This window comes from Cupriavidus numazuensis (assembly GCF_905397435.1).
Taxonomy (GTDB): Bacteria; Pseudomonadota; Gammaproteobacteria; order Burkholderiales; family Burkholderiaceae; genus Cupriavidus; species Cupriavidus numazuensis.
The window spans coordinates 1-57671 of record NZ_CAJPVI010000020.1 but is presented as its reverse complement, the minus strand read 5'-3'; the positions used below and the strand labels follow the sequence as shown (position 1 = coordinate 57671).

Genomic DNA, 57671 nt, shown 5'->3' with positions numbered 1-57671 from the left:
GCACCAGCACCATCAATGACCAAGCAGCAATGCCGGTGATGCGCTGGCGCCATGCTGGTGTCGTTAATGGGGAACGATTGAGGTGGCGTTCGAGCGCGCTGGCAAGCTTGCCGAAGCCAACGAGCGGATGCCAGCGCTTCGGTTCGCCGAGCCACTGGTCCAGCAATACGCCAGCCAGCGCCGCGGCCGCGCACGCCGGCCAGGACAACATCAGCATGCGGGATCAGGGCCCTTGACCGCGACGGGGATGCCCGCCACCAGCAGCCGTACGCAATCCGCGGCGGCAGCGAGCTTCTGGTTGAGGCGCCCCAGTTCATCGACGTAGAAGCGCGTGATCGCGCCCATTGGCACCACGCCGAAGCCGATCTCGTTCGAGACCAGGATCACGTGGCCGGGCAGCGTGGGCAGCGCGTTGAGCAGCGATTCGATCTCTTCGGCGAAGATATCGGGCGGTGTGATCACGCCGTGCTCGGGATAGGCGCGGTCTTTCGGGAACAGCAGGTTGTTCATCCACAGCGTGACGCAATCCACCAGGATGCATCCGTCGTGGCGCGCGTGCGCGTAGAGCGCATCGGCCAGGCGCTCCGGTTCTTCGACGAGATGCCAGTCGGCCGGCCGGCGCGCACGGTGCAGCGCGATGCGCACTTCGAGCTCTTCATCGGTCTGGTCCGGATCCTGGCGCGCGGTGGCGATGTAGGTGACCGGTCCACCCTTGATGGTCGCGTGGTCGGTCGCCAGTTGCTCGGCGTAATGACTCTTGCCGGAGCGCGCGCCGCCCAGCACCAGCGTGAGCTGGCGCGCACCATGGCCGTTCGCGGCCCGGCGGGGCTCCGCGGCCGTGGCAGGCGCGGTATCGGTGGCCGGTGTTTCCATCCGGGTATTGTAGCGGTCGCATCCGATAGCCGCACGACGGGTGCGATAATTGGCCGCTATGCAATGTGATTCTTCTGAAACTTCGCGCACGGACGGCGCGGGTGCCTTGCGCGGCACGCTGATGGTGCAAGGCACGACTTCCGACGCCGGCAAAAGCACGGTCGTGGCGGGCCTGTGCCGCGTATTGGTCCGTGCCGGCACGCGCGTGGCGCCGTTCAAGCCGCAGAACATGGCGCTGAACAGCGCGGTGACCGCCGATGGCGGCGAGATCGGCCGTGCGCAGGCTCTGCAGGCGCAGGCGGCACGGGTCGAGCCGCACACCGACATGAACCCCGTGCTGCTCAAGCCGAGCAGCGACACCGGCGCGCAGATCATCATCCACGGCAAGGCCAGGCTGGACCTCGACGCGCGCGCCTATCACGCGTACAAGCCAGTGGCCATGAAGGCGGTGCTCGCGTCGCATGAGCGACTGGCGCAGGCCTACGACGTGGTGGTCGTGGAAGGCGCGGGCAGTCCGGCTGAGATCAACCTGCGCGACCGCGATATCGCCAACATGGGGTTCGCCGAGCGCGTCGATTGCCCGGTCGTGCTGGTGGCCGACATCGATCGCGGCGGCGTGTTCGCCCATCTGGTGGGCACGCTGGACTGCCTGTCGGACAGCGAGCGCGCACGCGTGACCGGCTTCATCATCAACCGCTTCCGCGGTGACATCAGCCTGCTGCAGCCGGGGCTCGACTGGCTGGAGGCGCGTACCGGCAAGCCGGTGTTCGGCGTGTTGCCGTACCTGCATGGCCTGCATCTGGACGCGGAAGACGCCATCGTCGGCGCGCAATCGGCCAAGCAGGGCGCCCCTGACACACTGCTGCGCGTGATCGTGCCGGTGCTGCCGCGCATCTCGAACCACACGGATTTCGATGCGCTGCGCGCGCACCCGCAGGTGGACCTGCGCTTTATCGGGCCCGGCATGCCCGTGCCGCCGGCGGACCTGGTGATCCTGCCCGGCAGCAAGAGCGTTCGGGCCGACCTGGATTTCCTGCACACCAATGGCTGGGAGCCGGCGCTGCGGCGGCATCTGCGCTATGGCGGCAAGGTCATCGGCATCTGCGGCGGCATGCAGATGCTGGGCCGGCAGATCCATGATCCGGCGGGTCATGAGGGGCCGGCTGGCAGCAGTGCCGGTTTCGGCTGGCTCGACTATGAAACGACGCTGGCGCCGCACAAGCAGCTGCGCCGAGTCAGCGGTCGGCTTGCGGACGGGGAAGCTACAGTCAGTGGCTACGAAATCCACATGGGCATCAGCGCTGGCGCGGGGCTGGAGCGCCCGGCGTTGTGGCTGGACGATGACGAGGGCATGCGTCGTGCGGACGGCGCCTGTTCAGAGGACGGCCAAGTGCTGGCGACCTACGTGCATGGCCTGTTCGATGAGCCGGCGGCATGCCAGGCGCTGCTGCGCTGGGCCGGACTCGACGGGGCACAGGGGATCGACCTGGCGGCACTGCGCGAGGCATCGATCGAACGGCTGGCCGATACGCTCGCCAGCCATCTGGATCTTGGTGCCATGTTTGCGCCGCTGCGCAGCTAGCGCGCGGTCGGCGCGAGGCGCGCGAGCAGTGCGGGCACGTCAGGCCACGACACCCGCCGGACAGTCACGATGATGTCCGTCCCCGGAAACGGGTCCTCGAAGCTCTCGGATTCCTGCCCGCCAAGGCGCCGGTAGAACTCGCGCGCCTGCGTGTTGCCTTCCAGCACGTACAGGAACAGCGGTCGGCCCGGCCAGCCTGTTGCCACGCGCTCCGTGCAGTGCGCCAGCAGGCGCTTGCCTAGTCCGTAGCCGTGGAAAGCCGGCAGCACATGCAGGTTGTCGAGGTAGATGCCATAGGCGGGTTCTGCATCGGGCATCAGGCACGCGAAGCCTGCGGGCTCGCCGTCCACGCAGGCCAGCGTCACTTCGAGCGGTGCTTCCGCACCTTCGCACAGGCGCGCATGCCAGGCCGCACGGCGCTCCGCCGGAGCGGTTTGCAGGAGATAGGCATCGGGCAACAGGTCCGCGTAAGTGTGTCGCCAGCTTTCGGCGTGCATGGCGGCAACGAGTTCGGCGTCGGCGGCTGTGGCGGACGTCAGGGTGACGAGGGGCATGGGTGAAGAATGTCAGGGGCAGGGCGCCATTCTGCCGTATTGCCGCGGCTGCATGCGGGCGGCCCGTACCCTGATAGAATTGCGAATCTTTCCCATTTGCATTGTCTGGCCTGGCGCTTGCGCCTGTTCCGCCGGCTCCCACAATCCCTTCTGTCGCCCATGGTCACCGGCCGCCTACGCGTCGTCATCGTCAAGCTGCACCTGTATATCGGGCTGATTTTCGGCCTGTTGTTCGTCCTGATGGGGCTGACCGGCACCACCATTGCCTGGCGCGACGAGCTCGATGCATGGCTGAACCCTGACCTGCTGGTCGCATCGGCGCCCGTGCCGATGCCGGTGTCCTCCGACACCGTGCAGGCCGTCACCGAGCGCCTGTCGGGCCCCGCCTATGGCCGGCCGAACATGCTGATGCTGCCGGTCGAGGAGCACGGCGTCTTTGTCGCGTGGTATCCGGTCAAGGGCCCCGACGGCGTCGTGCCCGGGCGCTCGCGCCAGGTCATGGTCGATCCGGTCACGTTCGAGGTGAAAGGCGAGCGGGTGTGGGGCGAGTTTGGTCTGTCGCGCCAGTTACTGCTGCCGACGCTGTTCCACCTGCACCGCTACCTGCTCAGCGGAGAAACCGGCAAGACCATCACCGGTGTGACCGGCATGATGCTGCTGATCATGGTGCTGCTCGGCATCGTGGCATGGTGGCCGAAGCTGCGGCCGCGCTCGGTGTTCCAGGCGTTCCGCATCACGCACGGCGGCTCGTGGTCGCGGTTTACCTATACGCTGCACCGTGCGGGCGGCATCTTTGCCGCGCCGGTGTTGGCGACCATCGCTTTCTCGGGTTGGTACCTGAACCTGCCGAAGTGGGTGACGCCCATCGTTTCCAGCGTGATGACGGTGACGCCGCCGGCCAAGCATGCATCGGCGCCCGCCGAGCCAGGCGCGCGGCCGCTCGGCGCCGCGCAGATCATGGCGACCGCCCAGACCGAATATCCCGACGCCACGGTGACCCGCATCAGTTTTCCGCGCAAGGCGGGCGATGCCTATGAAGTACGCCTGCGCCAGCCCGGCGAAGTGCGCAAGGACAGCGGCGCCACGCGGCTGTGGCTCGATGCCTATACGGGCAGGCGGCTTGGCGCGCGCGACCCGGCCGATGCGCCGGCCGGCGACACGTTCCTGAACTGGCTGTTCCCCTTGCACACGGGCGAGGCCTTCGGCGTTCCGGGCCGCATCTTCATCACGGTTTTCGGCCTGGCGCCACTGACGTTCGCGATCACGGGCGTGCTGATCTGGTTGAAGCGCCGACGCGGACACCGGCGCCACGTAACCAAGGTCCGCCAGCGGGCCGGCATCCGCAGCACCGAAAAGGCCGAGGCCTGAAATGCAAAGAGCAAGCCGAAAGGCTTGCTCTTTTTGTCTGGGCGAAGCGGCCGCGGGCCGCCGGGCTCAGATTTCGAGGTTGTCGATGAGGCGGGTGGCGCCCAGCTTGGCCGCAGTCAGCACTACCAGCGGCTCGCCGGCTGCGAATTCCTCCGGCGTCGGCGCCTGCAGGTTGTTGCGCTTGCGAATCGATACGTAGTCGGGCTTCCAGCCGCGCTGTGCCAGCGTGGCGCACGCGTCGGCCTCGACGGTGGCCAGCTGGGTGGCCGCGCGGTCGCTGCCCAGCACCGTGTCGCGCACGTCGTGCAGCGTGCGGTAAAGCATGGGCGCCTCGGCGCGCTCGGCTTCGGTGAGATAGCGGTTGCGCGACGACAGTGCCAGGCCGTCCTCGGCGCGCACGGTCTCGGCGGGCACGATCTCGATCGGCAGCGCGAACTGGTGGACCATGCGGCGCACGATCATGAGCTGCTGGTAGTCCTTCTTGCCGAACACCGCCACGCGCGGCTGCGCGGCCGTGAACAACTTCATCACCACCGTGCAGACGCCCTTGAAGAAGCCCGGCCGGAACTCGCCTTCCAGGATATCGCCGAGATCATGCGGAGGATCGATGCGGTATTCCTGCGGCTCCGGGTACATGTCGCGCTCGGTCGGGGCGAACAGCACGTACACACCCTCGCTCTGCAGCTTTTCGATGTCGTCCTGCAGCGTGCGTGGATACTTGTCGAAATCCTCGTTCGGGCCGAACTGCAGGCGGTTGACGAAGATGGACGCCACCACCGGATCGCCGTGCTGGCGCGCCAGCCGCATCAGCGACAGGTGGCCTTCGTGCAGGTTGCCCATGGTCGGGACAAACGCGACCCGGTTTTGCCCGCGCAACTGGTCACGCAGCTCTTGGATGGAGGAAATGACTTTCATGAACTTGGTGTGCTGTCGTGGTATGGGTGACCCTGGCGCCTTCTGGCGGGCGCATCGACAAGTCTCGGCGGGCCCTGTCGGGCCTCTTCGCGGTTGTCGGCGGATTGTAGAACATGTGGCCCCGGGGTGGGCGGGCGCAATGGGGAGGTCAGGCAGGGGTGTACGCCAATCGCACATAAATTGGCGCGAACGGCTCGGCCTGCGTGATCTCCACGAGCGACTCGCGCGACAACTCCAGCATGGCGATGAAGTTCACGACCACCACGGGCACGCCCTTGCCGGAACGGATCGCGTCGTCGAACAGCTCGGTGAATTCCATGAAGCGCGCGTGCTGCAGCCGGCGCAGGATCTGGCTCATGTGCTCGCGCACAGAAAGCTCTTCACGCGAGATCTTGTGGTGCTGGTTGAGCTTGGCGCGCTTGAGTACGTCGGCCCAGGCCGACTGCAGGTCGACCGTCTCCACGTCCGGAAAGCGCGGCGCCAGGCTCTGCTCGATATAGACCTGCGAGCGCAGGAAATCGCGGCCGAGCTGCGGCACGGTGTCCAGGCGCTGCGCGGCCAGCTTCATCTGCTCGTATTCAAGCAGGCGGCGCACCAGCTCGGCGCGCGGATCTTCGGCGTCCTCGTCGCTGTCGGCTTTCTTGACCGGCAGCAGCATGCGCGACTTGATCTCGATGAGCATTGCCGCCATCAGCAGGTATTCCGCCGCCAGTTCCAGGTTGGTCTTGCGGATCTGCTCGATATACGACAGGTACTGCCGCGTGACCTGCGACATCGGGATGTCGAGGACGTTGAAGTTCTGCTTGCGGATCAGGTACAGCAGCAGGTCCAGCGGGCCTTCGAACGCTTCCAGGAAGATTTCGAGGGCATCGGGCGGGATGTACAGGTCCTGCGGCAGCTTGAACAGCGGCTCGCCATACAGGCGTGCGAACGCCATGCCGTCGACCACGTCGGCCGGGCCGCCCTGGGCGGCTGACGCGGCCTGCGGCGCGGGCAATTCCACGGCAAGCAACTTGTCCTGATCGCTCTGGTTCATGGATGGCGTGCGGTATCCGGCACGTCAGCGCAGATCAGTTGTCCTGCGAGTAGACGTAAGGCTTTTGCGCCACACGCGACGACTGGGCACGTGCGCGCTCTTCGAGGTCGATCGGTTCCTTGTCCCACAGCAGGGCGCGGCCTTCGCGCTGCTCGGTCTCGAGTGCGGGACGTTCCTGCTTGAGGGACTTCAGGAACTGGGTGATTTCCGATTCGTACATGGCCATGGTGGGATTCTGGTAATGCGCCGCGAGGCGGCTTAAAGGTACGGTGCGGCAGGATTTTACAGTATCCGGCCCCTGCAACGCTCCCTTCCGGGGCCGCCGGATGCGACGCAGCCCGCACGCGGGCGCATGTTGTCGCAGGTCATGGTTCCGGCCTTAGGCGGGGGTGTGGTCAAATACCCACTTTGCGTGCCGCCGGCACGCGCCATCCCGCCCGGCGGAGCAATTGCAGCGAATGAGGACCGAAAGGACCGACTCGGCCCGCTTGGCGGCCAACCCTGACAGGAAAGTCCGCCCGGATGCGCGGCCTTGGACGCCCGCGCGCCTGCGCAGGCTGTTCCTGTCCGCGCTTGCCGCCGTTTGGCTGCTGCCGGCACAGGCAGGCTACAAGGTGGAGGTCGAGGCGCCCAAGACACTGCGCGAGATACTGGAAAACCACCTGGACCTGTCCCGCTACAAGGACCGCACCGACCTGTCGCCCGACCAGTTCGCCTACATGGTGGAAACCGTGGGCGACCAGGTGCGCCAGTTTGCCTCGACCGAAGGGTATTTCGATCCCGTTACCACCGCGCGCGTGGAGGGCGAGGGCGACAAGCGCGTCGTCCATGTCACGGTCGATCCCGGCGCGCGCACCATCATCCGTAACGTCGACATCAAGGTGGACGGACCGGCGGCCACGCGCTCGCCCGAGCAGGTGGCCGAGGTGCAGAAGAAGTGGGGCCTGCCGGTGGGCGACCCGTTCCGGCAGGAGGACTGGGACAAGGCCAAGGAAGAGGCGCTGGTGACGCTGCAGAGCCGCAGCTACTTTGGCGCGCGGCTGGCCCAGTCGCAGGCGCGTATCGAGCCTGACGAACTGCGCGCGGACCTGTCGGCGCGCTATGACAGCGGCCCGGCCTACCTGCTGGGGCCGCTGCGCGTCAGTGGCACGCGCCGCTATCCCGAGCAGATCATCTACAACGTCAATCCGCTCAACGAAGGCGAGCCTTACCGCGTGGAACGGCTGCTGGAACTGCAGCGGGCGCTCCAGAACCAGCCTTATTTCTCGAACGTGCAGGTCGACCTCGTGACGCCCGAAGGCGCGGCGGCCAATCCCCCCGACGGCGTGGTGACCGCGCCCGTGTCGGTGAAGGTGCGGGAGTATCCCGAGCACCGGCTCAACAGCGGTGTGGGTTTCACCACCGATACCGGTGCGCAGGTCGAAGGGCGCTATTCGTACTACAACCTGTTCAACCGTGCGTGGGTATTTGATTCGCAGGCCCGCATCGAACAGAAGCGTTCCTACCTGTTCGCGGAAACGGCCATGCCGCCGGACCGCAGTACCTTCCGCAACAGTGTGTACGGCAGCTACGAGCGCACCATCGACCTCGAGAACACCGACACCACGAGCTGGCGTGCGGGCCTGAAGCGCTCGCGCTCGCGCGAGAAGTACGACATCACGATGTCGCTGGACTTCTACTACGACAACCTGCTGCCCGAGGGCCAGCAGGCGCAGATCAGCAAGGCGCTGGTGCCGGCCTTCGCCTGGACGCGGCGCGATGTCGATAACCCCGTGTTCCCGCGCCGCGGCAATGTCATCAGCACCCAGCTCGGCGTGGCGGCCAAGGGCCTGCTCAGCGACGCCACGTTCTTCCGCATGTACGGGCGCATCCGCCAGTACGTGCCGGTTGGCAACCGCGACCTGTTCGTCGCGCGGCTGGAACTGGGCGCCAACATGACGACGGCCGATTCCAGCAAGATCCCGGCCACGCTGCGCTTCCGCGCGGGTGGTACCGACTCCATTCGCGGCTACAGCTACCAGTCGATCGGCACGCCGAGCGGCTCGAGCGTGCTGCCGGCGAAGTACCTCGCCACCGGCGGACTGGAATACCAGTACTGGTTCAAGCCCGACTGGGGCATGGCGGTGTTCTGGGACGCCGGCACGGCAGCCGATGCGCTCAATGACATCAAGATCTACAACGGCGTGGGTCTCGGCGCGCGCTGGCGCAGCCCGGTCGGGCCGGTGCAGCTCGACATAGGCTATGGCGTCCAGCAAAAGCAGTTCCGTCCGCATATCTCGCTCGGGGTGGCGTTCTGATGAGCCTGGTCGACATGCCATCCGTACCGGGCCGGGGCGGCGACGCGCCGCCGCCTGACTCCCCGACGCCAACCCCACCGCCGCCGCGCCGCCGGCGACTCTGGCGCGTGCTTGCCTGGATCGCCGCCTTGCTGGTGGCGCTGCTGGTCGCGCTGGCCGCTGCCGGCGTGCTGGCGCTGCGCTCGGAAACGGGCACGCGGCACCTGTGGACGCTGGCCACCCGGCTGTCGGCGGGCATGCTCTCGGGCAAGTTCGAAGGCGGCACGGTGTTTCAGGGCTTGCGGCTGCGCGACGTGGTGTTCGCGAGCGGCGAGACGCGCGTGACCATCGACCGTGTCGACAGCAGCTGGGATATGGCGTGGTCGCCGCGGCGCTGGCATGTGGCGTGGCTGCGCATCGGCAAGGTGGACGTGCAGCTCGGGCCGTCGGAGCCCAGTACGACGCCGGCAAAGATGCCGACCTCGCTCGAATTGCCACTGGCGATCGACATCGACGCGCTCACGATGGAGCGGCTGGCCCTGCGCACGAACCCGGTTCCCACTACGGAACCAATGATCTTTTCCGGGCTAGCGGGGGCCTTGCATTCCGATGGGCAGCGGCACCGCCTGACGATCGACCGGCTCGAGACGCCGTATGGCAAGCTTGCCGCCAACGCGCAGATCGCCGCGCAGGCGCCGTTCGCACTAAACGCCGAGGCGCTGCTCGAGGCGAGCTGGCAGAAGGAAGCCTTCACCATCAGTGCCAGCGCGCAGGGCTCGCTGGACACCTTGCGCGCCGAGCTGGAGGCCACCGGCGAGCGCATCCGCGCGCGGGCGAACGCCGATGTGACGCCGTTCGGCAAGGTACCGTTCACGCACCTGCTCGTCGACGGGGAGCGCATCAATCCGCGCCTGTTCAGCCCGTCGGCGCCGCAGGCGAACCTGACCATCCACGCCGACCTGCGTCCGGTAGACGAAGCCGGTGCGCCGGCGAAGCCGGCCGCTGCGTCGGCGCCACCACCGGCACCCGCACCCGCACCGGCATCCGCATCGGCACCCGCATCGACGCCGGCTTCCGCCGTGACCGCGCCTGCATCCGCCGCCGCGCCGCTCACCGTCGCCGGCGACATCGTGGTGCGCAATCTCGAACCGGGCCTGGTCGATGCCGGCAAGTTGCCGCTGCAGTCCGTGCAGGCGCACGTGCAGCTCAATGAGAAGACACAGACCCTGCGCGATCTGCGTATTGCGCTGTCCGGCAAGGCCGAGATCACCGGCAGCGGCACGCTGCAGGATGGCCGCGGTGCGTTCGACCTGGACGTGCACCGGCTCAACCCGGCCGCGCTGTACGGTTCGCTGACCGAGGCCAGCCTGTCCGGTCCGCTGGCCGTGCGCCTGGAACCCGGCCGCCAGAGTGTGGCGCTGGACCTGGCCGGTGGCGAACTCAAGCTGTTTGCCGATGCCAGCATGGACGAGAAAACGCTGACCCTGTCGGCATTGCGCGCGACGCTCGGGGCGGGAACCCTCACCGCCGACGGCAAGCTCGGTCTCAAGGATGAGCAGGCGTTCGAGTTCAAGGGCAGGCTGGCCGCGTTCGACCCGGCGCGGCTTGCCAAGGTTGCCAGCGGCCGCATCAATGCCGACTTCAGCACGACCGGCACGCTGGCGAAGGAAATCCGTGCAGCTGTGGATTTCACCGTGCGCGAGAGTGAGTACGCGGGCCTGCCGATGACCGGCTCCGGCAAGATCCGCCTGGCCGGCGAGCGGTTGCTGCCAAGCGAGGCCTCGCTCAGCATGGCCGGCAACCAGGTCGATCTGCGCGGCAGTTTCGGCGCGCGCGGGGACCGCCTGCACGTGGCCGTGGATGCGCCCCAGCTCGATCGGCTGAAGTTCGGCGTGGCGGGCAAGCTCAAGCTTGACGCCGACGTAAGCGGGACGATCAAGCGGCCCGAGGTCGTCGGCGACTACAGCGCGCAGGCGCTGACTGTCGGCCCGCATAGCGTGGCCACGGCCAGCGGCCATGCCGAAGTACGTGGCGGCCTCGAGGGCACGCTGTCCGTGCAGCTCGCGGCGCGCGGCTACAAGGGGCCGCAGGCCACCCTCAGCACGCTCGACGCCACGCTGAACGGCACGCAGGCCAGCCATACGTTCGATGCCAAGGCTGAAGGCACGCTGCACCAGCGGCCGCTGCACGTGGCACTGTCCGGGCAGGGCGCCTGGAAGGGGCCGAAGGACGGTTGGCAAGGCACCATCCGCACGTTCGAGGAACGCAGCACGGTCAACCTGCGGCTGGCCGCGCCGGCACAGCTGACCGTGGCCGACCAGCGCTTGCAGCTGGGTGCCACGCGCTTGCTGTTCGATCGCGCCGTGCTGCAGATCGACAGCCTGAACTGGGACCATGGCCGCATCCGCACGCAAGGCAACCTGGACGGCCTGCAGGTCGGCCACGTGCTCGAACTCGTCGAGACCCTGACTGGTGAAAAACCGCCGCTCCGATCCGACCTGGTCATCGATGGCCGCTGGAACCTGACGCTCGCGGAGACGGCCGCAGGGTTTGCCGAGATCCGGCGCCGCAGCGGCGATGCCTCGGTCAACGCGGGACGCGGCTTCACATCGCTGGGACTCGGCGAGACGTCGCTGCGCGCCGATATCGCGGGCAATCGCATCACGCTGCGTGGCGGGACGGTGGCCGATCGCATCGGCAAGGTGGCGGTCGATGTATCGGCCGGCCTGGTGCCGGATCAGGGCCTGGTCAGCGTTGGGCCGGCCTCCACACTGGGCGGATCGGTGCAAGTCGATGTGCCGCGGCTCAAATCGCTGGAATCGCTGAGCGGACCGCAGTACGCGTTCGAAGGCAAGCTGGCGGCCGCGCTGAAGCTGTCCGGCACGGTGAGCGCGCCGGTACTGACCGGCACCGTCGACGGCGATGGCATCGCGCTGACGATGTACGACCTCGGCATCCGCCTCACGGATGGCATCGTGCGCATCGTGCTCGACCAGAACACCGTGGAGCTGAAGCAGGTGGAATTCCGTGGCGGCGACGGCAAGGTCACCGCGACTGGCAACGTCAAGCTGGGCGAGTCCGATCCGAACCTGACGGCCAGGATCATCGCCGACAAGCTGCAGTTGTTCGCGAGCCCCGAACGCACGCTGATCCTGTCCGGCGATGCGACCATCGGCAACGAAAATCGCCAGATGGTGATCCGCGGCAAGTTCCGCGTCGACCGCGGCCTGTTCGACTTGCCCAAGGCCGGCGCGCCGGTGCTCGGCGACGACGTCGTGGTGGTGCGCCGCAAGGACCAGCGCGAACTGAAGACGGCGGCCACGCCGGCACCCGAGACAAAGCCCGCAAGCAAATTCAGTCCGCTGATCGAAATCACTGCGGATCTCGGCAACGACTTCCGCTTCCGCGGCGCCGGGGCCGACCTTGAGCTGGCCGGGCAGATGACCGTGCGCAGCGAGCCGCTCGCGCCGATGCGGGCCACGGGCACCGTGCGCGTGACCGAGGGCACCTACGAAGCCTTTGGCCGCAAACTGAACATCGAACGCGGTACCATCAACTTCAATGGTCCGATCGACAATCCGAACATGTACATCCGCGCAATGCGGCGCGGGCAGGAAGTGGAAGCCGGCGTGGAAGTGACCGGCACGGTGCGGCTGCCGCGCGTGCGGCTGGTATCCGAGCCCAATGTGCCGGAAGAAGACAAGCTGTCATGGCTGATGTTCGGCTACGGGGCGGAAAGCGCCGCGGCGGGCCAGCAGAAGCAGCTTGGCGGCGCGGCACTCGGCGGCGCCGCGCTCGGCATGATCGGCGGCAAGGCGGGGAAGGGCGTCGTGCAGCATTTCGGCCTCGACGAGTTTTCCATCGGCCCTTCCACCGCAGGCCTGAACGACCAGCAGGTCGTCAGCGTGGGCAAGGCGGTGACCGACAAGCTTTCGGTGGGCTACGAGCAGAGCCTGACGTCGGCGTCCAACGTGGTCAAGCTGACCTGGGCGTTTTCGCGGCGCTGGTCGCTGATCGCCAAGGGCGGCTCCATCAATGGCCTGTCGGTCTTGTTCAACCGCCGCTTCGACAACTGGGGCGTCCTGTTTTCGGGCGCCTCGAACCGCAGCAGTGCCAGAAGGAGCCAGGACGATGGCAATCCCGAATCCGATATCGAAAGCGCGGTGCAGGCCGCGTCTGCCGCTGTCGCAGAGCCAGTCAAGCGCTGACCGCTTTGACCGTTTCCCATTCCCTCACGCGTCGCCGCGACGCCTTGCCGCCATGGGACTGTTTGCTTCCTTGCTTGCCTTGTTCGGCTGCGACCAGCAGAAGGTCGACGAGGCCATGAAAAAGGCCGGCGACACCGCGCGCGCGACGTGGAATTCGGTCAAGCCTGACAGCCAGCTGTTCAAGGGCATCGAGCCGGGGCAGTCGACGGAGGAGGACGTGCTGCGGCAGGCGGGCAAGCCGGATATCGTCTGGGAAGAAGAGAACGGCGCGCGGCGGCTGGAGTATCCGCGCGGGCCGGAAGGTGCGACGACGTGGATGGTGACGATCGGTGCGGATGGCAGGGTCATGCGCATCGAGCAGGTGCTGACTGCGGAGAACTTTGCGCGCGTGCGGCCTGGGATGAACCAGGATCAGGTCAGGCGTATGCTGGGCAAGCCGACCAAGGTCGAGAAATTCGCGCTGAAGAAGGAAGAGGTTTGGGGCTACCGGTGGTGGGAGTCGTCGCAGGAGAAGGCGTTCTTTAATGTGCACTTCAATCCTGAGGGGGTGGTGACGACGACGTCGCGCAGCGACGATCCTTCTCGCATGCAGGGCGGGTGATAGCTCCGAGACGATAAAGAAAAACGGCGGCTGCCTGGAGGGCGCCGCCGTTTTTTTCCTGCCGTGCAGGCAGATCAGCCGATCCGCATGCCGGGCACCGCACCGCTGTGCGGCTCCAGGATGTAGAGCCCCGGATTGGCCTTCTCATCAGCGGCCGAAGCAGCCAGCACCATCCCTTCGGATACGCCAAACTTCATCTTGCGCGGTGCCAGGTTGGCGACCACCACGGTCAGCTTGCCGACAAGCTGCTCCGGCGTGTAAGCGGACTGGATGCCGGAGAACACATTGCGCGTGCGGCCTTCGCCAAGGTCCAGCGTCAGCTGCAGCAGCTTGGTGGAGCCTTCGACCTTCTGGCATTCCACAATCTTGGCAACCCGCAGATCGATCTTCGCGAAGTCGTCGATCGTGATGGTGTCGGCGATCGGCTCGATCGAAGCGGCCGATGCCGCGCCGGCGGCGGGCGCCGTCGCCTGCAGCGATTCCCGGTTCGCGGCCAGCAGCGCATCGACCTGCTTGGCATCGACGCGCGTCATCAGGTGCTGGTACGCCTGCACCGGGCTGGCGGCCGACAGCTGCTTGTCGATGGCGCGCCAGTCCAGCGGCTCGACGTTGAGGAATCGCTCCACGCCGGCGGCCATGGTCGGCACCACCGGCTTCAGGTAGACCGTCAGCAAGCGGAAGGCTTCCAGCGACACCGAGCAGGCGGCGTGCAGCGCCGGGCGCTTGGCCTCGTCCTTGGCCAGTTCCCACGGTTTTTCGGTATCGACGAAGGCGTTGACGGCGTCGGTCAGTTCCATCACCTGGCGCAGTGCCTTGCTGTACTCGCGTGCTTCGTACAGTTGGGCGATCTGCGGGGCGGCTTCGCGCAGTTGCTTGAGCAGCGGGTGGGCCAGTGCGGCTTCATCGACCTTGCCTTCGAATCGCTTGACCAGGAAGCCCGCGGCGCGGCTCGCGATGTTCACGTACTTGCCGATCAGGTCGCTGTTGACGCGGGCGATGAAGTCGTCCAGGTTCAGGTCCAGGTCTTCCATGCTCGCGTTGAGCTTGGCGGCGAAGTAGTAGCGCAGCCATTCCGGGTTCATGCCGGTATCGATGTAGCTCTGCGCGGTAATGAAGGTGCCGCGCGATTTGCTCATCTTGGCGCCATCGACCGTCAGGAAGCCGTGAGCGAACACGTTGGTCGGCGTGCGGTAGCCCGAGAAGCGCAGCATGGCCGGCCAGAACAGCGTGTGGAAGTACAGGATGTCCTTGCCGATGAAGTGGTACTGCTCGGCCGTGGAGTGCGGGCCGACCCAGGCGTCGAAGTCGATGCCCTTCTTCTCGGCCAGGTTCTTGAAGCTCGCGTAGTAGCCGATCGGCGCGTCCAGCCACACATAGAAGTACTTGCCCGGCGCGCCCGGGATCTCGAAGCCGAAGTACGGCGCGTCGCGCGAGATGTCCCAGTCCGACAGCGTCGAGGCTTCGCCTTCGCCGCCAAGCCATTCCTGCATCTTGTTGGCCGCTTCGGGCTGGGCCAGGTCGGCCACCCACTCGCGCAGGAAGGTTTCGCAGCGCGGGTCGGACAGCTTGAAGAAAAAGTGCGTGGACGACTTGCGCACCGGCGTGGCGCCCGAGACGACCGAGTACGGGTTCTTCAGGTCGGTCGGCACGTAGGTGGTGCCGCAGACTTCACATGAGTCGCCGTACTGGTCCTTGGCGCCGCACTTCGGGCACTCGCCCTTGATGAAGCGGTCCGGCAGGAACATGTTCTTGACCGGGTCGTAGAACTGCTCGACCTCGCGTTCGGCGATCAGGTCGTCGGCCTTCAGGGCCAGGTAGATCTTTTCGCACAGCTCGCGGTTTTCCTCCGCGTCGGTGCTGTAGTAGTTGTCGAACGACACCAGGAAGCTGTCGAAATCGCGCTTGTGCTCGGTCCAGACGCGGTCGATCAGCTGCTTGGGCGTGATGCCTTCCTTCTCGGCGCGCAGCATGACCGGCGTGCCATGGGTGTCGTCGGCGCCGACGTAGTAAACCTCGTTGCCCATCATGCGCTGGAAGCGCACCCAGATGTCAGTCTGGATGTACTCCACCAGATGGCCGATATGGATCTGGCCGTTGGCATATGGCAGGGCAGATGTGACGAGGATACGACGTGCGGTCATAAAAAAGAGCCAGTGGGGGTGACGGGGAAGCGTTCGGACGGGCGGCTACGGCGGAGCCGGGCGCCAGGTGCGAAAGGGCTATTCTAGCAAGCACCGCGTCACAGGGCCGGCATTGTGCATGGCGAAATCCCGTGGATTGTCGAGTGCTCGCGTAGGCACTCGTTGTGTCGCGGCCAAAAAAAAGCGCCGGTCAGCGCCGGCGCAGCTTTCCACAACGGAAAAGGAGGAGAAATCAGGCACCGCCCGGGAGGTCAGCCACCTATCGCGAGCCAGCAACGGTGGCAAGCGGTACCTGTCTCTATGACTGGGTCATCCCTGAATTGGTTTCAAAAAAATTTCGACGCGGCGATTTTGTGTCCGTCCAGCCTCGGTAGCGTTGTCCGCGACAGGCTGGGTCTGGCCCCGGCCCTCGGCCGACAGGCGGTTCCGCGAGACGCCGCGATCACCCAGGTAGGCCGCCACGCTCTGGGCGCGCCGCTGCGACAGCTGCATGTTGTACTGCGCGTTGCCGGTGCTGTCGGTATGGCCCACGACGTTGGCGATCACGTCCTGGTGCTGGCCCAGCGTCTGGGCGACCTGGTCGAGCACCGAGCGGAACGACGGCTTGATCGTTGCGCTGTCGGTATCGAACGTGACCTGGCTCGGGATGTTGACCTTGAGCGAGCCGTCCGGCTGCTCGGTGATCTGGGTGCCGGTGCCGGCCGTGTCCTTGTTCAGCTTGCCGCGGATAGCGTTCCAGTTGTAACCCGTGGCACCGCCGACCGCGCCGCCCACGGCTGCGCCAACCAGTGTGCCGGTGGTGTTACCGCCGATCAGGTTGCCCAGCCCCGCGCCCACGGCAGCGCCCACGCCGGTCCCGACGGCCGTGTGGGTCTGTTGTTCGGTGGCGCAGCCGGCGGCCAGAAGCGTGGCCGCGGCGAGCGAGACGGTGGCGAACTTGAATTTCATGCTTTCTCCTTCTGAAGATCCCGTAGAAGTATTCTTGCCTGCTGCAACCTAGATGGTAACGCCGATAGTAACGCGCTGCGCACCCGGCGCCTGCCGACGCCGTGCATGCAGCGGGCAGGGCAGAGCCCCGTGCAGCACCGGGGCACTACAATATGGATATGGCGGCGCGAGCACAAGTGCAAGCTTGTGAGAGTTGTAAATGTCTGTAATCCCACAGAAAGTTCGCACAGCGCGCACCGCGAAAACCCATAAGGCACGCAAGGGTTTGCAGGCTGATTCGCGGACCTGATGGCCGCTGCTTCATACTTTGATACATTAGCCTGTCCCCACTATCTACAAACAAGCGGAGTTTGTCTTGAGCCTCAGCACTGAACAGGTCACGGAAGTCCTGCGCACGGTCATCGATCCCAATACGGGCAAAGATCTGGTGTCCACCCGCTCGGCCCGGAATATCCGGGTCGACGGCGGCGACGTGTCGCTCGAGGTGGAACTCGGCTACCCGGGCAAGAGCCAGTTCGAGCCGATTCGCAAGCTGGTTGTTGCTGCGGTGCGTCAACTGCCTGGCGTCAGCAATGTCAGCGTCAATATCAGCATGAAGATCGTCGCCCACGCAGTGCAGCGTGGCGTCAAGCTGCTGGCGGGCGTGAAGAATGTGATTGCCGTGGCGTCGGGCAAGGGCGGTGTGGGCAAGTCCACCACGGCGGTCAACCTGGCGCTGGCGCTGGCGGCCGAAGGCGCGCGCGTGGGCATGCTGGACGCCGACATCTACGGCCCGAGCCTGCCGATGATGCTGGGCATCGACGGCCGCCCCGAATCGTCCGACGGCCAGACCATGGAGCCGCTGGAAGGCCACGGCCTGCAGGCCAACTCGATCGGTTTCCTGATCGAGCAGGACAACCCCATGGTGTGGCGGGGCCCGATGGTGACGTCGGCGCTGGAACAACTGCTGCGCCAGACCAACTGGCATGACCTGGACTACCTGATCGTCGACATGCCGCCGGGCACCGGCGACATCCAGCTCACGCTGTCGCAGAAGGTGCCGGTCACGGGTGCCGTGATCGTCACCACGCCGCAGGATATCGCGCTGCTCGATGCCAAGAAGGGCCTGAAGATGTTCGAGAAGGTGGGGATTCCCATCCTGGGCATCGTCGAGAACATGGCGGTGTACTGCTGCCCGAACTGTGGCCACGTCGAACATATCTTCGGCCAGGGCGGCGGCGAAAAGATGTGCGCCGACTACGGCGTCGACCTGCTGGGCAGCCTGCCGCTGAACCTGTCGATCCGCGAGCAGGCGGACTCGGGCCGCCCGACGGTGGTAGCCGATCCCGACAGCCCGGTGGCGGAGCTGTATCGTGGCATCGCGCGCAAGGTCGCCATCAAGGTGGCCGACAAGGCTCGCGACATGACCAGCAAGTTCCCCAGCATCGTCGTGCAGAACACCTGAGGCCCTGCGCCATGGAAACGCCCACCCCGCAAGCCCGCCCCGCCGTCACCATGGCGGTGGTCATGCGCAGGGTGGCGCTGGCCAGCCGCTGGCAGCCCTGGAAATGGGAGCTCGAGGCGGTCTGGCCGGACCTGGGCGAATTCGGCACCGTGCCCATGTGCCTCGAACAGGACGAGCACGGCGCACGCTGGCTCTATCCGGGCTTCGAGGTCGTGCTGTTCCATGACCAGGGCGAAGGCTACTACCTCAATCTCACCTCGACGCAGCCCTGCTGGTTCGTGCACTGGCGCATGCAGGAAGATGTGCCCGCCGAAGCGGCGCGCCCGGTGCCTGTGACGGTCTCGCTGTCGTACAACGAGGCCGGCCGCTGGCTCGACGCCGGCGAAACCGTGGAAAACGTGCCGCTGACGCCCGACCAGCGTGACTGGCTGCAGGCCTACGTCGACCAGAACTACCGCCCCGAACCGAAGCAGCGCCGCCGGCCCGAGTCGTTCAAGGCGCCGGAGGATCGCGCGCGATACTGATACTGACGGCCGCCTGCCATGAGCGAATCGTCTTTCCTGTCACGCTGGTCGCGCCGCAAGGCCGCGGTGCGGGAAGGCGATGTCGTGCCGGACGAACCCGAGGCACCCGATCCGGCACTGCCTGCGCAGGTGCCGGACGCTGCCGTGCAGACACCGGCAACCGCGGCTGAAGTACCTGCCGAGTTGCCATCGTTGCCGACCATGGCCGACGTGGCCCTGCTACAGCCTGGCGATAACATCGCGCGCTTTGTCGCACGCGGCGTGGACGAGGGCGTCAAGCGCGCCGCGCTCAAGACTCTGTTTGCCGACCCGCACTTCAATGTGATGGACGGGCTCGATACCTATATCGACGACTACGGCAAGCCTGACCCGATTCCCCCCGACGTGCTGCGGCGCCTGCGGCAGTCGGAGGCGCTGGGATTATTCGACACCGAGGAAGCGACCGAAGCGACGGACGCCGCAGAACTGCCGGCGGCACAGGCAGCAGCCCTGCCGGATGCCGCCCCGGATGATGCCGACGACGCCGACACGTCCGGATCCGCCGCTCCGCCAGCGGAACCGGGGCCGGATAAACACGCGTAGCCCCGCGGCAACTGCCGCGCCTAGAATAGGACTCCCCATGAACTCCCGGCCTGCAGACCCTCGCAAGAAGGGCATCCGGGCCGGTCAGCCGCATTCGCCATGCCGACGCTGATTTGCAGTTGCAATGAGACCATGCCGCTTGACGGGGCGGCGCTGTCGCAAGCCCATGGTGGCCCGCTGAAGGTCCACCGCCTGCTGTGTCGCCGGGAGATCGGCGATTTCAAGGCGGCGCTCGACGGCACTGACGACGTGATCGTCGCCTGCACGCAGGAACGCCACCTGTTTGCCGAGGTGGCCGCACAGGCCGCGCGCGGCGACAACGGCCGCGCCGTGGTGGTCGCGCCGGTGCGCTTCGTCAATATCCGCGAGACTGGCGGCTGGTCGCAGGGCGCGAAGCGCGACCCGAAGACCGCCAACGCCAAGATTGCCGCGCTGCTGGCAGTCGCCGCGCTGCCTGAGCCGGACCCGGTCCCCGTGGTGGACTACCGCGCCGAAGGCGCCGTGCTCGTGATGGGCCCGGCCGATCGCGCGTTGCCGTGGGCCGAACGTCTGGCGGCGATGTCGTTGGAAGTCACCGTCCTGCTGTCGCACGGCGACACTCAGGTGGCATCGGCTGCCGCGCCGGCGGAGCGTGCGTGGCCAGTGCACAGCGGAACGCTACGCGCGCTATCCGGCTGGCTGGGCGCGTTCGAGGCCTCGTGGGAGACCGGCGCGGGCCGCGGCAACCCGATCGACCTCGACCTGTGCACGCGCTGCAATGCCTGCATCGAAGCCTGTCCCGAGCACGCGATCGACTTCAGTTACCAGATCGACATGGATCGCTGTCGTGCCCACCGCGATTGCGTGCGCGCCTGCGGCGCGGCGGCCGCGATCGATTTCGACAGGCCGGCGGCGGTTGCGGAGGGCCGCTTCGACCTGGTCTTCGACCTCAACGACACGCCCGCCTTCACCATGCACCAGCCGCCGCAGGGCTACCTGCACGCAGGCGGCGATGCACTGCGCCAGCGACAACAGGCGCTGGCCCTCACTCAGCTCGTGGGCGAGTTCGAGAAGCCGAAGTTCTTCCGCTACAAGGAAAATATCTGCGCCCACGGCCGCAACCAGACCACCGGCTGCACGGCCTGTATCGACATCTGTTCGACGCAGGCGATTCGCTCGCAATGGCATGACGGCAAGGGCCGCATCGAGGTCACGCCGAATCTCTGCATGGGCTGCGGGGCGTGTACCACGGTCTGCCCGAGCGGGGCGATCAGCTATGCGTATCCCGGCCCCGAGGTGCTGGGCACACGCCTGCGCACGCTGCTGTCGGCGTATCGCTCGGCAGGTGGCCGCGACGCCGTGGTGCTGCTGCATGGCGAAGAGACCGGCACGCCGGCCATCCTGGCGCTCGGCCGCGCCGCGCGTGCGGGACAGGCGCAGGGTGTGCCACCGAACGTGATGCCGGTGCCAGTGTTCCATCCGGCCGCGGCCGGGCTGGAGCTTTGGCTCGCGGCGCTGTGCTGGGGCGCGGCGCATGTGGCGATACTGCTGACCGGTGACGAGGCGCCACAGTACCGTACCGCCTTGCAGGAACAGATCGAGGTGGCGCGGACGCTGCTGTCAGGACTTGGCTACGAGGCCGGCGCGGTGTCGCTGGTCGAGGCAGCCGATGCCGCGTTGCTGGATGCCGGGCTTGCCGCGCTGCGGCCCGCCCGCCACGCCTTGCCACCCGCGCCGTTCGGTGCGGTGGCCGCCAAGCGCGAGATGCTCGACTTCGTGCTCGACCACCTCGTGCGGCATGCGCCCGTGCCGGCCGACACCGTGCCGCTGCCATCCGCCGCGCCGATCGGCGCAGTGGTCGTGGATACCGCAAGCTGCACCCTCTGCATGGCCTGCGTGGGCGCTTGCCCGACCCAGGCACTGCGCGACAACCCGGAGCGGCCGGTGCTGGGTTTCCTGGAGCGCAATTGTGTGCAGTGCGGCCTGTGCGAGAAGACCTGCCCGGAACATGCGATCACGCTGATGCCGCGCCTGCTGGCCGGCGAGGCTGCGCGGCGCACTGTCACGCTCAACGAGGCGCAGCCGTTCCACTGCGTGCGCTGCGCCAAGCCGTTCGGCACGGCGCAGATGGTGGAATCGATGCTGGTCCGGCTGGCCGGGCATCCCGCCTTTGCCGGCGCTGCCGCCGAGCGGCTGAAGATGTGCCCCGACTGCCGCGTGATCGACATGATGGAGCGTGATCCCGGTGCCATTAGCGGCGCCACGCTTCGATAAGCGTTTGGAGCCCCACCAAAAATTTCATCACGACATGACAGATTTTCAGCCCATCCAGCTCACAGCCGCGGCGCCCGCCGGCGACGCCGAGGACATTGCCCGCGCCGACCTGTACGGCCTGCTGGCCACGCTGTTCTACCGCGCGCCGGATGCGGCGCTGCTCCATCACATCGCCGCCAACCGCGCGCACGGCGATGATGCGGGCACGGTACTGGGCCGAGCCTGGAATATGTTGTGCGATGCGGCATCGACCACGAGCGAGGCTGAGGCGCAAGAGGAATACCAGGAACTGTTCCAGGGCGTCGGCCGCCAGGAAGTGTTCCTGTACGGCTCCTTCTACCTCACCGGTTTCCTGAACGAGCGCCCGCTGGTGGCGCTGCGCGACGACCTGGCCCGCTACGGGCTGGTCCGGCACGACGGTGTCAGCGAGACCGAAGACCACGTGGCCACGCTGTGCGAGGTGATGCGGTTCCTGGTTGCCGGCGAAGACGTGGGCGTTTCCAACCTTGGCGAGCAGCAGCGTTTTTATGCGCAGCACATGCAGCCATGGATCGCGAAATTGTGCGATGCACTAAGCGGGCATCCGCGAGCGCGCTTCTATCGCAGCGTTGCCGAACTGATGCAGGCCTTTGCGGACGTCGAGGCTGTGCAGCTCGAAATGCATTGATCGGATGGGTGGGCATGCCTCTCCGAAATAGGGATTAACCCGGTAACGGCATGGTCTTTCAGCTATCTTGCACCTAGAATATGCATAACAACGCATAACGGCTGAATCATCGGCAACGCAGTGCCGAACCGAGGAGTGCCCCACATGAAAGAGAAGCAACCCAGGGTCGCGCGCCGCACGTTTCTTGCGGGCGCTGGTGTTGTCGCTGCCGCCGCCGGCGCAGCGTCGCTGACGGCGCGGGGTCCGGCCGCGCCAGCCGGGATTGCCGCGATTCCCGAGCCTTCCGACGCACCGTCGGACAACAAGGGCTACCGCGTTTCCGAACACATTCGCAAGTACTACCGCACCACCCTCGTGTAAGCATGCGGGCGCGCCGGCAACGCGGCGCCGCCATTCCGCATGGGCTGAACAGCTGCTTTCCTCTGCTGAGGTGAGACATGATCTTGACCCGCAAACGCGCGGCGCAGGGCGCATCGACCCGACTCGCTGATGGCCTGGCACAGGCCAGTTCGACATCGGCACCAGGCCGGTTATCCACGCGACTTGCCGCAGGGCTGGCCGGCGCCATGCCGACCATGGACCGGCGCAGTTTCCTCAAGCGTTCCGGCATCGGTGTCGGGGTGGGCCTGGCCGCTTCGCAACTGACGCTGCTGCGCAAGGCCGACGCCGCCGACGACAAGACCGTCGCGGCCGCGGAAGGCAAGGGCGGCATCGTGGTGAAGCGTACCGTGTGCGGCCACTGCTCGGTCGGCTGCGCGGTCGATGCGGTGGTGCAGAACGGCGTGTGGGTGCGGCAGGAACCGGTGTTCGACTCGCCCATCAACATGGGCGCGCACTGTGCCAAGGGCGCCGCACTGCGCGAGCACGGCCATGGCGAGTACCGCCTGAAGTACCCGATGAAGCTGGTCAACGGCAAGTACCAGCGCATCGGCTGGGACCAGGCGCTCGACGAGATCACCGCGAAGATGAAGGAGATCCGCCAGCAGACCGGTCCCGATTCCCTGTTCTTCGTCGGCTCGTCCAAGCACAGCAACGAACAGGCTTACCTGATGCGCAAGTGGGTGTCGTTCTTCGGCACCAACAACACCGACCACCAGGCGCGCATCTGCCACTCGACGACCGTGGCCGGCGTGGCTAACACCTGGGGCTACGGGGCGATGACGAACTCGTACAACGATATGCAGAACGCCAAGGCGGCGCTGTATATCGGCTCCAATGCGGCCGAGGCGCACCCGGTGTCGATGCTGCACCTGCTGCATGCGAAGGAGAATGGCTGCAAGGTGATCGTGGTGGACCCGCGCTACACGCGCACCGCGGCCAAGTCCGACCACTATGTGCGCATCCGCTCGGGCACCGACATCGCCTTCCTGTTCGGGGTGCTCTACCACATCTTCCAGAACGGCTGGGAAGACCCGAAATACCTGCAGGACCGCGTCTACGGCATGGACAAGGTCAAGGCGGAAGTGCTGGCCAAGTGGACGCCGGACAAGGTCGAGGAAGTCTGCGGCGTGCCCGAGGCGCAGGTGAAGATGGTGGCCGAGATCATGGCCAAGAACCGGCCCAGCACGCTGGTCTGGTGCATGGGCCAGACGCAGCACACCATCGGCAATGCGATCGTGCGTGCGTCGTGCATCGTGCAGCTTGCGCTCGGCAACATCGGTGTGTCGGGCGGCGGCGCCAACATCTTCCGCGGCCACGACAACGTGCAGGGCGCCACCGATGTCGGCCCCAATCCCGACTCATTGCCGGGCTACTACGGCCTGGCTACGGGCGCGTGGAAGCATTATGCGGCGGTGTGGGGCGTGGACTACGAATGGATCAAGAAGCAGTTCGCCTCGCAGGCGATGATGGAGAAGTCCGGCACGACCGTGTCGCGCTGGATCGACATCGTCACCGAGAAGAACGAACTGATCGACCAGGACAATAACGTACGCGGCGTGTTCTTCTGGGGCCATGCCCCGAACTCGCAGACGCGCGGCCTGGAAATGAAGAAGGCGCTGGACAAGCTGGACCTGCTGGTCGTGATCGACCCATACCCGTCCGCGACTGCCGCCATGGCCAACATGCCGCCGGCGGAAGGCGAGAAGACCAACCCGAACCGCGCGGTCTACCTGCTACCGGCCTGCACGCAGTTCGAGACTTCGGGTTCCTGCACGGCCTCCAACCGGTCGTTGCAATGGCGCGAGAAGGTCATCGAGCCGCTGTTCGAGTCGATGCCCGACCAGACCATCATGCAGGCCTTTGCCGACAGGCTTGGCTTCGGCAAGGAGTTGTCGAAGAACCTCAAGCTGATCGAGGTCAAGCGTGCCGGACGGACCTGGATGGAGCCGGAGCCTGAGTCGATCCTGCGCGAGATCAACCGCAGCAACTGGACCATCGGCTACACCGGCCAGTCGCCGGAACGGCTCAAGGCCCATATGCGCAATATGCAGATGTTCGACGTGAAGACGTTGCGCTGCAGTGGCGGCAAGGACGCCGCGACCGGCTATGACCTGACCGGCGACTACTTCGGACTGCCATGGCCGTGCTATGGCAATCCGGAACTCAAGCACCCGGGCTCGCCGAACCTGTACGACACCAGCAAGCATGTGATGGATGGCGGCGGCAATTTCCGCGCGAACTTCGGCGTGGAGCGCGATGGCGTCAACCTGTTGGCCGAGGATGGTTCCTGCTCGAAGGGGGCCGAGATCACCACCGGCTATCCGGAGTTCGACCACGTGCTGCTCAAGAAGCTCGGCTGGTGGGACGACCTGACCGACGACGAGAAAAAGGCCGCCGAAGGCAAGAACTGGAAGACCGACCTGTCGGGCGGCATCCAGCGCGTGGTGCTCAAAGTCCATGGCTGCCATCCGTTCGGCAATGCCAAGGCGCGCGCCGTGGTGTGGAACTTCCCCGATCCGATTCCGCAGCACCGCGAGCCGCTGTATTCGACGCGGCCCGATATGGTCGCCAAGTACCCGACCCACGACGACAAGATGGCGTTCTGGCGCTTGCCCACGCTGTACAAGACCGTGCAGCAGCGCAACATCGAAAACAAGGTCTACGAGAAGTTCCCGATCATCCTGACCTCGGGCCGCCTCGTGGAGTACGAGGGCGGTGGCGAGGAAACGCGCTCCAACCCGTGGCTCGCCGAACTGCAGCAGGAGAACTTCGTCGAGATCAACCCGCGTGCGGCGTCCGACCGCGGCATCCGCAACGGCGACTTCTGCTGGGTGAAGACGCCGACGGGCGCACGCATCAAGGTGCGCGCGCTGGTGACCGAGCGCGTGGGGCCGGACACCGCCTTCATCCCGTTCCATTTCTCGGGCTGGTGGCAAGGCAAAGACCTGAAGGACTACTACCCGGACGGCGCGATGCCGATCGTGCGCGGGGAAGCCGTCAACACGGCCACCACGTACGGCTATGACTCGGTGACGATGATGCAGGAAACCAAGACCACGATCTGCCAGATCGAACGCTTTGCCTGAATGCACGACATTGATCGCAGGATGACACCATGGCCCGCATGAAATTTATCTGTGACGCCGAGCGCTGCATCGAATGCAACAGCTGCGTCACCGCCTGCAAGAACGAGCACGAGGTGCCATGGGGCGTGAACCGGCGCCGCGTGGTCACGGTCAACGACGGCATGGTCGGCGCCGAGAAGTCGATCTCGGTCGCCTGCATGCACTGCTCGGATGCGCCCTGCATGGCGGTCTGCCCGGTCGACTGCTTCTACCGCACCGAAGATGGCGTGGTGCTGCACGACAAGGACGTGTGCATCGGCTGCGGCTACTGCTCGTACGCGTGCCCGTTCGGCGCGCCGCAGTTCCCGTCCACCGGCACCTTCGGCGTGCGCGGCAAGATGGACAAGTGCACATTCTGCGCGGGCGGGCCGGAGAAGAACGGCTCGGAGGCCGAGTTCGAGAAATACGGCCGCAACCGCCTTGCCGAAGGCAAGCTGCCGCTGTGCGCGGAGATGTGCTCGACCAAGGCACTGCTCGGCGGCGACGGCGACGTGATTGCCGACATCCTGCGCAACCGCGTGATCAAGCGCGGCAAGGGCGGCGACGTGTTCGGCTGGGGCACCGCGTACGGCACGAAGGGTGGTGCGCAGCAGGCACCGGCCGCGCCCGCTGCACCTGCCGCTCCTGGTCCGGCCAACGGCAACGGGGGGCAACCATCATGACGCGCATCGCAATGATGGCCGTGCTGGCCGCGGCCGGCGTGCTGCTCGCGGCCTGTGGCGAAAAGGCACAGACCGCGACCGCCTCGCACAAGAAGTCCGATGCGGCCGCCTGGCAGGGTGCGCCGGATGATCCCTTCGTCGTCAAAGGCTGGACCGTGGGCGACAAGACGAGCTGGCAGAACCAGATCCGCCAGCGCAATCAGCTGCAGAACGAATACAACCGCACGCCGTGACTGCGCAGCAGGCAGGGCGGGGCGATCCGAAGGAGCGCGTATGAGGCCCACGCAGAATCTTTGCCGCTGGCTGGCCGCCGCGCTGGTCTGGCTGGCATTCGCGAGCAGTGCCGTGCTGGCGCAGGCACCCGCTTCGGCGCCGCCAGCCCCTGCGGCCGCCGCGGCCGCACAGCCGGCGGACGCCAACAACCCGGCCACGCATCCCGCGCAGCCGCTGGCTGGCATTGCCTCGGAGAACATCTTCAACGTGCCGCGCCGTGATATCGCCGGCGAAGCGAAGTCGCAGCAGGACCGCTCGGTGACGCAGCCGGGCAACAACGCGCCGGTCTGGCGCGAGATCAATTCCGACCAGGCCCACTACAGCAGCCTGCCGGCCAAGGAAGCCGGCGTGCTGATCCAGCGGACCGGCCAGAAATGGCGGCTGTTTCGCAATGGCGTGATCACCGTATGGGGTGGCTGGCTGCTGGTCGTCGTGCCGCTCGCGATCCTCGGCTTCTTCGCCTGGCGCGGCACGATTCCGCTGCGCGAGCCACGCACCGGCCGCATGATCGAGCGCTTCACGCCGATCGAACGCATCGTGCACTGGACCATGGCGATCTCGTTCGTGCTGCTCGGCGTGTCGGGCATCGTGATGCTGTTCGGCAAGCATTTCATGCTGCCGATCATGGGGCACACGCTGTTCGGCTGGCTGAGCTACCTGCTGAAGAACATCCACAACCTGGCGGGACCGGTGTTCACGTTGTCGATCATCGTCGCCTTCGTGATCTTCGTGCGCGACAACCTGCCCAGCCGCGATGACGCCCGCTGGATCACGAGCTTCGGCGGGCTGGCCAGCGGCAAGCATGTGCCGACCGGTCGGTTCAATTTCGGCGAAAAGATGTGGTTCTGGGGCGGGCTGGTGCTCTTTGGTCTGATCCTGTCCGCGTCGGGCTGGGTACTCGACATGATCGTGCCGGGACTCGACTACTACCGCGCCACCATGCAGATCGCCAACGTGATCCATGGCATTGCCGCCGTGCTGATGATCGCGATGTCGCTGGGCCATATCTACATGGGCACCATCGGCATGGAAGGCGCCTACCGTGCGATGCGCGACGGCTGGGTCGACGAGGCCTGGGCCAGGGAACATCACGAACTCTGGTACGACGACATCAAGTCCGGGAAGATCCCGGCCCAGCGCTCGGCAACGCCGGAACCGGGCACCGCCGGGCGGCGCAGCCCGGGCGAGGCCTGAATTGTTGTCGACACGCTTTCACGGATCACGACCATGAAACGCATACTGATGCTGATTGCCCTGGCCGCCGGCACGCAAGCCGCGCTGGCCAAGCTGCCGGCGCCGACTGACGCCCAGAAGGCCAAGGCGGAGGAAACGAAAGCGCGTACGGCGTGGGCCGACAAGGTTGCCGCGTTCCAGCTCTGCAAGGCTCAGGACAAGGTCGCGGCGCGGTACTACGGCGACATGAAGACCAGCGGCAAGGGCACGCATGAGCCGGTGCAGACAGCTGCCTGTGCCGACCCAGGGCCGTTCGTGCCGCCCGAGGCACCAGCCACCCCGGCCGCCGCAGCAGTACAATCGACCGCAAAGGCGCCTTAACCTGCGCCCCATCGCTTGCCGGACCGGCGTGGTGGGGCAAACCTGAGTAGCCCCCGACTCCGCCATCCATGCCACTGCGTCCCGAACTGACTCACGCAGCTGTTCCCCTGATCGAAGAGGTCGAAGTCGTCGACGAGCTCGGACGCGCACGTCCGGCCTACCTGCCCGGCGAGCGCCCGCTGACGGTCTATCTCGACAAGCGTGAACTGGTCACGCTGATGACCCTTGGCGGCGCGCCCGAGCACCTCGTGCTCGGCTACTTGCGCAACCAGCGGCTGGTGGAATCGATCGAGGACATTGCCGCCGTGCAGGTCGACTGGGAAACCGAATCCGCCGCCGTGACCACCCGGACCGGCGTTGACCGCATCGAGGAGCGCACCGCGCGCCGCGTGGTGACGACCGGTTGCGGACAGGGCACGGTGTTCGGCTCGTTGCTGGACGAAATCGACAATATCCAGCTGCCCGCCGGTGCCACGCTCGACCAGGACACCCTTTACGGCATCGTCGACACCATCCGCCTGCAGCAGTCGGTGTACAAGCAGGCCGGTTCGGTGCATGGCTGCGCGCTGTTCCGCGGCAGCGAGCTGCTGATGTTCGTCGAGGACGTGGGCCGCCACAACGCGGTGGATGCGATTGCCGGGCGCATGTGGCTGGAAGACATGCGCGGCGACGACAAGGTCTTCTACACCACCGGCCGTCTGACCTCCGAAATGGTGATCAAGGGGGCGCAGATGGGGATTCCGTTCCTGCTCTCGCGCTCGGGCGTGACGCAGATGGGCTACCAGATGGCGCAACGGGTCAATATGACGCTGTTTGCGAGGTGCACGGGCAAGCACTTCCTGCTCTACACGGGCAAGGAGCGCTTTCACCATCGCCTGCCCGAGGAAATTGTCGCCTGAGCGCCACTTCAATTGAGGCCGGTGTGGGTGCGGATTGGTTGTACAATTCGGCGCACTCTCGCTAAGCGTTTACCCTCCCGACTCTATGAGCATCAAATCCGACAAGTGGATCCGCCGCATGGCGGAACAGCACGGCATGATCGAGCCGTTCGAACCCGGCCAGGTGCGGGAGGCTGACGGGCGCAAGATCGTGTCGTACGGCACTTCGAGCTACGGCTACGACATCCGCTGCGCCGACGAATTCAAGATCTTCACCAATATCAACAGCACCATTGTCGACCCGAAGAACTTCGACGAGAAATCGTTCGTCGATTTCAAGGGTGACGTCTGCATCATCCCGCCGAACTCGTTCGCGCTGGCGCGCACGATGGAGTACTTCCGCATCCCGCGCAGCGTGCTGACCATTTGCCTGGGCAAGAGCACGTATGCGCGCTGCGGCATCATCGTCAACGTGACGCCGTTCGAGCCCGAGTGGGAAGGCTATGTGACGCTGGAGTTCTCCAATACCACGCCGTTGCCCGCCAAGATCTATGCCGGCGAAGGCTGCGCGCAGGTGCTGTTCTTCGAAAGCGACGAGGTCTGCGAGACCTCGTACGCCGACCGCGGCGGCAAGTACCAGGGCCAGCACGGTGTCACACTGCCGAAGACCTGAGCGCATTACAATGCCGGCGTTTGCCGGAACGGCCAGCTCGCGATAGACGCGCGGGCGCCAAGACCTGACGTGAGAGCCACATGTCGCCGTAGCAGGGGAACCCCTGCCGGCCATGTGGCTCAGTCCTTTATGTCCTGCTTTCCATCAAGGATGCCCGATGAAATTCCGCTTCCCCGTCATCATCATTGACGAAGACTTCCGCTCCGAGAACATCTCCGGCTCGGGTATCCGCGCGCTGGCCGAGGCGATCGAGAAAGAGGGAATGGAGGTCATGGGCCTGACCAGCTACGGCGACCTGACCTCGTTCGCGCAGCAGTCCAGCCGCGCTTCGACCTTTATCGTGTCGATCGATGACGACGAGTTCGTGACCGCCGATGACCGGCCCGAAGCAGCCGCCATCGAGAAGCTGCGCGCGTTCGTCAACGAAGTGCGCCGCCGCAACACCGACCTGCCGATCTTCCTGTACGGCGAGACCCGCACCTCGCGCCATATCCCGAACGATATCCTGCGCGAGCTGCACGGCTTCATCCACATGTTCGAGGACACCCCCGAATTCGTGGCACGCCACATCATCCGCGAAGCCAAGGTCTACCTCGACACGCTCGCGCCGCCGTTCTTCAAGGCGCTGATCGACTACGCGCAGGATTCGTCGTACTCGTGGCACTGCCCGGGCCACTCGGGTGGCGTGGCGTTCCTGAAGAGCCCGGTGGGCCAGGTGTTCCACCAGTTCTTCGGCGAGAACATGCTGCGCGCCGACGTCTGCAACGCGGTGGATGAACTCGGCCAGCTGCTGGACCACACCGGCCCGGTGGCCGCGTCCGAGCGCAATGCCGCGCGCATCTTCAACTCGGACCACATGTTCTTCGTGACCAACGGCACGTCGACATCGAACAAGATGGTGTGGCACGCCAACGTGGCGCCGGGCGACATCGTCGTGGTGGACCGCAACTGCCACAAGTCGATCCTGCACGCGATCATGATGACGGGCGCGATCCCGGTGTTCCTGATGCCGACGCGCAACCACTACGGCATCATCGGCCCGATCCCGAAGAGCGAGTTCGATCCGGAGACCATCCGCCGCAAGATCGCCAACCACCCGTTCGCGAGCAAGGCGAAGAACCAGAAGCCGCGCATCCTGACGATCACGCAGGGTACCTATGACGGCGTGCTGTACAACGCCGAGCAGATCAAGGAGATGCTGGCGTCGGAAATCGACACGCTGCATTTCGATGAAGCCTGGCTGCCGCACGCGGCGTTCCACGAGTTCTACCACAACATGCACGCGATCGGCCGCGACCGTCCGCGCAGCAAGGACGCGCTCGTGTTCGCCACGCAGTCCACGCACAAGCTGCTGGCCGGCCTGTCGCAGGCCTCGCAGATCCTCGTGCAGGACTCCGAGACGCGCAAGCTGGACCGCTACCGCTTCAACGAGGCGTACCTGATGCACACCTCGACCAGCCCGCAGTACTCGATCATCGCCTCGTGCGATGTCGCCGCGGCCATGATGGAAGCGCCGGGCGGCCCCGCGCTGGTGGAAGAAAGCATCCAGGAAGCGCTGGATTTCCGCCGCGCCATGCGCAAGGTCGAAGGCGACTTCGAGGCCGGCAACAACGGCGACTGGTGGTTCAAGGTCTGGGGCCCGGACACGCTGAACGACGAGGGCATGCCCGAGCGCGAACAGTGGATGCTCAAGGCCAACGAGCGCTGGCACGGCTTCGGCGACCTGGCCGATGGCTTCAACCTGCTCGACCCGATCAAGGCCACCATCATCACCCCGGGCCTGGACGTGGACGGCGAGTTCAGCGACCGCGGCATCCCGGCGGCCATCGTCACCAAGTACCTGGCCGAGCACGGCATCATCATCGAGAAGACGGGCCTGTACTCATTCTTCATCATGTTCACCATCGGCATTACCAAGGGCCGCTGGAATTCGCTGGTGACCGAGCTGCAGCAGTTCAAGGACGACTACGACCAGAACCAGCCGCTGTGGCGCGTGCTGCCCGAATTCGTCGGCAAGCATCCGCAGTACGAACGCATGGGCCTGCGTGACCTGTGCGATGCCGTGCACAGCGTTTACAAGGCCAATGACGTGGCGCGCGTGACGACCGAGATGTACCTGTCGGACATGGAGCCGGCGATGAAGCCGTCGGACGCGTGGTCGATGATGGCGCACCGCGAGATCGAGCGCGTGCCGGTGGACGACCTTGAAGGTCGCGTTACGGCCATCCTGCTGACGCCGTACCCGCCGGGCATCCCGCTGCTGATTCCGGGCGAGCGGTTCAACCGCACCATCGTCCAGTACCTGAAGTTCGCACGCGAATTCAACAAGCTCTTCCCGGGCTTCGAGACCGATGTGCACGGGCTGGTGGAGGAAGAGGTTGATGGCCGCAAGGCGTATTTCGTGGATTGTGTGAAGCAGGGGAGCTGATTCACGCTGGCGTGTGCCGATGTAGGGATACGCTGGCCTGCTGTCTGGCAGGCCGGCGTTTTTTTATGGTTCTTCGCTGGAGTGTGTGGGGAGGGGGGCTTGGTTGGGGGCGGGTTATCGGTCTTGGCAGGCGGCGCTGTTTCGCCGGCGTAGCCGGCGAGTCACTTTTTGTCCGAGCGACAAAAAGTAACCAAAAAGCGCGTCGTTGCCGCTGGCCATCAATTCCACGGCGACAGTGGTTCAAACGGCTTTGGACGCCTGCGATGGTGGTCGGCCGTTCGACCCTGCTACGCCATGTGAGTCAGAACCTGTGCCTCGCGCGGCACGGCTTTTGGACGATCCCCAAGACGGACTCGGGTACAGCGTTTCAATAAGGTCAGTGGTGGGACGCCTTCGGCTGCGCTGCGCGCACGGCGTCGTCTGGGTGCAAGCTCATCAACCTCGCTGGCGCCCGAGGTCTGCATTCTTCTCGCCCCTCTCTCTACGCCGCTCATGCATTGGCAGGCATCGTCACCGAGGCGTGGTTCGCCCTGGGCCTGCGTGCCCAGACTAGAGCTCTGCGCGGAGCGCAGCCGAAGGCGATCACACGATGCCGCTAGCAGCAGGGTCCACAGACGCTTGCAGGGCTCGTTCAATCAGCGCTGTAATTCTGACCACGGTCGTGCCCCACGCGGCAGGCAGCGTAAATCACTCTGAAGCCCATACCCGTACAACACCCTCAGCACACTACGATAAAAATTCGCCCCTTTGGGGCAACCAAAACGCGTTTTTGGTTACTTTTGTCGCTCGGACAAAAGTGACTCGCCGGCTACGCCGGCGAAACAGCAGCGCCTGCCAAGAGCGATAACCCACCCCCAACGAGAAGCCCCGCCGGCTACGCCGGCGAAACAGCGGCGCCCGCCAAGCACGACACCCCGCCCTTCAGCGAAGAGCTGTTCTTATGGACGCAGCTGCCGCCTAGTCATCACGCCTTCCAATCCACCTTGTGGTCGCTCAGATAGTCATCCACCGCCGCCCCAACCGTAGGGTGAAAAACATCCTGCCCAAGCTGGTCAAACAGTTCAAAGCGCTTGAGCTTGTCCTTGACCGGATCCTTCATCTCGGCGAAGTGCAATTCGATCCCGCGTTCGTCCAGCGCCTTGTCGAGTTCACGCAGCATATCCGCCGAGGTCACGTCGACGCTGGTCACCGGTTCGGCTGCCACCACCACGCGTCGCACCGCGGTCGGCGATCCGTCGACGGCGTGCATGACACATGTCTGGAACAGCTCCGCATTCGCAAAGAACAGTGGCGCATCCCAGCGGAACAACACCAGCCCCGGCACGAGGCGCGCGTCCGGGTAGCGTTCCACGTCGTGGTAGCCGCGCACGCCGTCAGCGCGCCCGAGGACGGCGTAGTGCGGGCGCCAGCCGTCCCACAGGAATTCAAGGACGGCGAGCGCTACGGCCAGGCCAATGCCGGGAATCGCACCGAATACGGCGACGCCGGCAAAGCACGCCACCGAGAGCCAGAATTCCCATTGCTGGATGCGGAAGATCCGCCTCAGGTCCGCGAACTCGAACAGCCCGAGCGCCGAGGCGATGACCACCGCCGCCAGCGCGCTGTTCGGCAGGTAGCGCATCAGGTTCGGCGCGAACAGCAGCAGGGCGGCCACGGCCAGCGCACCGATTACACCCGTGAGCTGGGTCCTGGCGCCGGCCGCTTCCGCAACCGGCGTGCGTGACGAACTGCTGCTGATCGGGAAGCCCTGGAACAGCCCCGCGGCGAGGTTGGCTGCGCCCAGGCCGACCATTTCCTGATTGGGATCGACCGGGCGCTTCATGCGCGCCGCGTAGGTGCGCGACAGCACGCTGGTGTCGGCGAATGCCACCATCGCCACGGCGAAACCGCCGGCCACCACCTTGGCGATATCCACGCCGCTCAGCCAGGGCAGGTGGAAGGCGGGCAGGCCCTGCGGCATCTTGCCCAGCACTTTGACCCCGTGTTCCTCCAGCCCGAACCAGGCGACACTCAGTGTCGCCAGGACCACGGCGATCAGGATGCCCGGCACGCGTTCGAAGCGCTTGAGCAGCAGGATCAGCACCAGCGCGCCGCCGCCGACCGCTGTGCTGTACCAGTTGGACTTTCCGTCACCGATCGCACGGACCAGGTCCCACAGTTCCCGCAAAGGTCCCGCATCCTCGATGGAAATGCCGAACAGCTTGGGAAGCTGGCTGATCAGGACGGTGAAGGCAATGCCATTCATGTAGCCGTAGCGAATCGGCTTGGACAGCAGTTCGGTAACGAACCCCAGGCGCAGCAGCCCGGCCAGGATACATACCGTGCCCGATACCACCGCCATCATGCTTGCCACGGCGATCGCGCGTGCCGGATCGCCAGCCGACAGCTGGATCACGACGGCGAGGATCGGCGCGGCCAGTGCCGAGTCCGGTCCGAGCACCAGGATGCGGCTGGGACCGAACAGCGCATAGGCCAGCAGCGGAATGATCGTGGCGTACAGGCCGTAGATGCCGGGCACCCCGGATGCCTCGGCGTAGGCAATGCCTACCGGCACGAGCATGGTCGTCAGTACGAGGCCGGCCGCGAGGTCATGGGGCAGCCATGCTGCTTCGTACTGGCGCAGCATCTGCACGCCTGGCAGCCAGCGCAGCCAGCCCGTTGCCGGCTTGGCCGCCGCTGCCTCGCCGGCTAATGGACGGTAGGGTTGGTCGGGCACGTGGTCGCTCCGCTGGCCGTACGCGGTGAGTCGGATGTGGACGATTCCCAGCATAGCAAGCGGCGCGGCGCGCGGGCATGGCACTTGCAACGGAGGCACCACGCGCGACGCCTGTCGGTCGGCCCGCCGGTTACTCTTGTGCCGGGCTGGGTTGCGGTGGCGTCATGCCGCCATGCAGCAAAGCGTTGAGCGGTTTCCGGTGTTAATCGCAGTGGCAAGCGCGCAAGAGGGAGGTGCTCCCTGTTTTGCAATGCAGCGTGGCGAGGGAGCACATCACGGGCGCAGGAGCAAAGACGGTCCGGCATCCGATTGTCAAAGTTGTCAGCCGCACGGAGATCCTGCCGATGAGAATCGCCCAAATTGCCCCGCTACAGGAAAGCTGCCCGCCGAGGCAGTATGGCGGCACCGAACGCGTCGTGGCGTATCTGGCCAATGAACTCGTGCGCCAGGGCCACGACGTGACGCTCTTTGCGAGCGGGGATTCCTGGACCGCCGCCAGGCTGGTGAGTTGCGTGCCGCGCGCGCTGCGCACCGACCCACTGGTGCGCGACTGGCTGCCGTATCACGTCATGATGCTGGAGGATGTGCGCCGGCAGGCCGATGATTTCGACGTGCTGCACTTCCACACGGATATGCTGCATTTCCCGCTGGTCCGCAGCCTTGCCAGCCGCACCTTGACTACGCTGCATGGCCGGCTCGATCTGCCGGACCTGCGCCCGTTCTATGCGACGTTTCCGGATATGCCTCTGGTGTCGATATCCGTGGAGCAGCGGCGGCCCATGCCGCCGGTCAACTGGCTGGGTAATGTCTACCATGGCTTGCCGGAATCGCTGCTGTCCTTTCATGGCGTGCCGCGTGGCGGCTACCTGGCCTTTCTCGGCCGCATTGCGCGCGAGAAGCGCCCCGACCGCGCGATCGAGATCGCCGTGCGCAGCGGCATGCCGCTGAAGATCGCGGCCAAGGTCGACCGCGCCGACCAGGCGTACTGGGACAACGAAATCGAGCCACTGGTCAGGCGCCACCCGAATGTGGAGTATCTTGGCGAAATCGGCGATCGCGAAAAGCCGCGTTTCCTTGGCAACGCGCGTGCGCTGCTGTTTCCGATCGACTGGCCCGAGCCGTTCGGCCTTGTGATGATCGAATCCATGGCCTGCGGTACGCCGGTGATTGCCTTCTCTTCGGGGTCGGTTCCTGAAGTGCTCGATGAAGGCGTCACGGGCTTTATCGTCGACAGTGTGGATGAAGCCGTGGCAGCGGTAGGGCGTCTCGGAGAGATTGACCGCCTTGGCGTGCGGCGCGCGTTCAGCGCGCGCTTCAGTGCCGCGCGCATGGCCAGCGACTATGTGGCGTTGTATCGCCGGCTGTGCGAGCCGCTATCGGTCAACGGGCACACGCATGCGGAGCCGGCAGGCCATGACGCCGCTGACCTGCATGTCGCGCCCCTGACCCCATGATCGCACCCCGATCGCACCTGAATCTGCAAGGGGGAAACGATGCTTGACGCTCCCGAAGGCCGGCGCGAACTCGCGCCAGAAGCAACGCCGGCTGCTCCCATTGTCATCGCGGCCTCGCGTTCGCTGCGCCAGACCCAACCACGTACGCTCAAGCAAGGCGATACCTTCGCCGTATTCGACGAGCATGGCGACGCCATTGCCGGCTCTGGCGGGTCGGAGGGTCTGTACTACTGCGATACCCGCCACCTGTCGCACTTTCATCTCACCATCAACGGCTGGCGTCCGGTGCTGCTGAGTTCGGTGCTGCGCGACGATAACGTGGCGCTTACCTGCGACCTGACCAATCCCGACCTGTTCGACGAGCAGGACCGGCTGGCGATGGTGCATGACCTGATCCACGTGCGCCGTTCGCGCTTCCTGTGGCAGGGAACATGCTACGAGCGGCTGGCCGTACGCAACTTCGATGAAGCGCCGAGGCACATCGCGCTGGAACTGGCCTTCGCCGCGGATTTTGCGGACCTGTTCGAAGTACGCGGCGCCCATCGCGTGGATCGCGGGCAGTACCATGCGCCCGTGCTTTGCGAAGGCGGCGTCAGGTTGGCCTATAGCGGCCTTGACGACTGCGAGCGCACGACTCATCTCTCTTTCGATCCATTGCCGTCGCGACTGACCGGCGAACAGGCGGTGTTCGAACTGGACCTCACGCCGCAGAAGACCACGCTGCTATATGTCGAAGTATGTTGCTGCAACACGCGGCCTGACACGCGTCCGCCGCGCCATGCCTTTCCTTCGGCGCTGCGCACCGCGCGGCGTGCCCTGCGCGGCTTGTCCGCGCGCGCCGCAACGGTGACCACGTCGAACGAGATCTTCAACGAAGCGGTGTCGCGAAGCATGTCCGATCTCTACATGCTCACCACGCAGACGCCATACGGGCCATATCCTTATGCGGGCATTCCGTGGTTCAGCACTTTCTTCGGCCGCGACGCGCTGATCACCGCGCTCGAAACCCTGTGGCTCGACCCGGGTATCGCGCGCGGCGTGCTGTGCTACCTGGCGGCCAACCAGGCTACCACGGTCGACCCCGCAGCCGACGCCGAACCAGGCAAGATCCTGCATGAAAGCCGCAAAGGAGAGATGGCCAACCTGGGCGAAGTGCCGTTTCGGCGCTACTACGGCAGCATCGATTCCACGCCGCTGTTTGTCATGCTGGCCGGCGCCTACCTGGACCGCACGCATGATGTCGCCACGGCGCGCTGGCTGTGGCCCTACGTCGAGGCCGCGCTGCACTGGATCGACGAGTACGGCGACCGCGATGGCGATGGCTTTGTCGAATACGGCCGGCGCACCGCCGAAGGGCTGCTGAACCAGGGCTGGAAGGACAGCCGGGATTCCATCTCCCATGCAGACGGTAGCCTCGCCGAAGGACCCATCGCGCTGGTCGAGGTGCAGGCCTATGTCTACGGCGCCTGGATGGCGGCCGCGCGCATCGCACGCGGCCTGGGAAAGACCGAACGCGCCGACGTACTCGAAGCCAAGGCGACACAACTGCGCCAGCGCTTTGATGAAGTCTTCTTCGACGAGGCGCTGGGCACCTACGTGCTGGCGCTGGACGGGCACAAGCGGCCATGCCGCGTGCGTTCGTCCAATGCGGGGCATGCGCTGTTCACCGGCATTGCGCAACCGCAGCGTGCGGAACAGGTGGCATCCGCGCTGATGGCAAGCGCCTCGTTCTCGGGCTGGGGCGTGCGGACCCTTGCCTCGAGCGAGATCCGCTACAACCCGATGAGCTACCACAACGGCTCGGTGTGGCCGCACGACAATGCCGTGATCGCCGCGGGGCTGGTGCGCTATGGCATGCGCGACGCGGCGCTGCGCATTTTCGATGGTCTCTTCTCGGCCTCGACGCACATCGACCTGCGCCGTCTGCCGGAGTTGTTCTGCGGCTTCGTGCGCCAGGGCAACCGCGGCCCGACGCTCTACCCGGTCGCGTGCATTCCGCAGGCGTGGGCGGCGGCCGCGCCGCTGTCGCTGCTGCAATCGTGCCTGAACCTCGATTTCGACGTCGCCGCGCGCGAGGTCAGTTTTCGCTATCCGGCCCTGCCGTCTTTCATGGAAGACGTGGCACTGCAAGGGCTGACCATTGCCGACGCATCGGTCGACCTGATGTTGCGTCGCGCCGGCAGCAGTGTGGTGGTGAACGTGGTGGAGCGGCGCGGCGACGTGCTGGTGACGACGACGAACTAGGCCTTATGCCGGCGTTCGAGCACTACGCGCAACCCCGTCGGCATCATCGTGAAGGCAAAGGCTTCGCTGACCGGCCCAGAGGCGGGTGCCTGCCTGACATGGAACTGCTGGCAGACCATCGACAGCGCGGCCTTGGCTTCGAGCAGTGCCAGGCTGCGGCCCGGGCACAGCCGTGGACCGGAACCGAACGGCACGAAGCCGTTGCGATGCAGGGCCGCGGCAGACGTCTCCAGCCAGCGTTCCGGACGGAACACCGCGGCATCGGCAAAGCTGCTCTCGCGCAGCGTATTGGGCCGCGTGACCAGTACGACCAGCGTGCCTTTCGGAATCCGGTAGCCGGCCACGACCACGTCGTCGTTCGGTTCCATGTAGAACAGCGGCGCAACGGGTTTGAGCCGCAGCGACTCATGCACGACCGCATCCAGATAGGTAAGCTGCGCGGCGTCGCGGATATCGCTCAGCACATCGCTATCGCCGAGCACGGCGGTGGCTTCGTCCCGCATCCTGTCCTGGACATCCGCGTGACGGCACATGAAGTAAAGCACCCAGGAGATGGTATTCGCGGTGGTGTCCTCGCCCGCAAGCAGCAGCGTGAACGCGTTCGCGAAGATCTCGTCGTCGCTCAGCGATGCCTCGCCGCGCATCTGCGCGGCCACCATGGCCTCAAGGAAATTGCGTGGATGCGCCGCCAGTTCCTGCGACTGGGCCAGCCGTTCGCGTGCCGCGACGATCATGCCGCCGATGGCCTCCCTCACCGCCGCAACCGACTTGTCGAACGCGCGGTCCGCGGGCAAGCGGATGTAGTGCCAGTACGGGAACGGCGCATTCAGGCGGCGGTTGATCATCGGCAGGATGCGTTCCAGATGGTGCTGCACTTCGCCGCCCTGGCCCTCGAGCGTGTTCATGTCGTGGCCGAATGCCAGGCTCGTGGTCACGTCGACGGCGTACTGCATCAGGTCGTGCTGCACATGGATCGGCTCGCCGCTGGCGGCCGCGTGTTGCCAGCGCCGCTTGAGCCTCTGCGTGACCGTGACCAGCGTCGGAAAGAAATCGCGCAGGTGGTGCGCGTCGAGCGCCTGCACCACCGGCCGGCGATGCCGCCGCCAGGTTTCGCCCTCGGCGGAAAATGCGCCGACGGTACCGACTTCACGGGACAGCATTTCAATGGCGCTCGCGCGGCGGAAGGTCTCGGGCCGGTCGTGCAGGATGCGGTCGATCCATTCGCCATCCGACAGCACCACGGCATCGCGTCCGGCCAGGTTGATGCGGTAGATCGGGCCGAAGGTCTCGGCCCAGTGCTCCATGTCCGTGTGGATCTGGTCCTTGTGCAACTGCAGGAAGTTGCCGAGTAGCGGGATGCCATGTGGGCCTGGCAGGTCATCGAGCGGTCGAGCGGGTTCGGTGCGGACCTGGCCTTCCGTGTCGCGTTTCCAGGCGAGGACGTCAGCGCGGTCGACAAGCACGTCGTCGCCGGCCAGCGCGCTGCGGAAGCGCCGCAGGCAAGCCGCCGGCATGTTGATGCTTACGCCTGTGCAGCTGTCGAAGCGCCAGCCGTGGCCGCGGCAGGTCAGCACGCCACGGTCCAGCGTACCTTCCGCGAGCAGCGTCCCCTGATGCGGGCATCGACCTTCGAACACGGCAATGTCGTCGCCGTGGCGCAGCATCACCAGTTCCACACCTTCGAGCCGTGCGGCGGCCAGGCCACCCTGGCCCACGGACGCGCATGAGCCGATCCGGACCATGTCCGCTGCAACAGGTGCGATCGCTACTTGTTGTTCCGCCATGGCTGCCTCCGTCAGGGCGTGGGCTGGAATTATCGTAGGCAAGCGGGGCGGGGTTACAAAGGCGAAGAATGGGATGTGATGGATTCGACTGACAGTTCCCTGGCGATATACCGGAGCAGGGGAAGCCAGGGGCTGTGGGCGAAAACTGAAAAGGGATCTCTGGCTGGACTTCAGGATCATCCCTAGGTCGAGTGAGCTGCTTGTCTCGTCGTAACGTTGGGAAAGTGCGGACCGGGAAATCGGAATTATTCGATTCCGCCGGAGAACGCGATCTGTTGATATCCCTGCACCTTCTCTACAGGGATATCAACATGAAATTGGGATTGCAATCCAGTCTGTTCGTCGTCGCCTTTCTTGCCGCTACTGCAAGTCACGCGGCCGACTCGAGAATCCAGGTGCTCAGCGCCACGGTAAAGGACCAGCGCATCAACGGCGCCTCGGTCATCCTTCAAAAAAACGGAGAGCGCTCCGCCAGTACGGTGTCCAATGCAAAAGGCGAGGCGTTGCTGGAGGCTGATGCGCTGTCTGACCCCCAGTCGCTCCTTATCATCAAGAAGGACGGCTATTCGAATCTGGTGGCCAAGTGCCCATGCTCGGGCATGACTTACGCTCTTAGTCCCGTGATGCACAACCTGGACGGCCTGAGAGTGGTGCTGACATGGGGTAGTTCCCCCGCGGATCTGGATTCTCACGTCGCCTATCCTGGCAATCATGTGTTCTTCGCAAGACGGCAAGGCACAGATGCGAACCTCGACGTGGACGACGTCGACGGCTTTGGCCCTGAGACCATCACGCTGGAACGCAAGCACCAGGGCGAGACGTACGTGTACGCCGTGCACGACTTCACCAATGGGGGCAACCCGTCCAGCCAGGCACTCTCCGCCAGCCAGGCCAAGGTATTCGTCTACATCGGAGAGTCGCTGGTGCGCACCTACTATGTGCCTCGCAACCAGCCGGGCAACCTGTGGACGGTCTTTCGCATAACGGGCCAGGGCGAGTTCCAGGACATCAACGCCATGCGCGGTGTGGCTGTGAATGCCGATAACGTGCTGGGGACGCTTGGCGAGGCCAGCAATGAACAGAATCGAGTCGTGGCTGCAAATCAGGCGCCCGTTGACGCCGCCCGGGCACGCTCGCTGAATCAGAACGGCGAGGCGGCCTACCACGCTGGCCGGCTCGATGATGCGATCTGGCTTTACAACCAAGCGCTGGAGCAGGATCCCAACTACGGCCAGGCATACAGCAATCTGGGCCTTGCTTACCAAAAGGCCGGACGCAAGGCGGAGGCGATCTGGGCAAACCGCAAGGCCATCGCGCTGGCCAGCGGCGCCACGGCGGCAACCGTCCGGGCCAGCTCGTACTACAACATCGGCAGGATGTACGAGGAAGCCGGCCAGACTGCAGACGCACTGGCGAACTACGTGGCAGCCAGGCGCGAAAAGGCCAACCCTGTCTACGACAGGGCCATCCAGCGCGTCGGCGGCCGCCCGTAATTTCCTATCCGTTACGTCATTCAGCCAATGTCCCTGCGCGCAGGGACTTTTCTCTTCCAAGCCCTGCTCATGCGAAAACTCGCCATTCTGTGCGGCCTGCTGGTCTTTGCCCACTCGCCGCTCCACGCCGCCGGCCCCGGCGGCGTGGCTTCCATTGACCGCAGCCTCTGGCCCGAAGCCCTGAACTCACAATCTGCATTCGATCGCGCGTCGCGGGCCGAAGTACTTTCGTTCGGACGCGCACTTTCCGACAGTGAGCGGATGAATGATGACGCACTGCGCGATGCCATCGGCGTGAAACAACTCGACCGGATGGCGGTCGACCACATGCGCGCGGTCTACTGGCAGCGGCTGGCCGCGAACTACCGGATGGCATCCGCAGATTGCCGCCCGGGCGATGACTTCTGCGAGGAGATCGCCAACGAGACTGACTTCCGGAGGGTTGCCGCACGCTTCGAAGTGGCGCGCGAGGGCCGCTATGCCCGGTGGTATCCCGCTGATCAGGCGTTCCAGCGTACCTATCTCCACGAACTTCTCCGCCTCGCCTCTCTGTTCTCACGAGTTAGCAGCGAGGTCGATATCTACTCCGACCGGGAACTGACCGGAAACGAACTGGCCGACCGCCAATTCTTGCTGACCTTCGACGACGGGCCCTCCCGAGCGGACGGCAACACCGACAAACTGCTCGCGACGCTGCGCCAGCGCCATCTGAGCGCGACATTCTTCGTGCTGGGCACGTCGCTGCAACAACGGCTCGGGCAGACGTCGGCGAGCCAATTGGCTACCACTTACCAGGGCATGTGTGTGGGAACGCACGGCTGGGAGCACAAGTCGCATGGTACTTGGGCGGAATGGCAGGGCTCCATCGAGCGAAGCATGTCCCTGGTGCGCAGCACCGTGCCCGCCAGCGCGACGCCGCTGTTCCGCCCGCCCTACGGGCAGCGACGGTCAGACAGCGGCCCGTTCTTCGCATCGCACGGACTGCGTGTCGCACTATGGAACATCGACTCGCAGGACTGGAGCGCCAAGGTCGATGCGGATCAGGTCAGGCAGCGAGTCCTGACCCTGATGCTGCTCTGGCGGCGCGGCGTGATCCTGTTCCACGACATCCATCCAAAGGCTTTGACGGCCGTGCCATGGCTGCTCGATCAGACTTCCGGGGCGAACGTGAAGTGGATCGACTGTCAGAGTTACCGCTAGAAAGAGGAGAAGCGCGTAAGCGCTTCTGACTGAGCGGCGATGAACAAAAAAATGCCCCGCATCTGCGGGGCACTTGCTGGCATGACTTCGCCGGCTTACTTCTTCTCAAACTCGAACTGCGGCGCCGCCGGCTCGGCCGGAGCGGCTGTCCCCGGCAACTCCAGTGTCCCTGGCGAAGACGCCGGTTTCTCTGGCTCACCCCCAAGCGGAATGCTCACCTCCGCCCCGGTGTTATGGTGCAGCGATCCCTTGTCGAGGAATGCCGTCACCATGCCCGGCCAGAACATCACCGCCAGCACCATCACCAGTTGCAGGCCAACCCAAGGCAGGGCGCCCCAATAGATGTCTGAGCTCTTCACTTCCTTGGGCGCGATGCCGCGCAGGTAGAACAGCGCGAAGCCGAACGGTGGGTGCATGAACGAGGTCTGCATGTTCACGCACAGCATCACGCCGAACCACACGAGCGCCGCGGTGGCCGCGGCTTCGGGGTTGCCGCCCATCGAATCGGCCACGACCGGTGCCAGCACCTTCACCGCCACCGGGGCCAGCATCGGCACCACGATGAACGCGATCTCGAAGAAGTCCAGGAAGAACGCCAGGAAGAAGATGAACAGGTTCACCACGATCAGGAAGCCGATCCAGCCGCCCGGCAGCGAGGTAAACAGGTGCTCGACCCACGCGCCGCCGTCCACGCCCTGGAACACCACCGAGAAGCAGGTGGAGCCGATCAGGATGAACACGACCATGGCCGTGATACGCGCGGTCGACTGGTAGGCATCGACGATCAGCAAGCGCAGGTCGGTCATCTGGCCGGAGCGAATGATCAGCCACAGGATGACCAGGTACAGCACCGCCAGCGGGACGCGGAACACATGCGAGCCAAAGGCAAACACGCCCACGGCCGCGGTGATCAGCGTCGCGGCAATGCCGATGCGGTAGATGATGCGATCGGTGCTGGTGAAAGCCTTGTCTCGGATCACCGCGAGCACCAGCGCGCCGACGGCACCCATGGCGCCCGATTCGGTTGGCGTGGCGATGCCCAGCATGATCGTGCCCAGCACCAGGAAGATCAGCACCGCGCACGGAATGATGCCGCGCAGGCACTTGGCCCACAGTGGCCAGCCGCGCAGCGTGCGCGCTTCGGCCGGAACCGGCGGCAGCCAGTCAGGTTTGACGCGCGTGAGGAAGAACGTGTACAGCGCGAACAGGGCGATCTGCACGACCGACGGACCCCACGCACCCAGGTACATGCTGCCCACGTCGGCGCTGCCGGCCGGCGTCTTGAGCTGGTCGGCCAGGACCACGAGCACCAGCGATGGCGGCACGAGCTGCGTGATGGTGCCCGATGCCGCGAGCACGCCGGTGGCGTACTTCATGTTGTAGCGGTAGCGCATCATCACCGGCAGCGAGATCATCGCCATGGCGATCACCTGCGCGGCCACGGTGCCCGTGATCGCGCCGAGGATGAAGCCGACGATGATCACCGAATACCCAAGGCCGCCACGCACCGGACCGAACAGCTGGCCCATGGAGTCGAGCATGTCCTCGGCCAGCCCGCACTTCTCCAGGATCGCGCCCATGAAGGTGAAGAACGGAATGGCCAGCAGCAGCTCGTTGGCCAGCACGCTGCCGAACACCCGGCTCGGCACGGCCTGCAGGAAGCTCAGCGGGAAGTAGCCCCAGTGAATGGCCAGGAAGCCGAAGGCGAGGCCGACGGCGGACAGTGAAAATGCGACCGGGAACCCGATCAGCATGAACAGCACCAGGCCGCCGAACATCATCGGCGGCATATATTCCAATGGAATCATTGCACCGGCCTCTCGTATTTCGATTCGATACGCACCAGGCCTTTGAGGGCGGCAAAGCGCTTGATCAGTTCAGACACCCCCTGCAGCGCGAGCAGGGCGAAGCCGACGGGCACCACCAGCTTGATCGGGTAACGCGGCAGGCCGCCGGAATTGCCCGATTGCTCGAGGATGCGCCACGAGGGCAGGAACAGCGAATCCCAGGACAGCCACGTGAACAGGATGCACGACGGCAGCAGGAACACGACGATGCCGAAGATGTCGATCCAGTGCTGCGCGCGCTCCGAGACGTTGCCGTAGAACAGGTCGACGCGGACATGTTCATTGCGCTGGAAGGTGTACGAAGCGCCGAACATCACGGCGATCGCAAACATGTACCACTGCAATTCGAGTGGCCAGTTGTCGCTCAAGTTGAAGCCATAGCGCAGGAGGGCGTTGCCGGCGCTGATCAGGCACGACAGCAGGATCATGATGTTTGCAAGCCTGCCCGTGTGCTGATTCAACCTGTCGATCTGTCGTGACAGACCAAGCAAGTAGTTCATGGGTTGTCTCCCCGGTTTTTGCGGCGATTAGTTTATCTGTAACAAAATGCGTCGGCGCTTGGGGCTAATACCTATCACATTGCGCAAAAATCCGGCATGTCAATGAAAAAAGCCACGATGGCTGGGCCATCGTGGCTTTTTCTTGCTTGAAGCTTACGCGGAACTTACAGCGCTGCGCGTGCGGCGGCGATCGCTGCGCGCACCTGGTCCGGTGCGGTGCCGCCAATGTGGTTGCGCGCGGCGACCGAGCCTTCGAGCGTCAGGACGGTATGCACGTCGTCGCCGATCAGCGCGGCCTTGTCGCCGAGGCCGGAGACTTCGCGCAGTTCGGCCACGGTAAGGTCGGCCAGGTCGCAGTTGCGGCTGTCGCAAGCACGCACGGCGTGGGCCACGGCTTCGTGCGCGTCGCGGAACGGCAGGCCCTTCTTGACGAGGTAGTCGGCCAGGTCCGTGGCAGTGGCGTAGCCCTGCAGCGCGGCGGCGCGCATGGCTTCCGGCTTGACGGTGATGCCCGGCACCATGTCGGCGAAGATGCGCAGCGTGTCGACCACGGTATCGACCGTATCGAACAGCGGTTCCTTGTCTTCCTGGTTGTCCTTGTTGTACGCGAGCGGCTGGCCCTTCATCAGCGTCAGCAGGCCGATCAGGTGGCCGTTGACGCGGCCGGTCTTGCCGCGCGCCAGTTCGGGGACGTCGGGGTTCTTCTTTTGCGGCATGATCGAGCTGCCGGTGCAGAAGCGGTCGGCGATGTCGATGAAGCCGACGCGCGGGCTCATCCACAGCACCAGCTCTTCGGAGAAGCGCGATACGTGGGTCATCACCAGTGCAGCGGCGGCACAGAATTCGATCGCGAAGTCGCGGTCGGAGACGGCATCCAGCGAATTACGGCACACGCCGTCGAAGCCGAGCTGCTGCGCGACGAATTCGCGGTCGATCGGGTAGCTCGTGCCGGCCAGCGCGGCGGCGCCCAGCGGCAGGCGGTTGACGCGCTTGCGGCAGTCGGCCATGCGCTCGGCATCGCGCGTGAACATTTCCACATAGGCCAGCAGGTGGTGGCCGAAGGTCACGGGCTGTGCGACCTGCAGGTGCGTGAAGCCCGGCAGGATCGTGTCGGCGTTCTGGTCGGCCAGGTCCAGCAGCGACCCGCGCAGCGCGCCGAGCAGCGCGATGATGTTGTCGATCTCGCTGCGCAGCCACAGGCGGATGTCGGTCGCGACCTGGTCATTGCGCGAGCGGCCCGTATGCAGGCGCTTGCCGGCATCGCCGACCAGCGCGGTCAGGCGCGCTTCAATGTTCAGGTGGACGTCTTCGAGATCCAGCTTCCATTCGAAGCCGCCGGCCTCGATCTCGCCCTTGATCTGTGCCATGCCGCGCTCGATCTCGGCGCGGTCGGCCTCGGCGATGATGCCCTGCTTGGCCAGCATGGCCGCGTGCGCCAGCGACCCCTGGATGTCGAACAGGGCCAGGCGCTTGTCGAAGAACACCGAAGCGGTGTAGCGCTTCACCAGGTCGGACATCGGTTCGGAGAAGCGGGCGGACCAGGCTTCGCCTTTCTTGGCAAGTTGGGAGGTCGTCATGGACGTCAGGGCTATGTGGCTCTATGGCTCGCGCGGCGTGCGGCCGGTGCATGACCAAGCGGGGCGGGCGCGAGCGGATTTCGGAGAAACGTGGATTATATCGCCCGCCGGGGCCGGGCAAGCGTGCTTCAGAGCGGCGAGTGGATCAATGGTCCCTTGAAGACAACCGGGCCGCTCGGGCCGTCCGGGTTCGTCGATCCGCCCGGCGGTTCGACGCTGACTGCAAGGGCCGGTACGGCAGCGGGGAACCGGGCCAGCGCAAGCCGTGCCGCGCGCTCGCGGCCGATCACGCCGAGCGATTGCGGCTTGCCGCCCTCGGGCAACGCCCATAACTGCAGTACCTGCTGACCGGACAGGGGCGTGTCGTCGAGCCGTTGTACGAGCAACTCGCGCGCCGCGCCATCCCATGAGACGAGGAGGGCGGGCTTCGATTGTGCATTGTTGAGCACTGCAACCACCGCGGCCTCGCCTGGTTGACGTTGGATCATTTGCCAGCCGATGCCGACAGCCAGCGCCGCGATGACGGTCATAGCCGCCGCGGCGCCGCGCCAGAATACTGGCGCCGTCCACAGCTTTTGCCACCATGGCTCCGCTGCCCCGGCCGACGGCACAGGCTTCCAGCCGAGCCGTTGTTCGATGCCGCACCACACCGCCTCTACCGCCTCCGCGGACGGTTGCAACTCGGCCATGCCGGACAGCCTGACCTGCCAGTGGCCGATCGCGGCGCGCACGGCGGGTTCCTCGCGCGCAAGCTGCTCCATCCGGCGCCGCGCGCCGCCGCGCAGCACGCCGAGCGCATATTGCGCGGCCATGCGGTCGAGCAGGTCCGGGTGGCGGGTCAGCCTCATGGCGTACTCTCCAGGCACGCGCGCAGGCGTTCCAGGCCACGGCGGATCCATGACTTCACGGTGCCAAGTGGGATGCGCAGCTGCTGGGACAGCTCGGCATGACTCAAGTCGCGCAGATAGGCCAGCACAATGGCTTGCCGCTGTGCTGGCTCCAGCCGTTGCAGGCAGCGGTTCAGCGAGCGCGCCTGCTGGCTGGCCAGCGCCAGTTCCGCCGGCCCGGCGGCATCGTCAGCCAGCCACTCGCCAAGTTCTTCATCGAGTTCCACGGTCTGCGGCAGGCGAGCGGCCGCCGCGCGGCGCAGGCAGTCGAGCGCCCGGTTGCGGACGATGGTGGTCATCCAGGTCATGGGCGCGGCCAGATGCGGCCGGTAGTCGCCGGCGTGGTGCCAGATGCTGACAAAACTTTCCTGCACGGCATCCTCCGCCCAGTCGCGCCTTCCAGTGATACGCAGCGCAAGGCCAAACAGTTTCGTCGCGGTGTGTTCGTAAAGCGCGCGCAGCGCCTGCCGGTCGCCGAGCGCCACCGCCTGCAGCCACGCAGCCAGCCGGTCGTTGTCGGCCGATGGGGCAAAGGACGATTCGGGGGCAGGCTGCACGTGGCGGTTCCTGGCGGGGGGCTCTGCCCGATTATAGGCAGCGTGGCTGCATCCGATTGCCCGGTCCCTGCGTAAAAGGAGCATGCGATCCGCGTTGCGGACGCTGTCCCTTGATCCCTCACAGGAGTACACCATGGAACGCATGTCCACGACGCCGGCGCGCCGGCTGGTTCAACCCGAGGAAGTTTCCATCGCCTTGCCCGACGAACGCCGGCGCGGCCTGCTCAAGGTGCCCGGCTTGTTCGCGCTCGGTTCGCTGGCCGTGCTGAGCCTTGGCGAGTCGATGCCGGCGTGGGCACAGACGCAGTCGGGCAGTACGAAGGACGACATCAATATCCTGAACGTGGCGCTTGGACTCGAGTACCAGGCCATCGCGGCCTATCAGGTCGGGGCGGAAAGCGGGCTGTTGCAGAAGCCCGTGCTCGACACGGCGGTGAAGTTCCAGGGCCACCACAAGGCGCACGCGCAGGTGTTGGCGGGCACGGTATCGAAGCTGGGCGGATCGCCGGTCATGGCGAAGAAGCCGTCGGAATACGCGTTCCCGACGGGACAGCTCAAGACACAGGCGGACGTGCTGCGCTTTGCGGCGGGGCTGGAAAAAGGCGCTACCGCGGCCTATCTCGGCGTGCTGCCGAATTTCTACAACCGGGAACTGACCAAGGCGGCGGGAAGTATTCTGGGCGATGAAGCGATGCACTGGGCGGTGCTGCTGCATGCGCTGGGAGATGATCCGGTGCCGGGGGCGTTTGTCGGCTGAGTGCCGGTGCCTATTGCTTGTTGCGCGGTTCCTCCCCTCTCCCATGCATGGGAGAGGGGCCGGGGGTGAGGGTTGGCGCGTCTCGATGCGACACGCAGGACTTCGTGGAAACGCCTGCCCTCACCACCAACCCCTCTCCCGCGGGCGGGAGAGGGGAGTACGTCACCGGTGAGGCGACGTTAGCGGGAGATACTCAACCCGTATTGCGCAACCCAGCCGCCACCCCGTTGATGGTCAGATGGATACCGCGGCGAACGCGGATATCGTCTCCATCCTTGCCCGAGCGATAGCGCTTGAGCAGTTCCACCTGCAAGTGGTTGAGCGGATCCAGATAGGCAAAGCGGTTCTTGATCGAACGCGCCAGCAGCGGGTTGTCGGCCAGGCGGTCCTGATGGCCGGTGACCAGCGCCAGCATCTCGCAGGTCAGGTGCCATTCCTTGCTGATGCGCGTGAACACGTTCTTGCGCAGCGCCGCGTCATCACACAGCTGCGCGTAGCGGGACGCCACAGCGAGGTCGGTCTTCGCCATGACCATGTCCATGTTGGACAGCAGCGTGGAGAAGAACGGCCAGGTCTTGACCATCTTGCGCAGCGTGGCCACCGCGGCCTTGCGTGCCTTGTCGTCCGGCGCGGTGTCCAGCAGCGACTTGACCGCGCTGCCAAAGCCGTACCAGCCCGGCAGCAGCAGGCGGCACTGGCCCCACGAGAAGCCCCACGGAATCGCGCGCAGGTCTTCGATGCGCCGATTCTTCTTGTCCATCAGCTTGCGCGAGGCCGGACGCGACCCAAGGTTCAGGTCGGCGATCTCGGTGATCGGCGTGGTGGCGAAGAAGTAGTCCTTGAAGCCCGGGGTCTCGTACACAAGGTTGCGATAGGCGCCGAAGGCTCGGTCGGAGAGCTGCTGCATGATGCCTTCGAACGTGCTCAGTTCCTTCGGCGCGTTCTGCTGCGGCAGCAACGAGGCTTCCAGCGTGGCGGCGATCACCGTTTCCAGGTTGCGCCGGCCGATCTCGGCGTTGGCGAACTTGCTGTTGATGATCTCGCCTTGCTCGGTCAGGCGGATCTGCCCGTTCACCGTGCCCGGCGGCTGCGACAGGATGGCCTGGTAGGTCGGGCCGCCGCCGCGTCCGACGGTGCCGCCGCGGCCATGGAACAGGCGCAGCTTGACCTTGCGCTGCTCGAACAGCTGCACCAGCGCCAGCTCGGCCTTGTACAGCTCCCAGTTGGAAGTCAGGAAGCCGCCGTCCTTGTTGGAGTCGGAGTAGCCGAGCATCACTTCCTGCTCGACGCCGTGGTGCTCGATCACCGAATCGAACCCCGGCAGGTCCAGCAGCGACTGCATGATGCCGGCCGCGTTCTGCAAGTCTTCGATGGTTTCGAACAGCGGAATGACCATCAGCTCCATGCGTGCCGGATCGGCTTTGCTGCCCAGCGTGCCCTTGAGCATGCCGGCTTCCTTCTGCAACAGCATGACCTCGACCAGGTCGGACAGCGTTTCCGTGTGCGAGATGATGTAGTTGCGCGCCACGCGCTGGCCATAGCGCGCGCGCAGTTCGCGCGCGGTCGCCAGGATGGCCAGTTCGTTGCGGGTCTGTTCCGAATATTCATGCCACGGCAGCGTCAGCAGGCGCGGCTGGCGCAGTTCGGCGAGCAGCAGTTCGAGCTTGCGCGACTCCGGCAGCGCGGCGTAGTCCTTCTCGACGCCTGCGGCGGCGAACAGCTCGGCGACGACGGCTTCGTGCACGTCGGATACCTGGCGCATGTCGACGGACGCCAAGTGGAAACCAAACACGGCGATCGCACGCACGAGCGCATCGATGCGCGTGCTGGCCAGCGCGCGGCCATGGTGGGCGTGCAGCGAATCGACCACGATCTGCACGTCGGCCGCGAAGGCTTCGGCGCTGCTGTACGGTTCGGCGTCGGCGACCGGATGGCGCGGCGCGGCCTGACCGGTCAGCGTCTTGCTGGTCGCGGCCAGGCGCGCATAGATGCCGATCAGCGCGCGGCGGTACGGCTCGTCGGCGCGGTGGGCGGAATGGTCGGGCGAGGCCTCGGCCAGCGCGAGCAGTTCGGGACTCGCGTCGACCATCAGCGTCGACATCGACAGCTCGGCGCCGAGCGCATGCACTTCGTCCAGGTACCAGCCCAGGATCATCTGCGATTGCTGGGTGGCGGCATGTTCGAGGGTTTCCGCCGTCACGTTCGGATTGCCGTCGCGGTCACCGCCGATCCAGGAACCCATCTGCATGAACGGCGCCAGCGGCGCGACTTCGGCCGCCGCGCCCTTGGCCTTGCGCGAGGCCGGGAAGATCGCGGCGATGTCCTCTTCCAGCTCGCTCATCAGCTGCGGGATGCCATGCAGGAAGGTCGTGCGGTAGTACGACAGCGCGTTGTCGATCTCGTCGGCGACCGTCAGGCGCGAGTCGCGCAGCATGCGGGTCTGCCACAGCGTGGTGACCTTGGCGCGCAGCTGCGCGGTGTTGCGGTCGCGCTCGCGCGCGGTCATCGGCAGGTCGCGCTCGGCCAGCAGGCGCGCGATCTCGCGCTCCGCGTCCAGGATGCTCTTGCGCTGGACTTCGGTCGGGTGCGCGGTCAGCACGGGCACGATCAGCGCCTCGTCCAGAAACTTGCGCAGTTGCTTGCCCGTAACGCCGGCGGCGTCGATCTTCTCCAGCGCGTGCTGCAGGCTGCCGTCCTGCGGCGGCGAACCGGCCAGTGCGTGGATGCGGCGGCGGCGGTTGTGGTGCTGGTCCTCGGCGATATTGGCCAGATGCGAGAAATAGCTGAACGCGCGTACGACCTGGTTGGTCTGGTCACGCGACAGGCGCTTGAGCAGGCGGTCGAGCTCGGTGCCGGCGGCGCGATCGTTTTCACGGCGGAAACGCACGGCGGTCTGGCGAATGGTCTCGACCACCTCGAAGGTGGCGTCGCCTTCCTGCTCGCGCAGGCATTCGCCCAGCAGGCGGCCCAGGAAGCGGATGTCCTCGCGCAGCGGCAGGTCCTTGTCGGCGCCCGAGCGGCGTGCCGGGCTGGCGTTCAGCGCGCCATTTGCGGGCACGACCATCAGGTTGGCCTTCGACATTGGTTTGGTGCCAGGGGTCTTGGAAGCGGTCTTGCGGGTTGATGCGCCGTTCGCGTCACTCTGGCCTGAGGCCTGGGAGGGGGCTTCTCGATTGGCCGAGCGTCGGCCGGGGCGCGCAGCATGCTGCGTCATGCAATCTCCTGTAGCTCTACTTCTGTCCGATGGTGCGGAGCGGCGATTGGGTCGCGTGCTAACATTGACGAATGCATGCATCCGCCTTCCCGACTTCTTCTACCGCCGTGTCCAGCAGCCTTCCGCACAAGCTTGTCATTGCCTCCCGCGAGAGCCGTCTGGCCATGTGGCAGGCTGAATATGTGCGTGCTGCGCTGCAACAATACTATCCCGCGTGCGATGTGTCCATTCTGGGCATGACCACGCGCGGAGACCAGATTCTAGACCGGACTTTGTCGAAAGTCGGCGGAAAGGGTTTGTTTGTCAAAGAACTGGAATTCGCGATGGCCGAAGGCCGGGCCGATCTCGCGGTGCATTCGCTCAAGGATGTACCGATGGAGCTGCCCGACGGCTTCACGCTGACCGCGGTGATGGAACGCGAGGATCCGCGCGATGCGCTGGTTTCATCGACGTTCGCTTCGCTCGACGAGATGCCGGCCGGCACCGTGGTCGGCACCTCGAGCCTGCGCCGCGAGGCCGCGCTGCGGGCGCGCTATCCGCACCTGGTCATCAAGCCGCTGCGCGGCAACCTCGATACCCGCCTCGGCAAGCTCGATCGCGGCGAATACGGCGCGATCATCCTGGCTGCGGCCGGCCTCAAGCGACTGGGCCTTGGCGATCGCATCCGCGCGCTGATCGCGCCGGAGGCTTCGCTGCCTGCCGCGGGGCAGGGCGCGCTCGGCATCGAGATCCTGTCGACGCGTCCGGATGTCGCCGCGTGGCTGGCACCGCTGAATCACCAGCCCACCGCGCTCGCGGTCACGGCCGAACGGGCGGTGTCCCGCATGCTGGGCGGCTCGTGCCAGGTGCCGCTGGCCGCGCATGCGCGCTGGGACGGCGACCAGCTGCGGCTCGACGCCTTCGTGGCCATGCCCGATGGCTCGCGCCAGACGCGTGCCACCGCCGCCGCTCCGGTGGCCGACGCCGCGGCGGCTGAAGCACTCGGCGAGTCCGCCGCGCGCGACTTGCTCGCTCAAGGCGCTGCCGATGTCCTCGCCGCGCTGGCCGAAACTCCAGATCCCCAAGCTCCCGCCTGAGGCCGGCCCATGCCCCGCCCGACTGTCGTTGTCACACGACCCGCCGGGCAGTCCCGGCAACTGACCGAGGCGCTTCAGGCCGCAGGGCTCGATGTCCTCGGCTTTCCGCTGCTCGCGATTGGCCCCGCCCCCGATGACGCGCCGCTGCGCGCGGCACTGGCGCGATTGGACCAATTCGCGCTGGTGGTCTTTGTCAGTCCCAATGCCATCCAGTACGCGGTCGATGCGCTCGCTGCCGTGCAGGGGATCGCCGTGGCGCAGTGGCCGCCCGGCGTCCCGGTCGCCGTAGTCGGACCGGCCAGCGTCGTGGCGCTGGCCGAACGTGGAATTGCCGCGCCCGACTATCGCGTGATTGCGCCCGCCGGTGCCGACGGCAATGGCACGAACGGCGGCGCCAACGGCGAAGAAGCGCGTTTTGACTCCGAAGCCCTGTGGGCCCAGCTCGAACCGGCCGCACTGCAGGGCCGCGCCGTCCTGATCGTGCGCGGCAACGGTGGGCGCGACTGGCTCGGCGACCGATTGCGCGAAGCAGGCGCGGACGTCACGGCCGTCGAGGCGTACCAGCGCACGCTGCCCGAGCCCACTGCCATGCAATGGCAGGCCGTGCGCGATGGCCTGAGCGCCGGCGCCGCCCCGCAAGCCTGGCTGCTGACCAGCTCGGAAGCCGTGCGCAACCTTGATACGCTGGCGCGACAGAACCTCTCGCCGCAGGAGCTGGCCACCCTGAAACAGGTGCAGTGCATCGCGCCGCATGCGAGAATCGCCGAACAGGCGCAGGCGCTCGGCTTCACGCGCATCGTGCGTGCGGCGCCAGGCGATGCCGGCCTGCTCGCGGCATGCAAGCAGTGGGCGGATGCCTATGCCGGGCCGGTGCCCGCGAGTACACCGGTTCCTACGGTGGCCTCGGCACCGCGGCCGGAGCCGCTGCCCGTGCCGCCGCCTGCCATGACAAACAGGGTCGAACGCGTGACGCAAGAAACTACGTCCTCCTCAACCACCATTCCCCCCGGCGCCACGGCTTCGGCTTCGCCATCGGCCTCATTCGCCGCGCCGCGCCGTAATGCCGCATTGTGGGCGCTGGTGGCGGTGCTGGTGCTGGCAACTGCCGGCGGCTTCTGGTGGCTGCAGCAGCGGGTCGACCACCTGACCGAGGAGCTGGCCCGACGCCAGCAGAGCAACGACGCGCTGGTGCAGGAAACGCGTGTGCTGTCGCGTAATGCGCAGGACACCGTCAAGGAACTGCAGGCCAAGGTCGGCGCGCTGGACGGCCAGGTCGGCGAAACCCGCGACAAGCAGGCCGCGCTCGAACAGGTCTACCAGGACCTGATGCGCAACCGCGACGACTGGGAAATCGCCGAGATCCAGCAGTTGCTGACCAATGCCGGCCAGCAGCTCCAGCTCACCGGCAACGTACAGGTCGCGCTGGCCGCGCTGCAGAGCGCCGACGCGCGGCTGGCCCGCACCGACAAGCCGCAGTACAACCTGCTGCGCCGCGCACTGGCGCGTGATATCGCGCGCATGAAGGCCGTGCCCGATACCGACCTGACTGGCGCCGCCATCAAGCTCGATGAAGCGATCATCCAGATCGACGCGCTGCCACTGTTGTCGAGCGAACGCATGCTCGAGCGCACCGAAGCGGAAGACCGCAAGGATGCCGGCCGTGGCGCCGCCAAAGGCGCGGGCGAGACCTCTGCCCCTGCATCGGGCGGCGTAGGCGGCTGGTTCGCACGGCTGTGGAATTACATGCGTGATGAAATGGCGCAGGTCATCCGCATCCGCAAGGTGGATGACACGGAAGCGCTGTTGCTGTCGGGCGACCAGGGCTGGTTCCTGCGCGAGAACGTCAAGCTGCGCATGCTCAATGCGCGCCTGGCGCTGCTGTCGCGCAACGAGCCGGTCTTCCGCAATGACCTTGCCGCGGCGCAAGCCATGATCGGCCGTTACTTCGACACGAGGTCGAGGCGCGTGCAAACCGTGCTCACGCTGCTCAAGCAGGCGCAGGCCGGCGCGGTGACGGTGCAGTTGCCGACCATGGCCGAAAGCCTCGGCGCGCTGCACGCGCTGAAGAAGGAGTAAGCATGCGCCTGCTTTTCTGGGTTGCAATCCTGTTCGGCGGCGCCGTCGGGCTGGCGCTGTTCACGCAGTTCAACCACAGCAATGTGGTGCTGTTCTATCCGCCGTACCGGGTCGAGCTGTCGCTGAACCTGGCGCTGGCGCTGCTGCTGCTGGTGTTCTTCGTGGTGTGGACTGTCCTGTCCACGGCGCGTCATCTTTCCGAGATGCCGCGCAGGGCAGCCGCCTACCGTGAGCGCAGCCGCATGAACAAGGCCCAGGCCGCACTGCGCGAATCGATTGAAAACCTGTTTGCGGGCCGTTTCGCGCGTGCCGAACGGGCCGCGCGTGAAGCGCAGTCCTGGGATGCGCAGGTGCAGACCGCCGCGCTGGTCGGCGCCCGCGCCGCGCACCGCATGCAGGAGACCGATCGCCGCGACGCCTGGATGGCGCAGGTTACCGATCCTGAGCGCGAGCAGGCCCGGCTGGTCTCGATGGCCGAATTGCTGATGGATGCACGCGATGCCGATGGCGCGCTTGAGACCATCGCGCAGCTGCAGGCGCAAGGCGCGCGCCAGATCCACGTGCAGCGCATCGCGCTGCGTGCGCACCAGCACCTGAAGAACTGGTCCGAAGTGCTGCGCCTCGCGCGGTCGCTGGAAAAACGCAACGCCCTGCATCCGGTGCTGGCGCTGCGGCTCAAGCAGATGGCCTGTGAGGCCATGCTGGACGAGCGCCGCCACGACGCCGAGGCCCTGTCCTCGTTCTGGCGCACGCTGTCGGCCGACGAACGGCGCGCCGCCCGGATCGCGGAGCCGGCGGCCCGCTACTTCGCCGCGCTCGGCCGGCAGGACGAAGCGCGCCGCATCATCGAGGACGCACTAAAGGTCCACTGGGACAACCGCCTGGTGCTGCGCTATGCCGACTGCGCCAAGGCCGGCCACGCGCTGCCGCTGATCCAGCAGGCGGAGAGATGGATCAACGAGCATCCGGCGGACGCGGATCTCTACTTCACACTGGGCGTGCTTTGTCTGGGCGAGCGGCTTTGGGGCAAGGCCCAGTCCAGCTTCGAGCGCGCCCTGAAGTATGCAGACCGCGGGCAGCAGACCCGTCTGCGCGTGCGCACGCACCTGGCGCTGGCTCGCCTGTTCGAAGAGACCGAGCGGCCCGAAGAGGCGCAGCGCCACTACCGCGAAAGCGCGATGCTGGCCGCCTGAGGCCCGCACGCGCATCCCATCCCGCGCGGCGTTCAGCCTTCCGGCCGCCGCCATTCCTTCACCACCGCATAGCGTTCGAGCGTTTCCTTGCGCGCGACGTCGTGCTGCACCAGCGGGCGCGGATAGTTCTCGCCCAGCCGTACGCCCGCGGCCAGCAGCACGTCTTCCGGTGCGGTCCACGGTGCATGCACGTACTTGTCCGGCAGTCCTGCCAGTTGTGGCAGATATTTGCGGATGAAGCGGCCCTGCGGGTCGAATTTCTCCGATTGCGTGACCGGGTTGAAAATGCGGAACCAAGGCTGCGCATCGCATCCGGTTGAAGCTGCCCATTGCCAGCCGCCATTGTTGGCCGCGAAATCGAAGTCGTTGAGCTGGTCGGCAAAGTACTGTTCGCCGCGGCGCCAGTCCACGCCCAGGTCCTTGACCAGGAAGCTGGCCGTCACCATCCGCAGGCGGTTGTGCATATAGCCGCTTTGACGGATCTGCAGCATCGCAGCATCCACGAGTGGATACCCGGTGGCGGCATCGCGCCATGCTTCGAAATAGCGCTCGCCGGTTTCGCCGTCGCGCCAGCGGATGGCGTCGTAAGCGGGGTGGAACGCCTCGCCCGCCGCCACGCGCGGATGGTGGTGCAGGATCATGAAGTAGAAGTCCCGCCAGACCAGTTCCGACAACCATGTCGCGGCACTGGCGCTGTCCGCGCCGCCGCGCAGCACTGCCTCATGCGCGGCGCGTGCCAAAGTGCGGATCGACACCGTGCCGAATCGCAGGTGCACGGACAGATAGCTCGGTCCGCGCAGCGCAGGGTAGTCGCGCCGGCGGCTGTAGTCGCCCATGCGCGATGTGAATTCTGCGAACAACGCCTGGCCGCCTGAACTGCCCGTTGGCATGGCGACCTCTGCCAGGTTGCTGGCAGCAAAGCCAAGGTCCTCCAGCGACGGCAGGGGTACCTGTCGATTCTTCGGAACAGGCGCCAGCGCGTGCAGGTAGGGCTCGATCGGGTACGGACGCAGATCGAACGGCTGGACCGCCTTGAGCCCAACCGGTTTTACACATCTTTGACCGACCAAGGCGACCAGAGCGTCCAGGAAAAGCGTTTACATTCAACGACTTGAAGCGGTACTTGTAAACTCTCGGAGTCTCGCGTTTA

43 protein-coding genes and 1 pseudogene (1 of these 44 running past the window's edge) are annotated in these 57671 nt (G+C 65.8%); 27 read left to right on the top strand and 17 right to left on the bottom strand.

The window, feature by feature from the left end; translation table 11 throughout:
* Both cbiB and cobU read right to left on the bottom strand, forming a co-directional pair.
* Nucleotides 1-217: the start of an adenosylcobinamide-phosphate synthase CbiB gene (cbiB, locus tag KHO41_RS17285; RefSeq protein ID WP_211954499.1), read on the bottom strand. 764 nt of this gene lie to the left of the window's left edge; only the first 217 of its 981 coding nucleotides appear in the window; the start codon lies at nucleotides 215-217; its stop codon lies beyond the left edge, outside the window.
* Nucleotides 211-873, bottom strand: a complete 663-nt coding sequence (gene cobU, locus KHO41_RS17280) for a bifunctional adenosylcobinamide kinase/adenosylcobinamide-phosphate guanylyltransferase (protein WP_244873873.1) — start codon at nucleotides 871-873, stop codon at nucleotides 211-213. Before cobU ends, cbiB begins: the two co-directional genes overlap by 7 nt.
* Nucleotides 874-994: 121 nt before the next feature.
* Between cobU and KHO41_RS17275 the strand changes: the two genes are divergently transcribed.
* Nucleotides 995-2455, top strand: a complete 1461-nt coding sequence (locus KHO41_RS17275) for a cobyric acid synthase (protein ID WP_211954574.1) — start codon at nucleotides 995-997, stop codon at nucleotides 2453-2455.
* Here the strand turns inward: KHO41_RS17275 and KHO41_RS17270 are convergent.
* A complete protein-coding gene (locus KHO41_RS17270; protein ID WP_211954498.1) occupies nucleotides 2452-3009 on the bottom strand; it encodes a GNAT family N-acetyltransferase in 558 nt (185 codons plus the stop codon). The genes KHO41_RS17275 and KHO41_RS17270 overlap by 4 nt on opposite strands.
* A gap of 159 nt (nucleotides 3010-3168) precedes the next feature.
* Between KHO41_RS17270 and KHO41_RS17265 the strand changes: the two genes are divergently transcribed.
* Entirely contained in the window at nucleotides 3169-4377 is a 1209-nt protein-coding gene (locus KHO41_RS17265) for a PepSY-associated TM helix domain-containing protein (RefSeq protein ID WP_211954497.1), read from the top strand.
* Nucleotides 4378-4443: 66 nt separating this feature from the next.
* On the opposite strand, the gene panC is transcribed toward KHO41_RS17265, so the two are convergent.
* From panC to KHO41_RS17250, 3 genes are all read right to left on the bottom strand, one after another.
* The gene (gene panC / locus KHO41_RS17260) at nucleotides 4444-5292 is read right to left on the bottom strand and encodes a pantoate--beta-alanine ligase (RefSeq protein ID WP_211954496.1); all 849 of its coding nucleotides are present in this window, start codon (nucleotides 5290-5292) and stop codon (nucleotides 4444-4446) included.
* A 148-nt stretch (nucleotides 5293-5440) separates the two neighbouring features.
* Entirely contained in the window at nucleotides 5441-6328 is an 888-nt protein-coding gene (locus KHO41_RS17255) for a segregation and condensation protein A (RefSeq protein ID WP_211954495.1), read from the bottom strand.
* Between the two features lie 34 nt (nucleotides 6329-6362).
* On the bottom strand, nucleotides 6363-6554 hold the full coding sequence (locus KHO41_RS17250) for a DUF3460 family protein (protein WP_211954494.1): 192 nt from the start codon (nucleotides 6552-6554) through the stop codon (nucleotides 6363-6365).
* Nucleotides 6555-6786: 232 nt separating this feature from the next.
* Between KHO41_RS17250 and KHO41_RS17245 the strand changes: the two genes are divergently transcribed.
* The 3 genes from KHO41_RS17245 to bamE are packed head-to-tail and all read left to right on the top strand — an operon-like array spanning nucleotide 6787 to nucleotide 13413.
* On the top strand, nucleotides 6787-8625 hold the full coding sequence (locus tag KHO41_RS17245; RefSeq protein ID WP_211954493.1) for an autotransporter assembly complex protein TamA: 1839 nt from the start codon (nucleotides 6787-6789) through the stop codon (nucleotides 8623-8625).
* Nucleotides 8625-12812, top strand: a complete 4188-nt coding sequence (locus KHO41_RS17240; RefSeq protein WP_211954492.1) for a translocation/assembly module TamB domain-containing protein — start codon at nucleotides 8625-8627, stop codon at nucleotides 12810-12812. Before KHO41_RS17245 ends, KHO41_RS17240 begins: the two co-directional genes overlap by 1 nt.
* A 52-nt stretch (nucleotides 12813-12864) precedes the next feature.
* On the top strand, nucleotides 12865-13413 hold the full coding sequence (gene bamE, locus KHO41_RS17235; protein ID WP_211954491.1) for an outer membrane protein assembly factor BamE domain-containing protein: 549 nt from the start codon (nucleotides 12865-12867) through the stop codon (nucleotides 13411-13413).
* Between the two features lie 74 nt (nucleotides 13414-13487).
* On the opposite strand, the gene metG is transcribed toward bamE, so the two are convergent.
* Both metG and KHO41_RS17225 read right to left on the bottom strand, forming a co-directional pair.
* Nucleotides 13488-15554 (bottom strand): methionine--tRNA ligase, encoded by a 2067-nt coding sequence (metG, locus tag KHO41_RS17230; RefSeq protein WP_211954490.1) that lies wholly within the window; start codon nucleotides 15552-15554, stop codon nucleotides 13488-13490.
* A 309-nt stretch (nucleotides 15555-15863) separates the two neighbouring features.
* The gene (locus KHO41_RS17225; protein ID WP_211954489.1) at nucleotides 15864-16502 is read right to left on the bottom strand and encodes an OmpA family protein; all 639 of its coding nucleotides are present in this window, start codon (nucleotides 16500-16502) and stop codon (nucleotides 15864-15866) included.
* 355 nt (nucleotides 16503-16857) lie between these two features.
* Here KHO41_RS17225 and apbC point away from each other — a divergent pair, with 355 nt between their 5' ends.
* The 14 genes from apbC (at nucleotide 16858) to KHO41_RS17155 (ending at nucleotide 31946) form a co-directional block, all read left to right on the top strand.
* Nucleotides 16858-17946: an iron-sulfur cluster carrier protein ApbC gene (gene apbC, locus KHO41_RS17220; RefSeq protein ID WP_211954488.1), complete on the top strand. Its 1089-nt coding sequence runs from the start codon at nucleotides 16858-16860 to the stop codon at nucleotides 17944-17946.
* An 11-nt stretch (nucleotides 17947-17957) separates the two neighbouring features.
* Nucleotides 17958-18470: a DUF3305 domain-containing protein gene (locus KHO41_RS17215; protein WP_211954487.1), complete on the top strand. Its 513-nt coding sequence runs from the start codon at nucleotides 17958-17960 to the stop codon at nucleotides 18468-18470.
* A gap of 18 nt (nucleotides 18471-18488) precedes the next feature.
* Nucleotides 18489-19052 carry a DUF3306 domain-containing protein gene (locus KHO41_RS17210; protein WP_211954486.1) on the top strand — a complete coding sequence of 188 codons (564 nt, stop codon included), beginning with the start codon at nucleotides 18489-18491 and terminating at the stop codon, nucleotides 19050-19052.
* 99 nt (nucleotides 19053-19151) lie between these two features.
* Nucleotides 19152-21305: a 4Fe-4S binding protein gene (locus KHO41_RS17205; RefSeq protein ID WP_211954485.1), complete on the top strand. Its 2154-nt coding sequence runs from the start codon at nucleotides 19152-19154 to the stop codon at nucleotides 21303-21305.
* 34 nt (nucleotides 21306-21339) lie between these two features.
* A complete protein-coding gene (locus KHO41_RS17200) occupies nucleotides 21340-21972 on the top strand; it encodes a TorD/DmsD family molecular chaperone (RefSeq protein WP_211954484.1) in 633 nt (210 codons plus the stop codon).
* A gap of 144 nt (nucleotides 21973-22116) precedes the next feature.
* The gene (locus KHO41_RS17195; RefSeq protein ID WP_211954483.1) at nucleotides 22117-22332 is read left to right on the top strand and encodes a formate dehydrogenase; all 216 of its coding nucleotides are present in this window, start codon (nucleotides 22117-22119) and stop codon (nucleotides 22330-22332) included.
* A 77-nt stretch (nucleotides 22333-22409) separates the two neighbouring features.
* Nucleotides 22410-25439, top strand: coding sequence for a molybdopterin-dependent oxidoreductase (locus KHO41_RS17190; RefSeq protein ID WP_211954482.1), 3030 nt, complete (start codon nucleotides 22410-22412; stop codon nucleotides 25437-25439).
* Nucleotides 25440-25468: 29 nt separating this feature from the next.
* Nucleotides 25469-26140, top strand: coding sequence for a formate dehydrogenase FDH3 subunit beta (fdh3B, locus tag KHO41_RS17185; protein ID WP_211954481.1), 672 nt, complete (start codon nucleotides 25469-25471; stop codon nucleotides 26138-26140).
* A complete protein-coding gene (locus KHO41_RS17180; protein ID WP_211954480.1) occupies nucleotides 26137-26373 on the top strand; it encodes a hypothetical protein in 237 nt (78 codons plus the stop codon). The genes fdh3B and KHO41_RS17180 overlap by 4 nt, the downstream gene beginning before the upstream one ends.
* A gap of 40 nt (nucleotides 26374-26413) precedes the next feature.
* Entirely contained in the window at nucleotides 26414-27607 is a 1194-nt protein-coding gene (locus KHO41_RS17175; RefSeq protein ID WP_211954479.1) for a formate dehydrogenase subunit gamma, read from the top strand.
* 33 nt (nucleotides 27608-27640) lie between these two features.
* Nucleotides 27641-27967 (top strand): hypothetical protein, encoded by a 327-nt coding sequence (locus KHO41_RS17170; protein ID WP_211954478.1) that lies wholly within the window; start codon nucleotides 27641-27643, stop codon nucleotides 27965-27967.
* Nucleotides 27968-28035: 68 nt separating this feature from the next.
* Nucleotides 28036-28866, top strand: coding sequence for a formate dehydrogenase accessory sulfurtransferase FdhD (locus KHO41_RS17165; protein WP_211954477.1), 831 nt, complete (start codon nucleotides 28036-28038; stop codon nucleotides 28864-28866).
* 85 nt (nucleotides 28867-28951) lie between these two features.
* A complete protein-coding gene (gene dcd, locus KHO41_RS17160; protein ID WP_029046089.1) occupies nucleotides 28952-29518 on the top strand; it encodes a dCTP deaminase in 567 nt (188 codons plus the stop codon).
* A 157-nt stretch (nucleotides 29519-29675) separates the two neighbouring features.
* Nucleotides 29676-31946: an arginine/lysine/ornithine decarboxylase gene (locus KHO41_RS17155; protein WP_211954476.1), complete on the top strand. Its 2271-nt coding sequence runs from the start codon at nucleotides 29676-29678 to the stop codon at nucleotides 31944-31946.
* A 964-nt stretch (nucleotides 31947-32910) separates the two neighbouring features.
* On the opposite strand, the gene KHO41_RS17150 is transcribed toward KHO41_RS17155, so the two are convergent.
* Nucleotides 32911-34662: a SulP family inorganic anion transporter gene (locus tag KHO41_RS17150; protein ID WP_211954475.1), complete on the bottom strand. Its 1752-nt coding sequence runs from the start codon at nucleotides 34660-34662 to the stop codon at nucleotides 32911-32913.
* Between the two features lie 344 nt (nucleotides 34663-35006).
* Here KHO41_RS17150 and KHO41_RS17145 point away from each other — a divergent pair, with 344 nt between their 5' ends.
* Both KHO41_RS17145 and KHO41_RS17140 read left to right on the top strand, forming a co-directional pair.
* The gene (locus KHO41_RS17145) at nucleotides 35007-36116 is read left to right on the top strand and encodes a glycosyltransferase family 4 protein (protein ID WP_211954474.1); all 1110 of its coding nucleotides are present in this window, start codon (nucleotides 35007-35009) and stop codon (nucleotides 36114-36116) included.
* 39 nt (nucleotides 36117-36155) lie between these two features.
* The gene (locus tag KHO41_RS17140) at nucleotides 36156-38360 is read left to right on the top strand and encodes an amylo-alpha-1,6-glucosidase (protein ID WP_211954473.1); all 2205 of its coding nucleotides are present in this window, start codon (nucleotides 36156-36158) and stop codon (nucleotides 38358-38360) included.
* Here KHO41_RS17140 and KHO41_RS17135 read toward each other — a convergent pair.
* Nucleotides 38357-40144 (bottom strand): cytochrome P450, encoded by a 1788-nt coding sequence (locus tag KHO41_RS17135; protein WP_211954472.1) that lies wholly within the window; start codon nucleotides 40142-40144, stop codon nucleotides 38357-38359. The genes KHO41_RS17140 and KHO41_RS17135 overlap by 4 nt on opposite strands.
* Before the next feature lie 311 nt (nucleotides 40145-40455).
* Here KHO41_RS17135 and KHO41_RS17130 point away from each other — a divergent pair, with 311 nt between their 5' ends.
* Nucleotides 40456-41637, top strand: a complete 1182-nt coding sequence (locus KHO41_RS17130) for a YfaP family protein (protein ID WP_244873872.1) — start codon at nucleotides 40456-40458, stop codon at nucleotides 41635-41637.
* A gap of 69 nt (nucleotides 41638-41706) precedes the next feature.
* Nucleotides 41707-42837, top strand: a complete 1131-nt coding sequence (locus tag KHO41_RS17125) for a polysaccharide deacetylase family protein (RefSeq protein ID WP_211954471.1) — start codon at nucleotides 41707-41709, stop codon at nucleotides 42835-42837.
* 95 nt (nucleotides 42838-42932) lie between these two features.
* Here the strand turns inward: KHO41_RS17125 and KHO41_RS17120 are convergent, their stop codons facing one another.
* From KHO41_RS17120 to KHO41_RS17100, 5 genes are all read right to left on the bottom strand, one after another.
* Nucleotides 42933-44645 (bottom strand): TRAP transporter large permease, encoded by a 1713-nt coding sequence (locus tag KHO41_RS17120; protein ID WP_211954470.1) that lies wholly within the window; start codon nucleotides 44643-44645, stop codon nucleotides 42933-42935.
* Nucleotides 44642-45184, bottom strand: a complete 543-nt coding sequence (locus tag KHO41_RS17115) for a TRAP transporter small permease subunit (protein ID WP_011296881.1) — start codon at nucleotides 45182-45184, stop codon at nucleotides 44642-44644. Before KHO41_RS17115 ends, KHO41_RS17120 begins: the two co-directional genes overlap by 4 nt.
* Nucleotides 45185-45348: 164 nt before the next feature.
* Nucleotides 45349-46761 carry an argininosuccinate lyase gene (gene argH / locus KHO41_RS17110; RefSeq protein WP_211954469.1) on the bottom strand — a complete coding sequence of 471 codons (1413 nt, stop codon included), beginning with the start codon at nucleotides 46759-46761 and terminating at the stop codon, nucleotides 45349-45351.
* A 128-nt stretch (nucleotides 46762-46889) separates the two neighbouring features.
* Nucleotides 46890-47609: an anti-sigma factor gene (locus tag KHO41_RS17105; RefSeq protein WP_211954468.1), complete on the bottom strand. Its 720-nt coding sequence runs from the start codon at nucleotides 47607-47609 to the stop codon at nucleotides 46890-46892.
* The gene (locus KHO41_RS17100; RefSeq protein WP_376989633.1) at nucleotides 47606-48289 is read right to left on the bottom strand and encodes a sigma-70 family RNA polymerase sigma factor; all 684 of its coding nucleotides are present in this window, start codon (nucleotides 48287-48289) and stop codon (nucleotides 47606-47608) included. The genes KHO41_RS17105 and KHO41_RS17100 overlap by 4 nt, the downstream gene beginning before the upstream one ends.
* Before the next feature lie 58 nt (nucleotides 48290-48347).
* On the opposite strand from KHO41_RS17100, the gene KHO41_RS17095 reads away from it, so the two are divergent.
* Nucleotides 48348-48962 (top strand): ferritin-like domain-containing protein, encoded by a 615-nt coding sequence (locus KHO41_RS17095; protein ID WP_211954572.1) that lies wholly within the window; start codon nucleotides 48348-48350, stop codon nucleotides 48960-48962.
* Between the two features lie 193 nt (nucleotides 48963-49155).
* Here KHO41_RS17095 and ppc read toward each other — a convergent pair whose 3' ends face one another.
* The gene (gene ppc / locus KHO41_RS17090) at nucleotides 49156-52176 is read right to left on the bottom strand and encodes a phosphoenolpyruvate carboxylase (RefSeq protein ID WP_211954466.1); all 3021 of its coding nucleotides are present in this window, start codon (nucleotides 52174-52176) and stop codon (nucleotides 49156-49158) included.
* Nucleotides 52177-52247: 71 nt separating this feature from the next.
* Between ppc and hemC the strand changes: the two genes are divergently transcribed.
* From hemC to KHO41_RS17075, 3 genes are read left to right on the top strand one after another with little or no spacing between them, the layout of a single operon-like run.
* Complete coding sequence (gene hemC / locus KHO41_RS17085; protein ID WP_211954465.1) at nucleotides 52248-53252, top strand: hydroxymethylbilane synthase; 1005 nt, start codon at nucleotides 52248-52250, stop codon at nucleotides 53250-53252.
* A 9-nt stretch (nucleotides 53253-53261) separates the two neighbouring features.
* On the top strand, nucleotides 53262-55328 hold the full coding sequence (gene hemDX / locus KHO41_RS17080; RefSeq protein WP_211954464.1) for a fused uroporphyrinogen-III synthase HemD/membrane protein HemX: 2067 nt from the start codon (nucleotides 53262-53264) through the stop codon (nucleotides 55326-55328).
* A gap of 2 nt (nucleotides 55329-55330) precedes the next feature.
* Nucleotides 55331-56521 carry a heme biosynthesis HemY N-terminal domain-containing protein gene (locus KHO41_RS17075; RefSeq protein ID WP_211954463.1) on the top strand — a complete coding sequence of 397 codons (1191 nt, stop codon included), beginning with the start codon at nucleotides 55331-55333 and terminating at the stop codon, nucleotides 56519-56521.
* A gap of 32 nt (nucleotides 56522-56553) precedes the next feature.
* Here the strand turns inward: KHO41_RS17075 and KHO41_RS17070 are convergent.
* Nucleotides 56554-57558, bottom strand: a pseudogene (locus KHO41_RS17070) (cryptochrome/photolyase family protein); the annotation flags it as partial.
* Nucleotides 57559-57671: the final 113 nt, after the last annotated feature.

What these genes read in the sequence shown, in the direction of transcription:
- dcd (WP_029046089.1), top strand. Translation starts at nt 28,952, where the DNA reads ATGAGCATCAAATCCGACAAGTGGATCCGCCGCATGGCGGAACAGCAC.
- hemC (WP_211954465.1), top strand. Translation starts at nt 52,248, where the DNA reads ATGCATGCATCCGCCTTCCCGACTTCTTCTACCGCCGTGTCCAGCAGC.
- KHO41_RS17200 (WP_211954484.1), top strand. Translation starts at nt 21,340, where the DNA reads ATGACAGATTTTCAGCCCATCCAGCTCACAGCCGCGGCGCCCGCCGGC.
- KHO41_RS17125 (WP_211954471.1), top strand. Translation starts at nt 41,707, where the DNA reads ATGCGAAAACTCGCCATTCTGTGCGGCCTGCTGGTCTTTGCCCACTCG.
- KHO41_RS17275 (WP_211954574.1), top strand. Translation starts at nt 995, where the DNA reads ATGGTGCAAGGCACGACTTCCGACGCCGGCAAAAGCACGGTCGTGGCG.
- ppc (WP_211954466.1), bottom strand. Translation starts at nt 52,176, where the DNA reads ATGACGCAGCATGCTGCGCGCCCCGGCCGACGCTCGGCCAATCGAGAA.
- KHO41_RS17225 (WP_211954489.1), bottom strand. Translation starts at nt 16,502, where the DNA reads ATGAAATTCAAGTTCGCCACCGTCTCGCTCGCCGCGGCCACGCTTCTG.
- KHO41_RS17105 (WP_211954468.1), bottom strand. Translation starts at nt 47,609, where the DNA reads ATGAGGCTGACCCGCCACCCGGACCTGCTCGACCGCATGGCCGCGCAA.
- KHO41_RS17215 (WP_211954487.1), top strand. Translation starts at nt 17,958, where the DNA reads ATGGAAACGCCCACCCCGCAAGCCCGCCCCGCCGTCACCATGGCGGTG.
- argH (WP_211954469.1), bottom strand. Translation starts at nt 46,761, where the DNA reads ATGACGACCTCCCAACTTGCCAAGAAAGGCGAAGCCTGGTCCGCCCGC.
- KHO41_RS17095 (WP_211954572.1), top strand. Translation starts at nt 48,348, where the DNA reads ATGTCCACGACGCCGGCGCGCCGGCTGGTTCAACCCGAGGAAGTTTCC.
- KHO41_RS17270 (WP_211954498.1), bottom strand. Translation starts at nt 3,009, where the DNA reads ATGCCCCTCGTCACCCTGACGTCCGCCACAGCCGCCGACGCCGAACTC.
- cobU (WP_244873873.1), bottom strand. Translation starts at nt 873, where the DNA reads ATGGAAACACCGGCCACCGATACCGCGCCTGCCACGGCCGCGGAGCCC.
- KHO41_RS17210 (WP_211954486.1), top strand. Translation starts at nt 18,489, where the DNA reads ATGAGCGAATCGTCTTTCCTGTCACGCTGGTCGCGCCGCAAGGCCGCG.
- KHO41_RS17245 (WP_211954493.1), top strand. Translation starts at nt 6,787, where the DNA reads ATGAGGACCGAAAGGACCGACTCGGCCCGCTTGGCGGCCAACCCTGAC.
- metG (WP_211954490.1), bottom strand. Translation starts at nt 15,554, where the DNA reads ATGACCGCACGTCGTATCCTCGTCACATCTGCCCTGCCATATGCCAAC.
- hemDX (WP_211954464.1), top strand. Translation starts at nt 53,262, where the DNA reads ATGCCCCGCCCGACTGTCGTTGTCACACGACCCGCCGGGCAGTCCCGG.
- KHO41_RS17115 (WP_011296881.1), bottom strand. Translation starts at nt 45,184, where the DNA reads ATGAACTACTTGCTTGGTCTGTCACGACAGATCGACAGGTTGAATCAG.
- KHO41_RS17250 (WP_211954494.1), bottom strand. Translation starts at nt 6,554, where the DNA reads ATGGCCATGTACGAATCGGAAATCACCCAGTTCCTGAAGTCCCTCAAG.
- KHO41_RS17155 (WP_211954476.1), top strand. Translation starts at nt 29,676, where the DNA reads ATGAAATTCCGCTTCCCCGTCATCATCATTGACGAAGACTTCCGCTCC.
- KHO41_RS17255 (WP_211954495.1), bottom strand. Translation starts at nt 6,328, where the DNA reads ATGAACCAGAGCGATCAGGACAAGTTGCTTGCCGTGGAATTGCCCGCG.
- KHO41_RS17120 (WP_211954470.1), bottom strand. Translation starts at nt 44,645, where the DNA reads ATGATTCCATTGGAATATATGCCGCCGATGATGTTCGGCGGCCTGGTG.
- panC (WP_211954496.1), bottom strand. Translation starts at nt 5,292, where the DNA reads ATGAAAGTCATTTCCTCCATCCAAGAGCTGCGTGACCAGTTGCGCGGG.
- KHO41_RS17190 (WP_211954482.1), top strand. Translation starts at nt 22,410, where the DNA reads ATGATCTTGACCCGCAAACGCGCGGCGCAGGGCGCATCGACCCGACTC.
- KHO41_RS17100 (WP_376989633.1), bottom strand. Translation starts at nt 48,289, where the DNA reads ATGCTCCTTTTACGCAGGGACCGGGCAATCGGATGCAGCCACGCTGCC.
- KHO41_RS17145 (WP_211954474.1), top strand. Translation starts at nt 35,007, where the DNA reads ATGAGAATCGCCCAAATTGCCCCGCTACAGGAAAGCTGCCCGCCGAGG.
- bamE (WP_211954491.1), top strand. Translation starts at nt 12,865, where the DNA reads ATGGGACTGTTTGCTTCCTTGCTTGCCTTGTTCGGCTGCGACCAGCAG.
- KHO41_RS17140 (WP_211954473.1), top strand. Translation starts at nt 36,156, where the DNA reads ATGCTTGACGCTCCCGAAGGCCGGCGCGAACTCGCGCCAGAAGCAACG.
- KHO41_RS17130 (WP_244873872.1), top strand. Translation starts at nt 40,456, where the DNA reads ATGAAATTGGGATTGCAATCCAGTCTGTTCGTCGTCGCCTTTCTTGCC.
- KHO41_RS17170 (WP_211954478.1), top strand. Translation starts at nt 27,641, where the DNA reads ATGAAACGCATACTGATGCTGATTGCCCTGGCCGCCGGCACGCAAGCC.
- KHO41_RS17195 (WP_211954483.1), top strand. Translation starts at nt 22,117, where the DNA reads ATGAAAGAGAAGCAACCCAGGGTCGCGCGCCGCACGTTTCTTGCGGGC.
- KHO41_RS17240 (WP_211954492.1), top strand. Translation starts at nt 8,625, where the DNA reads ATGAGCCTGGTCGACATGCCATCCGTACCGGGCCGGGGCGGCGACGCG.
- KHO41_RS17075 (WP_211954463.1), top strand. Translation starts at nt 55,331, where the DNA reads ATGCGCCTGCTTTTCTGGGTTGCAATCCTGTTCGGCGGCGCCGTCGGG.
- KHO41_RS17135 (WP_211954472.1), bottom strand. Translation starts at nt 40,144, where the DNA reads ATGGCGGAACAACAAGTAGCGATCGCACCTGTTGCAGCGGACATGGTC.
- fdh3B (WP_211954481.1), top strand. Translation starts at nt 25,469, where the DNA reads ATGGCCCGCATGAAATTTATCTGTGACGCCGAGCGCTGCATCGAATGC.
- KHO41_RS17205 (WP_211954485.1), top strand. Translation starts at nt 19,152, where the DNA reads ATGCCGACGCTGATTTGCAGTTGCAATGAGACCATGCCGCTTGACGGG.
- KHO41_RS17175 (WP_211954479.1), top strand. Translation starts at nt 26,414, where the DNA reads ATGAGGCCCACGCAGAATCTTTGCCGCTGGCTGGCCGCCGCGCTGGTC.
- KHO41_RS17165 (WP_211954477.1), top strand. Translation starts at nt 28,036, where the DNA reads ATGCCACTGCGTCCCGAACTGACTCACGCAGCTGTTCCCCTGATCGAA.
- KHO41_RS17265 (WP_211954497.1), top strand. Translation starts at nt 3,169, where the DNA reads ATGGTCACCGGCCGCCTACGCGTCGTCATCGTCAAGCTGCACCTGTAT.
- KHO41_RS17180 (WP_211954480.1), top strand. Translation starts at nt 26,137, where the DNA reads ATGACGCGCATCGCAATGATGGCCGTGCTGGCCGCGGCCGGCGTGCTG.